Genomic DNA, 56,863 nt, shown 5'->3' with positions numbered 1-56,863 from the left:
CCCACCGTACGTCCGTTTGCGATGGCTCGACGGTATCCTGGGGTCAGTCCGGAGAGGTCGCGTGCCGTCGTGACACCCGCGTCGAGGGTGGCGTGCATCGTCGAGGCTGTGGCAAAGGCTTCTTCCTCAGGGAACCATTGGCGTTGTTCAGCTTCGTCCGCGTCGTGTGACATTGCGAGATGGACATGCAAGTCAATGAAACCTGGCATGACAAATCCGCCGCGGGCGTCAATCACGGTCTCTGAATGGCCCTCTAGGGGCCGTCTGGGCCCAACATAAGACACGACGCCATCAATGAACTCGACCTCGGCGTTCTCAAGCGGGTCCCGAAGAGTGCCGTCGAGAACAGTGGCACCTACGATGCGCGTGGTGCCTGAGGATGAGGGGGCATGGGGGAGTCTCGCGCCTGTCATTGTCGGTTGCCTCTCACTGAGTGGGTGTAGTCACGGATGCCATGGGTAGTGCGTCGAGAGAGAACCCTGGTGAGCCAGGGTCTGCTTCGAGAAGAGATCGCGTGTACCAGTGCTGGGGGTCAGTGAAAATTTGTTCGACGGGTCCGCGCTCAACGACCACACCGCGGTACAACACGAGGACTTCGTCGCTCACACGTTGGACAACTGCCAGGTTGTGCGAGATGAACATCATGGTGAGATCAAGACTGTCCTGGATCTCCGCGAGCAACTCGAGAATCTGCGCTTGTACTGAGACGTCCAGTGCTGACGTGATTTCATCCGCAATAACCATGGTGGGGTTCAAGATGAGGCCGCGCGCAATTGCGACGCGTTGCCGTTGACCGCCCGAGAACTCGTGCGGAAAGCGGTCCATCATTGCGCCTTCGAGTCCGACTCTTTCTAGCCAGTCGACAATTCTGTCCTGATGTGGGCGCACGCGCCCGCGTCCTGGCTCAATCGCTTCCGCCAGTGTTTGGCCGATGGTCCGTCGCGGAGACAATGAAGAGAATGGGTCTTGAGGGATCATCTGTGTACGCCTGCGATAGCGCGCGAGCTCACTGCGAGTGGCGTGGCGAACGTCGAGACCGTCAACCCAGATTTCGCCTGCGGCGGCAGGTACAGTGCCGACCAACGCCTTCGCAAGGGTCGACTTGCCCGATCCGGACTCTCCCACGACTCCCACAGTGGTCCCGGCGCTCAGTGAAAATGACACATCCTGAAGTACGTGAGCCGCGCCAAAACGCACGTCAAGATTTGCGACGTTCACAACCGTTTTGCTCACGCGTCCTCCATGCTGTCGACATTCACCACTGGCGTGGCTGCGAGTAGTTGCTTCGTATAGGGATGTTGAGCCCTTTCGACGGTCAGGTCGTCCATTGAAGTGATGTGTTCGACGATCTGCCCTTGTTGCATGACCAGGACCCTGTCACAGAGTCGACGCACCACACCGAGGTCGTGAGAGATGAAGAGGACCGCAGTACCTCGCTCTGAATTCAGGCGATTAATGAGCGTCAGAACCTCGCGCTGAACCGTGACGTCCAGTGCGGTCGTAGGTTCGTCGGCAATCAACAACTCTGGTTCGACGCTCATCGCCGAGGCGATCATCGCGCGCTGGTTCATGCCGCCCGAGAGTTCGTGGGGGTTTTGGCGAAGTCGCCCCTCGGGGTCCGGCATGAGTACGTCCTTGAACGCCGCGATCAGTGCCTTGCGGGCCTCACGTCGGCTGAAGCCCAAACGAGTCCGCAACACGTCCGTGAGTTGCGAGCCGAGGGTGAGAGCCGGATTAAGTGCCGTTCCCGGGTCCTGGTACACGAGGCCAATGCGCGATGCAAGCTCGGCTTGTGGGACTCGCCCCAAGAGGTCTGTGTGGCCAAGCGTCAGTCGTCGTGCTGATGCCTCGAGGCCATCCTGCAGCAGGCAGGAGACGACAGAGGCGGTCAGCGACTTTCCTGATCCGGACTCTCCGACGATGCCTACGATTTCACCGCGACCGATGGTGAACGACACGTCAGAGACAATCTCTCGACCCGATTCGATGTGGCTGACACGAATGCCATCAGCAACAAGGACCGCGTCGGTGGGAACGTCAAGTGAACTACCTTCATCTACCCGTGCCGACATCTGTGCTTGCTTGGCATTCGAGCGCGGGTTGGCCGCAGCTGCGAGTCCGTCTCCGACGAATAAGGCGGCCATAGAGACAAAGATGATCGCAACTGCAGGTCCCACCAAGAGGATGGGGTTTGTCATGATCTTCGAGAGGCTATCGGCGAGCAGAGTGCCGTAGTCGTAGTACGGCGCCTGCGTGCCCAGGCCCACGAATGAGAGTCCGGAGATCTCCACCAAGGCTCCCGCGAACGCCTGGGCAGTGATGATCAGCATGGGTTCGGCCATGTTGGGCAGCACGTGACGAATCGCGATGCGATAGCCGGGTACGCCGAGCAGACGAGCCGTGGTGATGTATTGGCGAGATGCGATCCCTGATGCGAGATTGGCTGTGAGCCGAGCGAACCCAGCGATACTTGCGACGGCGACAGCGATCACGGCCGTAATGGCGCCCTGCCCCAGGATCGCTGCGACGATGATCGCGAGCAGAAGCCCTGGATATGAGATGAAGAATTCAATCAGGCGCAACCCAAGGTTGCGGATACGTGGTGGAGCTAGCCACACGGCGATGCCAAACCCGACGCCAAGTACGGCCGCGATGGCGGTGGCGGCCAGGGCCATGAGGACGGTGGTGCGTGTCGCCACCAGAGTCCGGGCCAGCATGTCGCGTCCGAGAGCGTCCGTGCCCAGGAGGTGGCCAGGCTCGGAGCCAAGGTTTGATTCCCCGGTCAGGGTCGCGGCTTGGCCCGAGTAGATCATCGGCGCAACGAGCGCGATCAGGGCAACGATTGCAAACATGACGATGCCTGCAATCAGGGTCCCGTTCCAACGTAAACGCCGGCCTGGTGGGAGCTTGGTGGTGGTATTCACTGTTCTTCTCCGAGCGTCCGGGGGTCGATAGCGCCAAGGATGATGTCGATGACGAGTGTGGTGACCAGCGAGATTGCCCCAATCACGAACACTGCTGCGCGGATAACGGGATAATCCTTATCCTCCGCAATTGCTCTGATCACTGCGCTGCCAATTCCGGGCCAGCCAAAGACTGTCTCGACGATGAGAGCGGACCCCAAGAGCGCGGTGAGGATGATGCCTGAGAGGGTGAGCGCCGTGGTCAGCACGTTAGGAAGCAGGTGCTTGCCGTAGCGCACCAGCGCCGGAAGGCGCCAGCCTCGTGCGCTACGCATGTAGTCCATCTCCTCGACGACCGCTGCTTCGCGACGAACGATGCGCGCCATTCCTCCGATGCTTCCTATGGACAGCGCTGCGATAGGCAGAATCGCCGATTGCCAGAATCCATATGCGAGCGTGTATGCCGGAGGGAACCAGGAAAGCCACAGTGCAAAGATCACCACGAGGAACGTCGCCAGGATGTAGGGCGGAATGGACGTGAACACACTCGTGACCGTGGTGAAGGCGGTTCCTAGCCAGCGGCGCCGGTCGCCCCGGGTCGCGATTGCCACGGAGATGCCAAGGGCGACGCCACCGACAAGGACAATGAGGACGGACGCGAATGCGATGGTGACCGTGTAGGGGGCGGCGGCCATCACGATGTCCAGGGCCGGCACTCCATAGCGGAATGACTCTCCGAAGTCACCGCTAGCGACGCCGACCAGGTAGTCCCACAGTTGCACGAGTGTGGGATCGTCAAGCCCTAGCTCCGCTCGGACTGCATCGACGGTCGCGGGGGACGCATCGGGTCCAGCGATGGCCTCAGCCGGGTCGCCTGGTATGAGCTGAACAATGAAGAAAGTCATGAGCACGAGCAACACGAGGCTGATGGCAAGGCTCTTGAACCGGCGGACCAGGAACCGTCTCCATGTCTTGGCGTGGCTCCCTGCGGCATGGGGGCTGATGGTGGCAGCACCGCCCGCGACATCCTCCGTGGAATGGGGCGACATCGATTCAGGCATGGTGGTGTCGTTGCTTCCTTGGTTGTCTGCGCGGGCGGTGCTGCTCATATCGTTACTCCGTCACGCGCATCGCAGTGAGGTCCCAGTTGCCGGCAATGATCGGCGATGAGAATCCTGCACGGGAGACGATGTAGTGCGTGTCAGAAATCAGTGGCGCAAAGGCGACATCTTGTAGCACAGATTCCTGAGCTTCGAGGAGGGAGCTGCACGCGGCATCCTCGTCGTCACTTGTCATGGAGAAGGCCAGTGCAGCATCTGCGACGTCGTTGACCTTGCCAGTGATGTTTGAGCCGCCGTCTTCAGACAGGGGGCCCATGACGCGCTCCAGTGACAGGCTGACGATTCCTGTGGTGTTTCCGTCGGCGACCAGAGTGACATCCCAGATGCCCTTCTCAGCGCGTTGCGCCGCTCGCCAGTCGGCGGGGTCCAGTGCAGTGACTTCCACGGTGGCGCCTGCGGCACGTAGCGATTCGGACATGTAGTCGGTTGCGGCGTCCCAGTTCGACATCGTCAGGAGGCGGATGGTGACACCATCGAGGTCCGCAGCTGCCGCTTCCGGGTCATACGCCTGGAGGAGCGCCTCGTCGTCGTTGACGCACTCAGACTGGGTGTACGTAATCGACGTGAGCGGCGTGCCCAGTCCGTCCAGCGCAGCTTCGTTGAACCCTTCGCGCGATACCGCGCTGGCGGCGGCTGCTCGCAACTCGGGAGCATCGATGAACACGGAACCTGAGCCCTCTGTCTGGTTAAAGACGAGTGAGTAGGCCGAGGCGTTGGTGGTCTCGTAGGAGTAGTCGTCGCTTTCCGTGAACTGGAGCGCATTCGAGTCGTAGAAGCGGGTGACGTCGACTCCGCCGGACTGCAACAGATTGGCTGAGGTAGTGGAGTCCGCTGCGACAGTGATATTGATCGTGGCAGCGGGGACGCCTTCGAGTTCGTACGGCCAGGCGGCGTAGTCGTCGCGGAGACTATAGGTAGCGCTGACGCCAGGGTTGCTATCGCTCAGGGTGTAAGGGCCGGACCATGCACCCTCAACGGTGCCTGCTGCAAGCCCATCGAGATCATCAAGGCCCGCAGGACAGATGATTCCGGTGTTCTCAAGTGTGAGGCCTGCGAGGACTGCGGAATAAGGTTCGCTCAGGCTAATCGCGAGGGAGTCGCCTTCGGCGGTAAATGTTGGAGTTCCGGTGCCGAATGCCTGTGCTGTGATTGCCTGCGCTGCAGCGTCATCCACAGTTGTGAGATAGGTCAGGGAGTCTGCGACTACCTGAGAGTCGATGACTGAGCCATCGGAGCATGTAGCGTCATCGCGGATGGTCAGCACATAGTCAGTTGCGGACTGCGCCTCCCATTCCGAGGCAATGCCGCCAACGTACCCCTCGTCGCTAGCCCGTAGCAGGGTGTCAAACCCGAGCCGGGCTGCGGACACGCTCGCGGATCCTGAAGCGATGGCTGGGTCGAATTGCGTCGGAGCGGAAAAGAGCTCCGTATTGATGGTGTCTGTGGACACCGTAGGGGTCGATGACTCTCCTTGAGAGGCAGCAGCGTCCGCCTCTTCCGTGGCAGCTGAGCATGCCGCGAGGGTCAGTGACGCGGTGAGTGCGAATGCCGCTATAGCGACGTGTTTCCTTGCCATTGTTACTCCTAGTGGACGGAGGGGGACTGTGCCGTAGCGGTCCGGGTTCATGAACGCGGACCACCTCGAATCAGCGTGTCGGCCCAGAACAAGATGCGTTCAGGCATCCAACCTACGCTGTTCTGTATCCAATCTACATCGCGGTGTATCCGAAAAAGGACTTTCACGTTACGTTCTTGTAAATTCCGGTGCCTGGCGTCGGGCGTCGGGGGCAGGGTGCAGCGCATCCGGTGTCTCTCCAGCATCACCCCGGCTCGGGGAGGCGCTGTGCCATCGGGGCCAGAATTTACATGGGGGAAACGCACATGTCGTCGTTGGGATACTTGACGGTGTAGATTGGATCCAACTTGGAGTAAATAGTAGACAACCTGTCGTCGCTCGGTCCTGGGGCCGGGAGGAGACCAACGGCGACGGAGTTGCCTGAAAGGACCTCGTTGGATATGCCAGTACCCATCACTGCTGTCTTGGTCGCGAATCGCGGCGAAATTGCCAGACGAATCATCCGAGCCGTGCAGGAAGCCGGACAGACCGCAATCGCGGTCTATACGCCAGCCGATGCGGCCGCAGCCCATGTGCGCGAAGCGGACGTAGCAGTAGCGCTCACGCCGGAAGGCGCCGGCTATCTCGATACTGACGAGATCATCTCAGTTGCAAGAACTCACGGAGCCACGGCCATCCACCCTGGCTACGGGTTTCTGTCTGAAAACTCGTCGTTTGCCTCAGCGGTCGAAGACGCCGGTGTGGTGTTCATCGGCCCCACACCTCGCCAGATAGAACTGTTTGGGTCCAAATCTCGCGCTCGAGCTCTCGCCGAGCAAAGCGGTGTCCCGAGCATCCCCGGAACCGGTGTCCTTGATAGTGCCGAGTCTGCTGCATTGGCCGCACGCGCGATTGGTTATCCCGTGATGTTGAAGGCCGTCGCTGGTGGCGGGGGCATGGGCGTCCAGCGCTGCGACAGCGAGTCCGAACTGGTCGATGCCTACGTTGCCCTCGGAGCGTTAGCGGCACGGCTGTTCGGCGATTCGAGTGTATTTCTCGAGAAGGCGATCTTGGCTCCGCGCCACGTCGAGGTGCAAATTGTGGGCGATGGCAAAGGCCGTGTCGTGGTCCTCGGAGACCGTGACTGTAGTCTGCAGCGGCGCCATCAGAAGGTCATCGAGGAAGCGCCTGCCCCCCAGTTAGATAGCGGTCTTCGTGCGCGTCTCTGGGATGACGCGCGAAAGATTGCATCTGCCGTGGACTACCGGTCGGTGGGTACTGTCGAGTTCCTCGTGAGCGCGGAGGCGCACTATTTCTTGGAAGCGAACACGCGGCTCCAAGTCGAACACCCCGTCACGGAAGAAGTGAGTGGCGTCGACCTCGTCGCTCTCATGCTGCAGCTCGCGGATGGTGCGGATGACCTTCCTGCGGTTGAACAGGCAGGCCACTCCGTCGAAGCTCGGGTGTGCGCTGAGGATGTCTTTGCGGACTCGCGGCCCAGTTCAGGTGTGGTCACTCGTGTCTTGCTGCCTGAAGGAATCGGCGTGCGGGTGGAGTCAGGCATCGAGACGGGCGATGTGGTGACGACTGAGTACGACAGTTTGCTCGTCAAGGTTGTTGCGACAGGCGGTGACCGGCGTGAAGCATTCTCGATCCTAGCTAGGGCCCTTGCCGACACACGGATCGACGGGATCGAGACCAATCTTCCGTTACTGAAGGCGTTGGTGCACGCCCCTCTCGTGACGGATGGAGTCCCGACGACCGAGACCTTGACCCACGTAGTGGTCGAGGAGCCCCGGATCGTCATCGCGAGACCAGGAATGTCGACAACGGTTCAGGACTGGCCTGGGCGGGTTGGTCACTGGCAAGTTGGGGTCCCGCCCTCCGGTCCTTTTGATGACGTGTCGATGCGCCGGGCCAATCGGTTGGTAGGCAATGTCGAGGGAGCCGCGGCCCTCGAAGCGACGATGCAGGGGCCCGCGTTGTCGTTCAACTACGACACACGTGTCGCGGTGACGGGAGCACCGGTACCTATCCGTCTCGATGGCGTTGAAGTTGAGCAGTGGACACCCCTGCACGTCAAGGCGGGGCAGCTCCTCGACGTAGGAACTCCCGATGTGGGTGCGCGCACATACATTGCAGTTGCCGGCGGTCTCGACGTTCCGCCGTATCTCGGGAGTGCTTCGACGTTTGTCGCAGGGGGTTTTGGCGGTCTCGGCGGCCGAGCACTGCGTCCGGGAGACGTGCTGCGCCCGGGCAAGGCCGACGGCAATATGCCGGACGCCAAGGCGGGACTTGATCAACCTGAGTTTACGAGTACGTGGATCCTCCACGTCGCGGAAGGCCCGCAGCCGGCGCCCGAGTACTTCACCCGCGAAGCCATTGATTCGCTCTATGAGGCTGAGTGGCGAGTTCACGTCCATGCGGCACGGACCGGAGTGAGGCTCATCGGACCCCAGCCAACGTGGGCGAGGCCCGACGGCGGGGAGGCGGGCCTGCATCCGTCTAATCTTCATGACAATGCCTACTCCGTGGGGGCGATCAACTTTACGGGTGACACCCCCTCCATCCTCGGCCCCGACGGTCCGTCGCTCGGAGGATTCGCGTGTCCAGTAACCGTAGTGTCCGCAGATCGCTGGAAGATCGGCCAATTGCGTCCAGGTGACACCGTCATGCTGGTACCCGTCAGCGAGGCGATGACCACTGAAGTACGTTCCGCGCGCACCGGGGCCACGGTGTTCAACCCATCCCTGCCAGGGCGAGACCGCGATGACGGTGTCCTAGGACGCCGCGAAGCAGGGCATGACCATCCTGCGGTGGTGTATCGCCGCGGTGGCGACGACAACCTTTTGGTTGAGTACGGCGACATGGAGCTCGACCTCGGTGTGCGGCTGCGCATTCACGCGTTGATGGAGGCCTTGAAGGCACATGGTGATCGAGGGATTATCGATATCACTCCCGGCATCAGGTCTCTTCATCTCCACGTGGATGCCGATCGCCTCAGCGTGCGTGACTTGCACGCGTTGTTGGAAGACCTCGAAGACTCGTTGCCGCCCTCGGATCACTTAGTGGTGCCGAGTAGAGAAGTCCAACTGCCGATGTCATGGGACGACCCCGTAGTCAGGACTGCCATTGCGCGTTATGAGGACTTGGTTCGCCAAGATGCGCCGTGGAACCCCGACAATATCGAGTTCATCCGGCGCGTGAACGGGCTAGGTAGCAGAGATGAAGTGCGCACGACAGTATTTGACGCGTCGTACATGGTGCTTGGCTTGGGAGATGTTTATCTCGGCGCGCCTGCGGCTGTCCCCGTAGACCCTCGCCACCGACTCGTGACGACCAAGTACAACCCTGCGCGCACGTGGACTGCGGAGGGCACTGTCGGTATTGGTGGCAGCTACATGTGCATCTACGGCATGGATAGCCCGGGTGGCTATCAGCTTGTGGGTCGCACTCTTCCAATTTGGGGCGGCCTGCGACGCTCTAACCCCAATTTTCTTCCCGGCGAGCCTTGGCTACTCCGATTCTTTGACCGTGTGAAGTTCGTAGAAGTTGATGCCGCCACGCTTGAAGAGCAGCGACGTGCCTTTGCCGCGGGAAGGCTCGAGCTCACCGTCTCGGACGGCGAGTTTTCCCTTGCCGAGCACCGCGCATTCCTCGAGCGTGAGGCGGACTCGATCTCGATCTTCCGCTCGCGGCAAAGTGCGGCGTTCGAAGCAGAACGTGTCGCATGGGAGCGTGCAGGCGAGTTTGACATTGCTGAGCCTGCGACGCCCGTCGACGCAGTAAGTGATGTCCACGCGTCATTAGTTGTTCCCGAGGGCGCTCACGTGTGTGCAGCGCCGATGGCTGGAGCGGTGTGGAAGGTCTCAGCATCGCCTGGGCAGGACCTCGGGGCGTCCGACTCAGTTGTCGTGCTCGAAGCCATGAAGATGGAAATCTCCGTCGCCCCAGAGTGTGCCGTGACCGTGCTTGAACTGCTCGTTGACCCCGGCGAAGTCGTCGCTGCAGGACAGCCTGTAGCCATCGTTCGCCCCATCGTTTGAATACAAGGAGAAACACATGATCATTGACAGCTACAACACCACCCAGGACGTGCGAGGCCGCAGCGACTACCTCACCGGCGCCCGTCCCGGAGAATCTGCGCCACCGTATGTGCCGTTCGATGCCTCACGCATTCTTGACCGCATGGATGCGGCCGGTGTGGACAAGGCGATGGTGTGCTCTTTGGCTCAACGCATTGAGAACGAGTTTCTCGCGGAGCTCGTCAAGACGCACCCCGAGCGACTCTTCGGTTTTGGGCAAGTCATGCCTCAGGACGATGACGCGACGGACCAGATTCGGGCTTTTGTCGATGCTGGACTTGTGGGGCTCAAGCTTCACCCCAGCATGCACGGCTACCACGTCGCCGACCACGGCCTTCTCGACCCCGTCTTTGAGGTCTGCGCGGAGCTGGAGATTCCGGTACTGATCAACGCCCTCGACGACGCTTTTTGCGCACCTTTCGCTATCGAGGAGATAGCTAAGGATCACCCCACGGTGCCGACGATCATTGCTCACATGGGTGCTGTGTGGAACGTCCCCGAAGCGATTATCGTCGCGGAACGGCGGGATAACGTGTACCTGGAGACTTCGGCGACCCTCATGTCAGATGTGAAGCGAGCGTACGCTCGAGTTGGTGCAAAGAAGATCCTCATGGGGTCAGAGTGGCCGGGGTCTGACTTCGACCTAGAGCGGATGAAGATCGCCAAGGCGGTCCCGGACGCCGCTGATCGCGCATTGATCGAAGGAGGGAACATGTCCCGCATCATGGGTTGGCTATGAGTGCGCCACGCCCAACACTGCGACAGGCAGAAGTCTGCATGGAAACGAACGACGCCCAACTACTTCATGCCGCAGCCGGACTGATGGACGAGCACTACGTCATGGGTCGCCAGGAGGTGGTTGCCGCTGCTCGGCTGGCTGACGGCACCATCGTGACCGGAATCCATGTCGAGGCATCCCAAGGCCGTGCGTCCGTCTGCGCCGAGTCCGGTATTGCGTCGGCAGCGGTGATAGCGGGATCTGCCGTCGTGGCGATCGTTGCGATTGTTCAGCGCCCTGGCGGAACTCGCCACATCATCGAGCCGTGCGGAGTCTGTGCCGAGCTTCTGGCCGACTATTGGCCATCTGCACGAGTCTGGGTCGGGCGCGGCAGTGAACCTGCGGCTGTCGCCGTCACCGATCTCCTGCCGTTTCGCCACACTCGGACCGGACGTCTCAACACATCTTCCAAGGAGAACCTCGTATGACCCCGTCGTTACCCCCGACCGGACTTGATATTCGATCACTTGCTTCTGAACTGGGGGGCACCGGGGTGCCGCTTCGGTGGGAAGAGCTCGACTGGCCGTCGGTGACGTCGGTGGTGGAGCACCATCGTGCCGTCATCATCCCTATCGGTGCGATCGAGCAACATGGACCCCACCTCCCGATGAATGTTGACACGGAGATCGACGCAGCGGTGACGGACTGTGTCTCGGCAATCACCGGGATTCCGGTCGTGCCGCCAGTGTCCATTGGTGTGTCGGGCTCGCATGGCGATTTTCCTGGCACCTTGACACTTCGTCCTGAAACTCTGATCGCCGTGATGCAGGACCTGACCGATTCGCTATACGCATCCGGGGTTCGCCAGTTCATATTCATCTCAGGCCACATCTGGAACAACGGTGCTCTCGACGTCTCAATCGAGAAACTTCGCACTCGTTACGACGATGTTCGCGCACGCTCCATCGGTTACGTGACTATGTATCCCGGGCCTGAGGTTGACGGCAGGGTGCAGTTCGGTCGTGGCCTGATGCACGCGAACTTCTTTGAGACCTCGGTGATGTTGCACCTGCGTCCTGATCTGGTGCGTATGGACAGGGCGGTTTCGCACGCCGACGTCGATTCCTTCTGGGACTACCGCATGGATCAGGTCTCGGAGTCCGGGGTGTGGGGGAACGAAGTCGAAACCGCCAGCGCTGAGCATGGCCGCTCAGAGTTTGATCGTTGTGTCGAGCGCACCTCACGAGCACTAGCTGAAGCTGTGCGCGAGCAGGAGCCGCAGCGCACGCGTTGACCATCTGTACCAAAGAGTCGGTGGTCGCGATCGCGGCCGCCGGCTCTTTGCTCTGTCGTCTCCTCGATGTGTGGTGCCGCGAGCCGAACGAGGCGCAGAATCAGCCCCGATGAGGGCTCAACGGTGAGTCGCGAGGCTTGCTCCGCGTGGTCCCTGACGCTTGAGTAGCGGAAGCACGGCCAACTGTGCCACGGCGCATAATCCGATAGTCGCGGCAGACCCGACGGATACGATGAGCCACCCCCCAACGAGTGCGCCGGCGGCCATTCCCGCCGACGTCGCAGCTGAGAACCATCCGATGGCTGTCGCTCGGTCGGGACCGGAAAGCGGTTGGGTGGCGAGGATAGTGAGCGATGGGTAAAGGGGGGCGTAGCCAAACCCGAGAATGACAGCGGCAAGGCATGCTGTGACAAATGTTGGTGCGCCGGCGAGCCCACCGAGACCTAGGGCCACTAGCCCAAGCGCGATGCGAGCAGCGCGTGTGGGGCCCAGCCTGTCGGTAGCGGTGGCAAGCGTAACGCGGGCAATCAGCACTGAGCCCGCGAAGACCAGCAAAACCGTGGCGCCTCCTTGAAACCCAGTCGGCGAGATGCCCCGGTCCTCAAGGTGGGAGATGAGGAACGCCGTGAGGACGCCTTGCGCACCCCAAGCAGCAATGGCGATGGCGGCTGGCACGGCAACCGCTCTGCGTACGGACGTCTTACGTGGCGAGGGCGCTGACTTCGGCGGAACTGACTCGGTGAGACCGCTGCGGACCGCCACGGCGATGACGAGCGTGAGAGTTTGGGCTGCGAGGAGTGCGGCCCAGGTGTCGTGGTTGCCGACTGTCGCATAGGCGTTCTCGGAGAGCATTGGTCCGAGAGCGAGGCCAAGCCAGACGCTCATTCCGTAGTAACCGAGTGCACGTCCGCGACTCTCGGGGGGTGAGGAGGCGCTTACCCAGGCTGTTGTGGCAACGGTGATGCCTGCGTTGCCGATTCCGTACGCGATACGACTCGTGATGAGCCCCGGTGCGGTGAATGCCACCGTTGCTACCGCAATGCCAATCGTTGCGATGATGGCCGCGGTGATGGTGATCCGGCGCGGGCCGAAGCGTCCTGCGAGGTAACCGAGGAGGGGCATGGCTGCCATGCCTGTGAACCCTGCGATTGCAACGAAAGCTCCTGCCGCTGCCGTGTCATATCCGAGGTGCTCCGGAATTGCGCGGTTGAGGAGCGGGGCGGTCGCCGCCAAGACTGCATAGTTGGCTGTTGCGGCGAGTGTGACGAGCCAGAAGCCCCAAGAGCGGTGACCGGCTGGGACAAGTGGCATGTCATGCTCCGAAACGTCGAGGTGTGGATCCTAACCTCAGTATATTGGATACAAGATGCAGTGATGCGCGCACATCCTGAAACGGCAGGGGCTCCTGAGGGGCTAGTGACGGGTGACTATCGACGCAGAAGCGTGGAGGAACGTCGCTCGTACCATCTGGCCACTTGCTCGCCAGCATTGAGCACATGGGCTCGCATGAGGTTGGCCGCGGTGTCGGCGTCTTGAGCGGCGAGGGCATCAATGATGCGCGAATGCTCGCGGTGGTTATCCTCGCGGTGGCTCGCATTCTCAAGGAGAAGGAGGCCAGGCACATTCTTAGGGAGCGACGCCTGGACTCCGTCGAGCACGGACTCTAGCCGGGCATTATCTGCAGCGGCGAGGATGGCCGGGTGAAGGGCGTGCTCATTCGCAGCGTCAAGAATGTCGGTAGTTGTATCCTGAGAGCCGGCTTTGGCTGCAGTACGTGTCAGGTCGAACAACTTGTCGTTATGTTCGCGAAGCTGCGCGACATCGTCGCTTGACATGCGCGGGGCGGCTCGGCGTGCCGCGAGCGCTTCGAGCTCGGCGCGGACCTCGTATGCTTCGCGTACTTCCCAAGGGGTGGGAATGCGTACGACGGCACCACGATGCGGAATAATCTCGATGAGTCCGCCTGCCTGCAGTTGGCGCAATGCCTCTCTCACCGGGGTCCGGCTGGTGCCGAAGCGCTCAGCGAGGTCCGCTTGGCGCAACGGGGTGCCTGCTGCGATCTCACCGGACACAATCAGGTCGCGGATTTTGCTGGCGAGATCATCTACTAGCGCAGAACTGTCGGTGGCGGTCAATTGAGATCTTCCCCTCGCAAGTCGTCTGACGGTGCGTGGACCACTCCGTCGTTGTATCCAATTGCCACAGTCTAGGGTACGGATCCTACGTCGCGGGTTGCGAATTGAGGTAGGTGCGCCAGTCTCCGATGGCCGAGATGTCTGTGCCCTCCATCGAGGTGGAGACGAATCCGGTCACGATGCTGCCGTCGAGGAGCTCGATGGGGCCGAGTGCGAGCGGCTCGCGCACATCTGCAATGAGCGGTGCCCACGCGCTCGGCGGTACACGCCACAGTTCGCCGTGGATGCTTGTACCTTTGCCTGAAGACACCGGTGCAACGCCAGGGCGAGCCATCTCACCTGGCAAGGCCACCATTTTGTACTGAGACGATGTGGCTATGGTGCCTTCCAAAATCGCACCGCGGTCGGTCAGTTGATAGTTGAGCGGTTGCCCGGAGAGGTGTGCGCCGAATACGGCGAGTGGCGCTCCTGTGAACAGTCGCGGTGGGGCTTGTTCGCCGGTGAGTTGTGCCGCAAGGTCGAGCGCCACGTGATCCTCAAAGGCTCTAGCAACGATAGTGACACCGAAGTTGCCGGTGCGGGTGTCGTGTGCCGGTACGGCCACTCCGCAAAGGTCAAGCAGGTTCATGAAGTTCGTGAACGTGCCAATGCGTGAGTTGGTCTCGATGGGGTCTGCTGCAACCTCCGCGAGCGTCGGGTGGATCGGGGTCGTGGGAATCAGCAATGCATCCGTGCCTTCGAGGAGTTGCAGTGCCGCAGTTCGCGCTAGATCGAGCTTTTCAGTGTCGTTGACGAACGCGACCGCGTTGTGGCGACGCGCACTAGAGGCGATTGTTTGGACAACGGGGTCAGCGCCTTCGGGGTGCTCGGTGAGGAACTCGCCGTAGGCGGCGGCGCGTTCCGCCGCAATTGCACCCCCATAGAGGAGTTTCGCGGCTTCCAGAAGTCCACTGATGTCGAGAGTGACTAGCCGTGCTCCGCGATCGCGCAGGCGGTGTGCTGCGGCGGCGAAGGCTGCGAGGCGCTCGGGGTCGAGTGATTCGAGGTCTTCGTCGCGAGGTATCGCTACGGTCGGTGCCGCGGGGGCGGCTAGAGCGGCGTGTGGTGTCCACGTGCGGGACAGCGGATCCCGCCTGCTTGGGCCCGCGATGACTGAAGTCGCTGTAGCTGCGGTGGTCACGTCCCGTGCAAACACGGTGACGCAGTCGTAGCTTCGTGAAGCGGGGACCACGCCTGAAGTAGGTATGACTCCCCGGGTGCATTTGACTCCAACGATGCCGTTCAGCGCTGCTGGAACGCGGCCACTCCCAGCGGTGTCGGTTCCCAGCGCGATATCGACCAGGCCGCGTGCTGTTGCGACAGCGGAGCCCGAGGATGATCCTCCTGCGATGCGACCGGGATGTGTCGCTGATTCCAGGGCGCCGTAGGGGGACCGCGTGCCGACGAGCCCGGTGGCGAATTGGTCCATGTTGGTTGAGCCAATGATGATGGCACCTGCGTTGCGGAGACGAGCAACAGCTTCAGCGTCGACATCGGCGATGCTTCCGTAGCTCGGGTGGGCAGCCGTGGTGCGAATTCCCTCCACGTCGATGTTGTTCTTGACGGCGACAGTGAGTCCGGCAAGTGGGAGGTGGTCGCCGCGCTTCAATGCTGAGTCGACTTCGTGGGCGTCGGCGAGAACGCTGGTGGGGGAGCGGCGCTCGATCCAGACCCCGTCCGTGGGGTCATTTTCGATCCGTTTGAGAGCTTCGTGTGTTCGAGCAACGACAGTAGCCAGGTTGTCCACGGGTTCTCCTCCATTGAGCCGACAGGCGTATTGCATCCGATACTACTCTAATTGGATCCGTTCGCTGTTGAATCGCCGAAGTGTCCCCAGTAACCGTTCGCGTGGCGAGGAGGAAAGCCGACGAGTAGCGCGTGGATTCGTGTCGGAAACTCTGATTTGATGGGGCCATGCGCAAAGTTGCCATGGCGGATGAATCCCGCCGTTCTTGGATTGACTCCACTCAGCCTCGACCAGTGCGCCTCACGGTCTGGGAACCTGACGTCGAGGGCCCTACACCGCTGACCCTGCTCTCTCATGGCACGGGCGGCCAGGTGTCGGACCTCACGTGGTTGGCGCGCGCCCTCGTCGCAGAAGGCCACACGGTCATTGGTGTTGACCATCACGGGAACAATGCTCAGGACAAGTACCTGCCCGAGGGCTTTGCCTTTGTGTGGGAACGCCCCCGTGATCTTTCCTTCGCACTCGACTGGGCTCTCAAGGAACTCTCCATCGATGAGGCCCGCATCAGTGCTGCAGGGTTCTCGCTCGGGGGCTATACCTGTGCGGCTCTCGCAGGGGCCAAGATCGACCCCGAGGTGTTCGGCAACATCCTCCAGGGCGACTCACCGATGCCGCCACTGCCTGAAATGCCCGACCTCCGCAACCGTTTGGCGCAACGCTACCCGGGGCCTGCCCTGGCCGCGGTTTTTGCTGACGCTGGCGCCGACGTAGCCGACCCGCGCATCGGCCGTATCGCGATGCTTGCTCCGAGTGTGGGGCGCCTGGTGACCGAGGAGTCGCTGTCGAACGTCACCGTTCCCGCGCTCGTGTTGTGGGGTGGTGCGGACACCAATGCTGCTCCCGCGTTGAACGCCCAGCGCTACGAGGCTTTGATGCCTCATGCGTCGGGCCGTTCGATGGGTGACGACGTCAAGCACTACTGGTGGGTGCAGGACCATCACGAGGGCGAGAAGCTGCGCCGTGAGGCCTGGGCTGAGCTCTCCGGTTTCCTGACGGGCGTCAGCGCTACGTAGGTAGTAGCCCCGAGTCTCATCGCAGCGTGGGACACTAGACCTTATGCCTGAGTCCAACGACCTCATGCTTGGCGGCCTGTCCCCGGACGAGGCCGAGCGGGAGATTTATCAGCACATCATCTCGCGCAACCCCGAGCACTCCTTTGAACCTACCCTCGATCGCGTCCGCGACGTGTGCGCACTCCTCGGGGACCCCCAGCATTCGTACAAGGTGATTCACCTCACCGGTACCAATGGCAAGACGTCCACTGCCCGCATGGCGGAGTCGCTCGTGCGTGAACATGGGCTCCGCACAGGGCTGTTCACGTCGCCGCACCTGACGACGGTGCGCGAGCGTATCCAGATTGACGGAGAACCCATCTCGCAGGAGGACTTCATCCGCTTGTGGACTGAGGTCGCCCCGATCATCCACTTGGTGGACGCCAAGTCCATCAAGGACGGCGGCCCGCGGCTGAGTTTCTTTGAGGTACTCGTGGTGCTGGCGTATGCAGCGTTCGCTGATACCCCGGTGGACGTGGCGGTCATCGAGGTCGGCATGGGAGGAGTGTGGGACGCCACGAACGTGGCCGACGGCGACGTTTCCGTTGTCACGTCCGTCTCCATGGACCACGCACAGTGGCTCGGCAACACACTCACCGAGATCGCTACCGAGAAGGCGGGCATCATCAAGCCCGGAGCCGCATCTGTCATTGCGGAGCAGGCCGAGTCCGTGCTGCCAGTTCTGTACCAGGCGGTGGACGACAACAACGCGCGCGCTCGCTGGGAAGGCATCGACCTTGAGGTCGTCGAACGTCAGCCTGGCGTCGGCGGGCAGTTGGTCACGCTACGTACGACCGCGGCTACTTACGCGGACGTGTTCGTGCCTCTCTACGGCGCCTACCAGGCAAGCAATGCACTGTTGGCGCTCGCGGCAGTGGAAGCCCTCCTGGCCGACGGCGGTGAGGTGTTCGCGCTCTCAGGCGAGACTGTGGAGGCAGGCTTTGCTGCAGTGACGTCGCCGGGACGTCTGGAGGCAGTGCGCACATCGCCGATGGTGTTGGTCGATGCCGCTCACAACTCGGCTGGGGTCGACGCGTTGGTGGGAGCGCTTGAGGAATCGTTCACTTTTGAAGCCCTGGTGGGTGTGGTGGGCATTTTGCAGGACAAGGACGCCGAGGGGATCCTCGGTGGCCTCGAGCCGGCACTGGACCACGTCGTGCTGACCGCCTCGAACTCGCCTCGTGCGATCCCCGTGGATGAACTGGCTGAGATCGCGATTCCTATCTTTGGCGAGGACCGCGTCACTGTCGCGAGTAGCCTGCCCGATGCCCTGGATCAGGCCGTGCAGATCACTGAACGCGATCATGACATGGGTGCAGGAGTCCTCGCGGTGGGCTCGGTCACCCTGATCTCTGAGGTGCGCATTCTGATGCGTGCGGATGAGCGCAAGGGGATGGGCCAAGCACGTTGAGCACAGAAGAATCACAGGAACCCCCTGCACCCGAGGCCTCTGACGCGCCACGGATAGTGAAGAAGCGCTCCGCGGCCCTGGTCTTTACTCAGGCCGTGCTGCTGCTGGAAGCCTTCTGCGCCCTTTTCGCAACGCTCCTGCTGTGGGGCCTTGCTCGCGGCGGGCTGATCGACGCACCTGTGCCGTGGATTCTTGGCGGCGGGCTTGTGGTCACGCTGCTGATGGCTTGGGCTTCCGGCCAGCAGTCAAAGTCCTGGGGCCGGCCACTGGGCTGGGCGATGCAGGTTCCTTTGCTGCTCGGGGGATTCCTCGATACGGCGATCACCGTGATCGGTGTTGTTTTTCTCGCGATCTGGATCATGGGTCTGCGCCTCGGAACCAAGATTGATCGGGAGCGTGCGGAGTTCGACGCCGCTCACGAAGCCACCGACGCGAACGGCGCTGACGAGGTGGGCGGGCGGAGCAACGCCGGAGAGTCTGCGTGACACCAGCACGCGCGCTACTCAAGAGGATGGCGGCGGCCCTTGCCGGTGGCACCATTGGCGTCGCGATGGTCTGGTGGTCCCTTGAACGCGTGACGCTCGTGAATGCTGCAGAGGTTCAGGGGCAGGGAAATGGCTCGGTCCCGGTGACGACATATGTGACGCTCTTCGCGGGCTTGTGCCTAGTCGGGTTCCTGGACCGTTATGCGGCCCGCACGTGGGCGCGACATCTGCGCGACACCCCTGACACTCGCCAACTGCCGCTGTGGGCAGGTGTGCTGATTGCCGTCATCGGGGTGGTGTCGCTCATTTTCTCTATCGCGACACACTCACAGTGGGTGAACGAGCAAGCTCCGGTGCCGCAGGACCCCAACTTGGGCTTCGTGCTGTTCCAAACTCTCTGCGCCACGTTGATCCTGGTGCCCAGCGTCTTTGTAGGCGCCCGCTGGGTGCGCGTCAGCGACCGGGACTAGGGTTCAACGGCCAGCCGACGGCAGGACCGGAGAGAGTCGCTCTAGTCCGTGGCGGGCACCTGGACTGCTGAGAGCACTCCGTGCCCTGCAAGTCGCTCGCGGCCTTTCAGCGCTTCGATCTCCATCAAAAAGCTGAACTGTACGCTTGCGGCCCCCGCGCGCTCGAGCATGTCCGCGACCGCGAGTGCTGTACCGCCCGTGGCAAGAACGTCGTCGATGACGAGGACGCGCTGACCCGCGACGCCACGCGGGTCAAGCACGAGTTCCGATGCTCCGTACTCGATGGTCGCATCGGCTTCAAGGAGCTCTCCGGGCAACTTGCCTTTCTTGCGCACCATCGCCATGCCCACGTTGAGGCTCTGCGCGATCACAGGGGCAAAGATGAATCCGCGGGCATCGACGCCCACGACGACGTCGACCGCCTCCGGGGGAGTGAGTTGCGCACACGCATCCCGGAACAGCTCGGGGTCCGCGAGGATGGGGGAGATGTCGTAGAACAGGACGCCCGGTACAGGAAAGTCGGGGAACGTCTCAAAGTCATCCAGGGTGATCACCTCGCTATGGTGCCACGTGCGGCCTCGGGACGCTGATCTGAATGTCAGGGCAGTCCGCGCACCCCGAGGAGTGTGGGGCCAGGTATCCTCGTCGCCATGACTGACTCCAAAGACGCGACTGCCGCGACCGAACGCACGCTCATCCTGGTCAAGCCTGATGGTGTGAAGCGCGGCCTTTCCGGTGAGATCCTCCGCCGCATCGAGGCCAAGGGCTACACGCTCGCCGCTGTCGAGTTGCGTACGGCGACCCCTGAACTCCTTGAGCAGCACTATGAAGAGCACGTGGGCAAGCCGTTCTATGAGCCACTGGTGGAGTTCATGCTGTCGGGTCCCACGCTCGCCATCGTTGCCGAGGGTGACCGTGTGATCGAGGGCTTCCGATCGCTCGCTGGCGCCACGGACCCCACCACTGCAGCCCCTGGCACCATTCGCGGTGACCTCGGACGCCAGTGGCCCACGAAGGTCCTGCAGAACCTCGTGCACGGCTCGGACTCGCCCGAGTCAGCAGCGCGTGAGATTGCGATCTGGTTCCCCGGCCTGTGATGAGCAAGATCGAAGATGGGCTCGAAAGGAGCCTCTTTGCTTCACGATGGCTCTTGGCGCCCATGTACGTGGGCTTGCTGGTGGGCCTGGTGTTGGTGACGATCAAGTTCTTTACTGAACTGTGGGCGATGGTCGAGGGCTTCTCGATGTCGACGCCTGCAGACAAGGTCACTGTCGAGATCTTGACCTTGATCGATATTGCGCTACTGGGCAACCTCATTCTGATCGTGATCTTTGCTGGCTACGAGAACTTCGTGTCCAAGATCACTGTCGCGGAGAACTCGGAGGACCGTCCCAGCTGGATGGGCACCGTCGACTTCTCTGGTCTCAAGATGAAGCTCATCGGCTCGCTGGTAGCGATCTCGGTGATCCTCTTGCTCAAGGACTTTGTCGCAGCGGGTGACGGGAAGTCCATGGATTACGAAGCGGTGGCATGGCGCATCGGCCTGCATTTCACCTTCGTTGTTTCTGGCGTGCTGTTTGCCGTCATGGACTACTGGGGTGCCAAGCGTCAGTCGCTGCTGATGGACACCAAGATCAAGGCGGCCCAGCTCAACACCTCGCCGGACGCTGTGGGCGAATCCGCTCTGCCGGACCAGGCATCTGCGTCTGCAGGAGCCTCTCGCTAACCTTGCACCGTCTGCAGTCATAGTTTGCGGAGAACGCTGTGACCAGGGGCGGCCTCGCACGATTGTGCGGAGCCGTGCCCTAGGCTGGCCCCGTGCACCTGAAAACGCTGACGTTACGCGGATTTAAGTCTTTCGCGTCCGCCACGACCCTGGAGTTTGAGCCGGGCGTGACGTGCGTGGTGGGCCCCAACGGTTCGGGTAAGTCCAATGTGGTCGATGCCCTGTCGTGGGTGATGGGTGAGCAAGGGGCCAAAACCCTGCGCGGCGGCAAGATGGATGACGTCATCTTCGCTGGTACTTCTGGGCGTGCCCCACTGGGCCGAGCGCAAGTGTCACTCACCATTGACAACACCGATGGCGCACTGCCGATCGAGTACACCGAAGTCACGATTTCCCGTACTTTGTTCCGTTCCGGTGGCTCTGAGTACGCCATCAACGGCGCCAGTTGCCGTCTGATGGACATCCAAGACCTGCTCAGTGACTCAGGTTTGGGCCGCGAGATGCACGTCATTGTGGGCCAGGGCCAGCTCGATTCAGTCTTGCGTGCGACTCCCGAGGAGCGCCGGCATTTCATTGAAGAGGCCGCAGGAATCCTGAAGCACCGCCGTCGCAAAGACAAGGCGCTGCGTAAGTTGGACTCGATGCAGGGCAACCTGACGCGCGTGCAGGACCTCACGGCGGAGATCCGCCGCCAGCTCGGTCCTTTGGGAAAGCAGGCCGATGTCGCTCGCAAGGCCCAGCAGATTCAGGTCGATGTGCGGGACTCACGTGCCCGGTTGCTCGCCGATGATGTGACACAGATGCGTACGCAGATGAACGCTGGCAAAGCCGATGAGTCTGCGCTGATCGAGCGCAGGACGCAGGTGGAGAAGGAACTGGGGGAGGCCCGGGACCAGTTGGCGACCCTGGAGCGAGCCGCCGCTGAAGCGACGCCTGCGCTGACTGCCGCCAACGACGTGTATTACCGGTTGAGTGCGATCCGTGAGCGGCTGCGCAATTTGGAGTCGCTCGCTCAGGAACGCTTGCGTATGTTGGGCAGCGCTGGTGATGGCGCTCCTCCCACGGATTTGGTTGATCTTGATGAGCAGCTTGACCGTGCGCGGGTCGCTGCCACTGAACTTGATGCAGAAGTTGCTGCCGCTGGGGAGGCACTTGAACTCGCCGAGGCGTCGCGTAGGGAAGCAGAAGAGGTCGCACAGAACTCGGAGAAGCACCTCGCGAACTTGTTGCGGTCCGTGGCCGACCGTCGCGAGGGTGTGGCCCGACTTGCCGGCGATGTGTCGGCACGTCGTAGCCGAGTCGAGGCCGCTGAGCAGGAGATTGGGCGGCTCCGTGAGGCCAAGGACGATGCCGACCAGCGTGCCCACGTTGCCACCACCGAGTTCAAAGCGCTTGAGACGACTGTGGCATCGGACGAGGACAGCGACGAGGATCTCAACTCCCTCCATGAGGCGGCCACTGAGGCGTGGGAGGCCGCGAAGAGTGCACGCGATGAACTCAAGGACGCTGTCCATGTGTCGATGCGTGAACGGGATACGTGGGCCGCGAAAGCCGAAGCATTGGAACTTTCCCTCGCACGTAAGGACGGGGCGGGTGAACTTCTCGCTGCCGGATCAACGTCGGTTCGCGGCACCGTGGCCGCCCTCATTGAGGTCGCAACCGATGCGGAGGACGCGATTGCAGCAGCCCTCGGGCCGTTAGCCGATGCGCTTGCGGTCGACTCTGTCGAGGATGCCGTTGATGCCATTCGCTGGTTGCGTGACGAGGACGCAGGGCGCGCGCGATTCGTGGTGGCTGACCCCACCGCGAAGGTGACCAACCCTGACGTGACGTTGCCCTCCACCGCAGTGTGGGCATCGGACGTCGTGACCGGCGCGGGCGGAATTGCGGAGACGGTGCGAGCCCGGGTGTCCGGCGTCGCCGTCGTGGATGATTTGGCGAGCGCCCGATCCTTGGTGGCCTCGCTTCCCGAGGTCACCGCGGTCACCCGCCGCGGCGATGTCCTCGGTTCGCATACGGCATCGGGCGGAGCGGGTGATGCGCCTAGCGTGTTGCAGATGCAGGCGGCGCTCGATGAGGCCAAGGCCAAGCGTGACGCTGCCGCGACCACGGTCGAGTCCACCGAAGCCGCCCTCACTAAGGCTCAGGAGGACGAGTCTGCAGCGCGAGGTCACCACGAGGTGACCTTGAACCGCCTCAATGAAGCCGATGCTCGGATGGCTTCCGTGGCCGACAAACTGGGCCACTTGGGTGCCTCTGCGCGTGCCGCGAAGGCGGACTCTGAGCGCCTCGTGGTGCAGATTGAGGCCGCGCAGGCGCGCATGAAGGACCAGTCTGAAGAGCTTGCGAGCCTGGCGGAGCGATTGGCCGCAGCGCAGGCGGAACCGGAGCAGACGGAGTCCAATACTCGTGAGGCTCAGGAGAAGCGCGATGCTGATGAGGCGGAGGCGCGGGCTTCGCGGGCACGGGAGACTGAGGCCCGGTTGGCGCTGCGGACCGCTGAGGAACGTGCGCGCGCGTTGGCCGCGCGAGCCGAGTCTCTTGAACGCGCAGTCGTCGCGGAGCGCGACGCCCGTGCCAAGGCCGCTGAGGCCGCCAAGCGTCGTGAGCGCCAGGCCGTCGCCGCACGCGAAGTGATCGCAGGATGTACCGATGCATTGAAGGCGATTGACGGTTCCGTGGCACAGGCAGACGACGCCCGTGCTGCCGCGGAGCAGGCTCGTGCGGAACGCTCTGGGCAGTTGGGTGATGTGCGAGCACTGGTCGAGCAGCTCGCCGATGAGCACCGTCGGCTCACCGATGATGCCCACCGCGATGAGGTCATGCGTGCCCAACTCAAGGTGCGCATGGAGCAGCTTGAACAGCGTTGTGTTGACGACTTGAGCATGGATCCCGATCAACTTGTCGAGGAGTACGGCCCGCAGGTGCCCGTCCCTGTGACCGATGGTGAGGCGGACGAGGACGGCACCATGCCGACCGAGCCGTATGTGCGAGAGCGTCAGGAGAAGCGCCTGCGTGCTGCTGAACGGGCGATGGGGCAGTTGGGTCGAGTGAACCCGCTGGCACTCGAAGAGTTCGCGGCCCTTGAGGAACGCCACACATTTTTGCAAGACCAACTTGCCGACATTAAGAAGTCGCGCGAGGACCTTTTGGAGATTGTGCGCGAGATCGACGAGCGCGTCGAAAGGGTGTTTGCGGAGGCGTTCGAGGACACGGCCAAGCAGTTTGACCGGATCTTCCCGCGGCTGTTCCCCGGAGGCGAAGGCAAGTTGGTGCTGACGGATCCGCAGAACATGCTGACGACAGGCATTGAAGTCGAGGCCCGCCCTGCCGGCAAAAAAGTCAAGCGGCTCTCGCTGCTGTCTGGTGGAGAACGTTCATTGACCGCGGTCGCGATGCTGGTGTCGATCTTTAAGGCTCGGCCTAGTCCGTTCTACGTGATGGACGAGGTTGAGGCCGCGCTCGATGACGTGAACCTTGGCCGCCTGTTGGAGATCTTTAGTGAGCTCCAAGAGGACAGCCAGCTCATTGTCATCACGCACCAGAAGCGCACGATGGAGATCGCCGACGCACTGTATGGCGTCACTATGCGCGGTGACGGCGTGACGACGGTGATCTCTCAGCGTCTGAGAGACGAGGACGTCGCGTAGATCGCGCGCAGGGTGGCGCCTCTATTGGGTGGTGCGAACCTCACTCGGGGACACCCGGATGTCGTAATTCTGGCCCGGGCTGCCCCAGAAGTCGGTTACTGACACGATCCATGTCCCAGCGGGGATCACATAGTCAATGAGCGGGTCGCGATCGACGAGCCCATCGACGTACGGATTGCCGTCTGCCCAGGTGAGTCGGTACGCACTCGCGTCGTTGAAACCCAGGACTTCCAGCACGAGGTCCTGCTCACCGAGGGTTGCCGCTTCGATGGTCAGCCGTGCAGCATCGTCCAGGCTCAAGCACAGGTACTGGGTGGTGTCAGCCTCAGTCAACGCCTGCCCTACCTCGAGCGCAGGAGCGCCGTCGCACTCGGCTGGCGTGATCGCGATGTTGCCCACGGCGGGGTCGGCATGGCGGATGACGGTGCCCGTGTCGTCGTAGTACACCTCGGCGTCGTCGAAGGTGCCGTCCTGCCACGCGCTCGCCTCAATGAAGTAGGTGCCGGGCACCAGGTCGGCGGTGATTTCCGGATCGGTGCCAAAGACGTCATCACCGGTCGCGACCACGTCGCCGATGTCGGAGAAAATGGTCACGCGCAGGTCTGCCGAGCTGTCCGAGTGGTGTGAGTCCACACCTACTTTGGCGAAAACCGGCTCGGAGACGATGACGCACGACCAGCGATCGTCAGAGGAAGCCGATGCCGTCACGGTGCTCTCGACTACCGCGACGGTGTCGCCGCAGCTATCGACAGCGGGAAGGTCGACGGTAGACGCCACGTCGGGCGTGGGTTCCGGCACGGACGTCTCGGTGAACAAGAGGTACGGCGGGGGAGTGTCGCCTGGCTCCTGTGCCGGAGAAACCTCGATGAGGTAGCCGCCGGGAGGGAGCGTCGCGGTGATCTCAGCGTCAGCCTCCGGTGTTGAGCTCGCCGTGCCGAACGACTCGCCGGAAACGGACGTGACGGAGAGCGTGATGGGCGTTGCCGCATCGAGAGGTGCGGCGCCGATCAGCACCTCGAGTTCTTCGGAGATGCTGAAGCATGAGGTACCAGGAGCCTCAGAGATCTGAGTGTCGAGCGGGATAATCTCTGCGTTGACGGTGTTGCAGCCGTCACCCGTCGCGCTGGTGGCGTCGGGCTCGGATTCGTCCGCGTCTGATCCACCTCGAGTGGCGAGTATTGCGAACACAATCATGGCAATGATGGCGACCATCACAGTGGTCCACACCCGCTGAGAGTGCACGTCGAGCGTTGGTCTCATGGTGGGAGGCTATCGGCTTCTGTGACGCGTACTCCCCATATCCGCGCCGTATGGATCCTGGCTCACCGGGCCGGGAACAAACGGTGGTGCACGTCCGTTTTGTCTACGCTTGTCCGTTGGCCTGATGTGGAGGTTGCCTGCATGTTTGATTCACTGGGTTCCGCCCTCACTTTTCTCGTTGTCCTTGCCGCCGTGGTGTTTGTTCTGGCTGCTCTGGCCGAGGGGCGACTCCAGCACTTCCTGCGATTTCTCTTGCGGCAGGACCGTGGGCGCGTGACCGAGCATGTCTACGACGAAATTCCTCGTGCAGAGAATGACTGGAACGTGCTTCACGGAGTGGATTCCATTCCCGATGACGTGGGTGGGGCGGAACGAGCGAAAGCATGGGCGCGCGACGCCTACGGTCAGGCAAAGGAAGTTGTTGAGACCGGGCGCGAGAAGTGGGCCGAGCAGCGAACCGCGGAACCCCTCGCACGACGCAACGACACCCCCACCACGGGTCAGATCTCGATCGGCCGTCATTAACCTGCGTCGCGCTGCGCAGCCTCATCACGTGATCGAACAAGACCGCCACGCCAGCACCCCGCGTCGCGCCGCGGCGCTGACCTGAGAGACTTGCGTCATGGACGTGACCTGGATTCCTGGCGATATTGATCTTGTCGTAGTGATTGTTGCGGCATGCGCGGTCATCGGGGGCGCTGTGGGGTTGGCCCGGCGCCCCAAGCGCGACAAAGGTGCTGAACCCACCGCGACAACGGCGCAGCCTCAGGCGGCTACACGCGCGGGTGACGCAGAAGAAGGACTGCGCCCCACTGACGGGCCCGAAGCTCCGGACAGCCGGTTGGCGCGACTACGGTCCCGCCTGGGCGGGGGTCTTGGCTCCAGCCTGCTTGCGATCTTCTCCCGGGGGAGCCTCACTCAAGATGATTGGGATGAGCTAGAAGAAACCCTCCTCCTGGCGGACGTGGGCGCAGCGGCCACTGATCAGATTCTTGCCTCTCTCAAGGCTGAATTGAAGTCCGACCCCGACGCCGACCCCCGCGACACGCTACGTCGCGTCCTCATTGACATGGTCGACCCGAGCCTTGATCGTGAACTTCAGCTCGCAGAGCCTGGCTCAGGCGCGCACGAGGCCATCCTCGTGGTGGGCGTCAACGGAGTAGGCAAGACCACCTCGGCAGGCAAGATCGCCCGAGTTCTCGTCGCCCAGGGCCGCACCGTCATTCTGGGTGCCGCAGATACGTTCCGTGCCGCTGCCGCTGATCAACTCGAAACGTGGGGCTCGCACGTCGGAGTCCCGGTGGTTCGCTCGGACCGCGACGGAGCCGACCCTGCTTCAGTGGCATTCGAGGCCGCAAGTAGGGCCGCAGACGAGTCTGCTGACGTGGTGCTGATAGACACCGCAGGCCGGTTGCAGAACAAGGCTGGCCTCATGGATCAGTTGGGCAAGATCATTCGAGTGTCCTCCAAGGCAGCGACTCCCGTTGAGGTCCTCCTCGTCCTCGACGCCACCACCGGGCAGAACGGCATGACTCAGGCAAAAGTGTTTGCCGAAGCAGCGCCGGTGTCAGGCATCGTACTGACGAAGATGGATGGCACCGCCAAGGGCGGCATCGTCATCGCGGTGCAACGGGAACTTGGTGTGCCCGTCAAACTCATCGGACTCGGAGAGGGCGTGGACGACCTTGCGCCATTTGATGCCGAGCAGTTCGTGGACGGCATTCTGGGCCTTTAAGGCTGGTAGAAAACGTCGCTATGCTGGGGGTGCGCCAACTCCGCACACCGCGGTGGCGCACGTAGCGACGGTCGTCTAAGACAACACATAGGGGGATTGGCCATGACGCATGCGCCTGCAGGATGGTTCGACGATGGCTCGGGAACGGGTCGCCAACGCTACTGGGATGGCCAGCAGTGGACCGAGCATTTTCACCCCGCACTCGACGCCACGGCGTCGCCGGAGGGCGTCGCCGCGGGCACAGATCAAGCCGAGGCTGCACAGACCCACGCTTCAGCAGAGTCTGTCCATGTCGCCTCAGGCACAGAGGGTGACGGTCAGCCTCACCCCGATGGCGAAGCGTCTCACAGTGCAAGCCTTCCCACGTGGGCGTGGGGAGTCATTGGCGGCGGCGCATTGCTGATTGTCGGCATTGTGGTGGCGGCCTTCGTTGTCGTGCTGGGTGACGATGACCCCGCGGCGGATGCGCAGGCGGCGATGGAGGATTACGTTGAGGCGATCGTCTCTGCCGACTGTGCGGCTCTGAACTCGCTGACGACCGAGGCCTTTCAAGACGACATGTTTGAGTCCCAGACCTGCGAGGACTACCTGGTGTCCTATGAAGAGGACTTTGGGGAATCTCTCACTGACTACTTCGAGGGCACCACGTTCACGGTGACCGATGTGGTGGTCGAGGGGGATACCGCGGTGGTGTTCTCGGACTCCGTGGTGGACGGCGAGGAAGCAGAGAACGAGGACGTGCTGGTCTTGGTCGACGGCGAGTGGCTCGTGGACGTTGATCAGGCCTAGACCTCGCTTGTGCCCCATTGGCGCCACGAGGCGCTCTCTACTTTGTTGCCGCAACAGAGAATTAACCTGAGGGCCCGCCTTGTAACCGCCCGGAAACACTACTGCCGCCGTGGGGCAACACCGCTAGGCCACGCTGTTTCTTGACTCGCCGAGGGGCGGGAACAAAGGAGAAGCAGAATGGATAGCGGCAACATTGCCTGGCTCCTGACCTCTGCGTCACTGGTGCTTTTGATGACGCCTGGACTGGCGTTCTTCTACGGCGGCATGTCACGTGGCAAGTCAGTACTGAACATGATGATGATGAGCTTTGGCGCGATGGCCGTGGGTGCCGTCGCCTGGGTCATCGCTGGAAACTCGATCTCGGTTGGCGACAGCATCGGCGGCCTCTTCGGAAACCCCGGTTCAGACTTCATGCTGAACAGCTCGTGGGTCGCCGGCGACGGTGAAGCACTGATCGCGACTGGCTTCGGCGCCACGTTCGCCATCATCACGGTCGCACTGATCTCCGGTTCCGTTGCGGACCGTATGAAGTTCAGTGCCTGGATGGCCTTCGCCTTCGTGTGGGTCCTGCTGGTGTACTCGCCCGTGTCTCACTGGGTCTGGGGTGGTGGAATCCTCTCTGACGGCGGTCCTATCTTCAACGAGGACTGGTTCGCTCAAGACTTTGCCGGCGGTACCGTCGTGCACATTAACGCCGGTGTTGCCGGTCTCGTCATGGCGCTGCTGCTCGGCGTGCGTAAGGGCTTCGGCAAGGAGCCGATGCGTCCTCACAACCTGCCTCTCGTCATGATCGGTGCCGCACTCCTGTGGTTCGGTTGGTTCGGATTCAACGCCGGTTCGGCATTCGCCGCTGACGACAGCGCTGCTGCAGCTTGGGTCAACACCACCACTGCCACTGCTGCCGCCATCCTCGGTTGGTTGCTGACGGAGAAGATCCGTGACGGCAAGGCCACCTCGCTGGGTGCCGCATCTGGTGTGGTTGCTGGTCTGGTTGCCATTACTCCTGCCGCTGTGGCTGTTGACCCCTGGGGTGCGCTGCTCATCGGTGTCTTCGCCGGTGTGTTCTCCGCACTCGCTGTGGGCCTGAAGTTCAAGTTCGGTTATGACGACTCGCTCGACGTCGTCGGTGTCCACCTGGTTGCAGGTCTCTGGGGCACCGTGGCCATCGGTCTCTTCGGCACCACGACCTTCGGTTCCTGGGACGGACTGTTCACCGGTGGTGGACTCGGCGGCCTCTGGGCACAGATCGTTGCTGCTGCCGTCGTGATCGTTTACTCGGCTATCGCTACGCTGATCATTGGACTCGTCATTAAGTACACGATCGGCCTGCGCGTCAGCGAAGAGGTTGAGATCTCCGGAATTGACCTCGCCGAACACGGTGAGACTGCCTACGAGGAGGCGAAGTAACCATGAAGTTGGTCACTGCGATCATTCAGCCGCACCGCACGGACGAGGTCCGGGCAGCTCTTGAGGCCGCTGGAGTCCGAGGTGTCACCGTCTCGGAGGCAGCCGGCTACGGCCGCCAGAAGGGCCACACCGAGGTCTACCGCGGTGCTGAATACACCGTGGACCTGGTTCCCAAGACGCGCATGGAGGTCCTCGTCGATGACGCTGACGCTCCCACCGTCACGGAAGCCATTGTCTCGGCTGCTCAGACCGGCAAGATCGGCGACGGCAAGGTCTGGACTGTGTCGGTCGACGACGTGGCTCGCGTTCGCACTGGCGAACACGGACCTGACGCCCTCTAAGTAGGAGCAACGCACATCAATGGAGACAACCCCCAGCGCTGCTGAGGGCTCCGACGCTGAGGTCCCGCACCCCCACGGGGTGCGGGGCCTCAAGCGCGTCCGAGCGGACCTCGCAACTGAACTGTTTGCCAGCCAGGTTCCAGGACCGCAACGACGCGAACGACTCACTGAGCTGATGACCACCGCGCTCAAGGAACATTGGACCGAGTCGTGTGCTGGTGTCGACGGTGTCGCGCTCGCAGCTGTCGGGTCGCTCGGTCGTGGCGACATGGGTCCAGCTTCTGACCTGGATGTCGTGTTGATTCACGACGGCACAACCCATAAGCAAGACACTCTTGAAGAGTTGGCGCGGCGCCTGTGGTACCCGATCTGGGACGAAGGCTTGGAACTTGACCACTCCACGCGTTCGGTGTCTCAGTGTCGCCAGGTAGCGTCCAAAGATCTGGCCGCTGCCGCCGGTTTGCTGGACCTCAGGCCTATCGCAGGTGATGATGCCCTGGTGGCCCAGGCGCGGACCGCGATCTATCAGGATTGGCGTGCCGCAGCACGGTCCCGGCTCCCCGAACTCTTGACGTCCTCGCGTGTGCGGGCAGAACGGCACGGTGAGATTGCCTATGCGATTGAGCCGCATCTGAAGGAAGCACGCGGGGGTCTGCGCGATTACACGAACCTCTCCGCCCTGAGCGCGACATGGCTCACGGACCGGCCTCACGGGCCTGTCGACGATGCGGCGCGCCACCTCCGCGACGTGCGGGATGCCCTCCATTTCGCTTCCGGTCGCCCTGGAAATGTCTTGGCCAGGCATATCGCCGATGACGTGGCGACGTTGATGGAGTACGACGACCCTGACGATCTGCTGGCAAGCGTGGCCGACGCCGGCCGTACCGTGGCTTACGCGCTCGACACCACAGAGCGTGGTGCGCGGCGATCCCTCGAGCGTTCCGGCATCGGCTCTCGTGCATGGCGAGCCAGGCGCTTTGGCTCGGCTCCTCGCCACATTCCCGCGGCGGAGGGCCTCATCAATGTTGATGGCGAACTTGCATTGGCACCGCAGACCGATCCCAGCGTTGACGTGCTCCTTCCCCTGCGAGCCGCCGCGACGGCTTGCACCACAGGGCTCACGCTCACCCCGGGGCTTCTCGATGCGCTTGTCACGTCGCCGGACTTACCAGACCCGTGGCCCACGGAGGCGCGAGAATATCTGATGCAGATGCTGGGCGGTAGTGCACATCTGGTTGCGGTCTGGGAAGCCATTGACCTGCAAGGTCTCGCAGTGCGTTGGCTCCCGCAATGGGAAGGCGTCCGCAACCGTCCTCAGCGCAGTCCCGTGCACGAGTTCACGGTGGACCGCCACATGATCGAGGCGACGGTCAACGCGGGCCCCATGCGGCGGCTCGTGCCGGACGGCGACCTCTTGCTCCAAGCATGCTTGCTTCACGACATCGGCAAGCGTGCAGGCGCCGGTGACCATTCCGAGGCCGGTGCGGCGCTGATTCCCGAGATTGCAGCTCATGTGGGGTGGAGCGAGGAGCGGATGCACGACATTCAACTCCTCGTACGCGAGCACCTCACCTTGGCCGATCTCGCCACCAAGCGCGACCCTGGCGACCCAGCCACGGCATCGGCTCTCATGGAGAGGCTTGAGGGAAGAACTGACTTGTTGCCGGTGCTTCGTTGCCTGACGGAAGCCGATGCTCGTGCGGCGGGACCCAAAGCGTGGACCACGTGGCGCGCTGCACTCGTCGATCAGTTGACTCAGACGGCCAAAGCGATGTGACATGACCCCGCGTGGTTCTGCCACGCGGTGGTGGCGGGCAGGAGACTACCTGTGCCCGCCGGTAGGCTGTACGCCTACACGCTTTGAAGGGACATCTACGTGTTCGCAAATCTTTCTGACCGCTTGACATCAACTTTCCGCAACATCAAGGGGAAGGGTCGCCTTTCTGAGGCGGACATCGATGCAACGATCCGCGAGATCCGTCGCGCCCTTTTGGACGCCGACGTGGCGTTGCCCGTGGTGCGCACGTTCACTGGCAACATCCGCGAGCGCGCACTCGGCCAGGAAGTCTCTGAGGCCCTGAACCCCGGTCAGCAAGTCGTCAAGATCGTCAACGAGGAACTTGTCGCTATTCTCGGTGGCGAGGCACGGCCGCTGCAGTTTGCCAAGACTGGCACGACGGTCATTATGCTTGCGGGTCTTCAGGGTGCAGGTAAAACTACGCTGGCTGGAAAGTTGGCGCACTACCTGAAGGGGCAGGGTCACACCCCGCTGCTGGTTGCGGCCGACCTCCAGCGTCCGAACGCGGTGAACCAGTTGCAGGTGGTCGGTGAGCGTGCCGGGGTCCCGGTGTTCGCTCCCGAGCCTGGCGTGACGCGCGAGGGTGAGCGCGTGAAGGGCAACCCCGTCAAGGTCGCGAAGAAGGGCCTGAAGGAGGCCGAAGCCAAGCAGCACTCTGTTGTCATCGTTGACACCGCCGGTCGTTTGGGTGTCGATGCCGAACTGATGAAGCAGGCATCGGACATTCGCAAGGCGATTGATCCCGATGAAGTGCTGTTCGTCATTGACGCGATGATCGGTCAAGACGCTGTCGCCACGGCCACCGCCTTCGATGAGGGCGTAAACCTCACCGGTGTGGTCCTGACCAAACTGGATGGCGATACCCGTGGTGGTGCCGCACTGTCCGTACGCGAGGTCACGGGCAAGCCCATTCTGTTCGCGTCGACGGGTGAGAAGCTCGACGAGTTCGAGGTGTTCCACCCTGACCGCATGGCGGGCCGCATCCTTGACATGGGTGACGTGATGACCCTGATCGAGCAGGCTGAAAAGGCCTTCGATCAGGACGAAGCGCAGCGCATGGCGGACAAGGTCTCCAAGGGTGAAGACTTCACCTTTACTGACTTCTTGTCACAGATGCAGCAGCTCAAAAACATGGGGTCCATGAAGAAGATGCTGGGCATGCTGCCTGGTATGGGTGCCATGCGTGAGCAGATCGAGAATTTCGACGAGCGAGAGTTGGTGCGCACGGAGGCGATCGTTCAGTCGATGACGCCGCTCGAGCGTGACAACCCCAAGGTGCTGAACGGCTCGCGCCGTGCCCGTATCGCGAAGGGTGCCGGTACTACCGTCGCGGAGATCAACTCGCTGGTGAAGCGTTTTGAACAGGCGCAGCAGATGATGCGTGCGATGTCCGCTGGTGGCGGCATGCCTCAGCTTCCTGGGCAGGGCGGTGGCGCCCCGGGTGCGTGGGGTGGCATGCCTGGCGGCAAAAAGTCGAAGGGCAAGCAGGCACCGCAGAAGAAGGTCAAGGGCAAGTCGGGTAACCCCGCCAAGCGTGCACAGCAGGAGGCCGCCGCACGAAACCGGACGGCGAACAAGAAGCAGGCCCCCGCGGGTAGCGCCTTCGGTTTGGGACAGCAGGGGCAGCCAGATGTTGACCCATCGCAGCTCGACGCCGACCTCAGCAAGTACCTGGGTAATAAGTAGGGCCGATGCGCGTGCTTCACCTCACAGGCCCGGTGCTCGTTGACGATCACACGGTGATGGACCAGGCCTGGGTGGTGGGGGACAAGATCACCTATGGGCGTCCGCGCCACAGTGGTGAGGCAACAGTCATTGAAGGAACCGTGGTTCCAGGTCTGGTGGACATGCACTGCCATGTGGGTCTTGATTCAGGGGGCGCCACGGATGTGGACCTTGCGCTCAAGCAAGCCACCGTGGATCGTGACGCTGGGACGCTACTCATCCGCGATGCCGGCAGCCCGCTCGACACATCCTTTATCCACGACCGCCCGGATATGCCGCGGCTCATCCGCTCTGCCCGGTTTATTGCCCGGCCCAAGCGATACTTGCGGCACTACGCCCGTGAGATCGAGCCGCGGGACCTCCCGGATGTCGCCGAGGACGAGGCTCGCAAGGGTGACGGCTGGGTCAAACTCATCGCGGATTGGATCGAACGCGATGCCGGTGACCTCACGCCGTTGTGGACAACGCAGCAACTCGCCGATGCCTTCGCTCGAGTCCATGCCGTAGGCGCCCGGGCCACGGCTCACACGTTTTCACATGAGGCGATCGGCCCGCTGTTGGATGCAGGCATCGACTGCATCGAGCACGGCACAGGCATGGACGAAGACCACATGAGAGTGGCCGCTGACCGCGGTATCCCGGTCGTGCCAACGCTGCTTCAGGTCGACAACTTTGAGGGCTTCGCGGCCTTGGGTGAAGGCAAGTACCCCGCCTACGCAGAGCGCATGCGTCGGATGCACCAGCGGCGCTACGAGCACGTCCGTGACCTCTACGAGTCCGGCGTTCAGCTCCTGGTAGGCACCGATGCTGGCGGCACGCTCGGCCACGGTCTGTTGCCGCAGGAAGCGGCGGAGATGGCGAAAGCCATCCCGGCATCGGCTGTCATCGCCTCCGCCACGTGGAAGGCGCGTGAGTTCCTGGGTGTTCCGACGCTCTCGGAAGGGGAGTCAGCGGATCTGGTGGTGTATCCCGAGGACCCGCGCGTCGCGATCGATGTATTGAAGACACCGACGGCGGTGGTGCTCCGTGGCGACGTTGTTGCACGCTAAGCGCCGCGTGAGCGCCGCCCGGCGCAGCTGGTGGGTCGATGGCCTTGAGGCGTTGGTGTGGCTGTCCGCTGCCACCGGGATAGCGTTCATGATTGCCAGCGGCGGATTGTCGTATGTCGAGACTCCAGCCGATGGTGCCTATGCTTTGGGTCGCGCGCTTGGAATCGTGGGGGCAATTCTGGCGATGGCGCAAATGCTGTTGGCGTCACGCGTCCCGTGGGTTGAGCGAGCGTTAGGCCACGACGGAGCCATTGCTCGCCACACCCGCCTGGGCACGGTCGCCCTGGTGTTGATGCTCATTCACCTGGTGCTCATGACGACCATCACCGCTGGCTATGACGGCCGCTCCGTCGCGGCACAATTGACCGCTTGGCCTGAGTATGGCTGGTTCATGTTGGCGGCGCAGGTGGGTGCAGTCGCGTTCATCGTGGTGCTCGTCACGTCTTTCTCCGCGGTGCGCATGAGGATTCCGTATGAGCGCTGGCACGCGGTGCATCTGTTGGTCTATGTCGGCGTCGCATTTGCCGTGCCGCACCAGTTCCTCGAAGGCTCGACCTTCCGCGATGGTGGGGCTGCTTGGTGGTTCTGGGCGCTGTGGTGGACCGTCGCCTGGGTCTCTCTCCTGGGGTATCGAGTCGTGCGTCCACTGGTGCTGTTCATTAGGCACGGGCTTGTCGTGGAATCAGTGACGCCCCATGTCGACGGCTCCACCTCAGTCACCCTGAGCGGTCGGAACCTTGAGCGCCTACGCGCCCAGTCCGGACAGTTTTTCTTATGGAGGTTCTTGAGCCCTGGGCTTCGTGGCCAACAGCATCCGTTCTCGCTGTCAGCAGCCCCCGGCGATCGGTTGCGCATCACCGTCAAGCCGTCCGGTGATGGATCACGCGCAATGGCATCCGTGACCCCGGGAACCCGTGTCTGGTGCGAAGGTCCCCTCGGCATCTTCGGTGAGCCCACACGCACCCAAGACTCCGTGGTTCTCGTCGCCGCCGGCATCGGGATCACGCCCGTGCGGGCGCTGCTGGAATCAGCAAGCCCTGACGACGACGTGACCGTGGTGGTGCGTGCGCGTTCGCGGGAGGAAGCGCCGCTGCTGGAAGAGATCGAAGAACTCGCCGATGCGCGGGGTGCGGACATCCACCTCGTCCTGGGCCCCCGTGGTACAGGGTGGTCGAGCATCGACCAACCCCTGACCCTCACTGACATCGTCGCGAACCCGTCTGCGTGTGACGTGTACATCTGTGGACCGCGAGAATGGGCGGAATCGGTGCAGGCCGACGCGGCGAGGGCGGGCGTTGCACCGTCCAGCATTCACCGTGAAGAGTTTGGGTGGTGAGCAGATGAAAGCGACACGCGCGGTCATGGTGACAGGCGCATCGGCGGTCATTCTTGCGGCAGGCTTTGCGGCAGCTCCAGACCCGCTCGATGACTGCGTCGACGGCGCAACCGCGGATACCTGTGGCGACGAGACGGCGCAGCCGGGGGCGACGTCCAGCGCGCCTTCTGCGGAGAACTCAACGAACCCGGACCCGAGCGACGTCACCAGCGAAGGTGTCTCTGGAACTTTCGATGGTCCCGTGGTCTCCAATATTCGTGGCGACTATCAAGTCCGTCTCACGTTCACCGACGGCGTGCTGACTGCAGTGGAGTTCCCGGTGGCGGGGACGGATGCTTCGCCGTCCCGGGTCGTCAACGATATGGCGCTACCGATTCTCGAGGAAGAGTTTCTCGAGGAGCAGGACTGGGACGTCGAGCACGTGTCGGGGGCCAGCTATACCTCGCCGGCGATGTTTGAGTCTGCGCAAGGAGCGTTTGAGGACGCGGGCCTGTGACTGATCACGAGGGTGTCTTCACGCTCACGGCGCAAGCAATGGCGATGGACTTCACTCTGACTGTCGTGGGGTGCGCGGACAAGGAGTCCGCGACATCTGTCATGTCGTTCATCGAGTCAGACTTGCGCTGGGTCGATGAGGTGTTCAGCACATACCGGGAGGACTCCTGGATCAGTCGCATCAACCGCGGTGAGGCCGTGGTGGCGGACGCGCCCCCGGCCGTCGCGGAGGTGCTTGACCTCTGTGAGCAGTTTCGAGAGGAAACGGGCGGGTGGTTCGACGCGCGTGAGCCGCTCAGTGAGCCGGCGTCGCGCAGTCCCGGAGCGTCGCGTGCAGGCGCGTCGCGCATTGATCCCACGGGAATCGTGAAGACGTGGGCTATGGAGCGCTCCCGGTGGCGTCTGTCATTACTGCAGGCCGAGGGATGGTCGTGGGGCTGTGCAGGTGACCTGTCTGTGCACGGCCAGGCACCCTCCGACGAGGGCTGGCGTATCGGAATCGGGGACCCTCGTCACGAACCAGGCCCCCAACAGCGATCGCTCGCTGCAGTCCGCATTGGCCAGGACCGCTCTGCATCCCTCGCGACGTCGGGCGTTGGCCATCGCAGTGGCCACATCTGGGCGCCGCAGCGAGGCAAAGGCACTAGCACCGTTGTCCAGGCCACGGTGATCGGGCGCGACCTGGTCCAGTGCGATGCGTGGGCCACTGCCATTGTGGCTGGAGGCGCCGGCGTGGCGGAAAGTGCGCACGCACTAGGGATGGACGTCCTCGCTCTCAAGAGCCGAGGAGACAAGGTCACGTCCGTCTCCACACCTGGCTGGCGAACTCGTCGTCTGTGACCCTCACGCGCCCGGATTGCGCTAAGTTGGCTGGCACAAGAACTCTGAGGAGTGCGATGGCAACGCAAAAACTCCTGGGGCTCGCGACCTTTGTGATGGGTGTGAGCGCCTTAGGCAGCTGCACGGTGGCAGCGCCCAATGCGGCGCCCCTTTCCACCTCCGTTGAACTCTCGGGACCTCAGGCGCTCAGCGCTACAGCGACCGCGGCAATGTCGGTAAACGACGCGATGAAGTTTCGCCTGCAGTCGCTGATCCAACTTGATGGGCACGCTGGAAGCACGGGCGCCCTCGGCTCTGGGTGCGCAATTGAGGAAGAAGCGGAGATCCCTGACGGCACGTGGTTCGTTTTTGTCCGTGAGGTCGATAGCGAGAGCGGCAGTGGTGCGGTTGACGTGGCGTGCATGTTCGGGCAGGACTCGGATCAGTGGGAGATCTACGAGGAGAGCTTCGCAGACGATGAACACGTGGAGCACTTCGTCATTTCGAATGACGTCGTGAACCCCGTGACTGTTCACGTTGACCCGGGCGCTGTGTTCTATTTGTCCTCGCATGACTGGGTTCCCGTGGAGTTCGAGACCGCGGCTGTGGAGAGCAATGTGCTTGATGGGCGCCGTGGAGCGGGCTTGTGGATCGTCGTGGACGGCGGCAAGGTCGTGGGTGTCGTCGAACCCCGCTGGGAGCCTGAGGCCTAGCGGTCATACTCAGGTCTGAAAATCTGGCACAATAGTGCGTTGGTTGGTGTGGCCCTCTACCCGTGCCAACTATTCGTCTTGCCAGTGACGGACTTCCCACTATTCCCGGGTTGCTCCACACCGGCTCACACCGAATGAACAAGGAGAACAGCCATGGCTGTAAAGATTCGTCTCAAGCGTTTTGGTAAGAAGAAGGCACCCTTCTACCGTGTCATCGTGATCGATGGCCGCGCGAAGCGCGATGGTCGTGCGATCGAAGAGATCGGCAAGTACCACCCGCTGTCCAACCCGTCTTTCATCGACATCAACTCGGAGCGCGCGCAGTACTGGCTCTCCGTTGGCGCTCAGCCTTCGGACCAGGTGCGCAAGCTGCTCGAACTGACCGGTGACTGGGGCCAGTACAAGGGCGACAAGGACGCAAAGTCGACCGTCGAGGTTCCTGCTGGTAAGGCAAGTGCCGATGACCAGATCAAGGCAAGCGCCGATGCCGCCGAGAAGCTGAAGGCTGACAAGGCTGCCGCTGACGAGAAGGCCAAGAAGGAAGCAGAGGAGGCCGCCAAGGCTGAAGCTGCTGCGGAGCCTGCCGCGGACGAGTCCGCCGAGCAGCCCGCTGAGGCTGAGGAGAAGTAATCGTGGTTGTCGACGTCCTGGAGTATCTGGTCCGCAGCATTGTCCGTAACCCGGACGATGTCACGGTGTCCGAGCGCTCAGGCCGTCGTGGCATCACCCTGAACGTGGTGGTGAACCCCGAGGACCTTCCGCGCGTGATTGGCCGGCGTGGTCGCACTGCGACCTCGTTGCGCACCGTGATCGACGCTATTTCGCGTGATGACGTTCGCGTCAACATTGTGGACGTGGCCTAGCAAGTAGCCACAACAGCAAGGCCCCCGTCACAACTGTGACGGGGGCCTTCTGCGTATGTGGTGAGAGCCGGGAGACCGTCACCGTGTTAAGTCCTCAAGAACCACAGCGATGCGCGGCGGTTGTTGAGGAAGATCAAGATGAGTGCGGACCAGATGATGGACGCGATTGCTTGCCACTCGGGAAAACCCGGGACGCTAAAGATCACAATGAGGTCGAGCACCAGTCGGATCGCCATAATGGCGTTGACGATGAAGCGCGAGAACCTGGAACCGTTGCCGAGGCCTACAGCCACCAGCAGGGTGACGACACCGAGCCCGAGCAATGTCCAGCCGTAGATGCGTGCTGGCTGTGCGGAGGTGTCGACATCGGCGAGAAATCCAGTGTCACCGGACGCCCACAGCCATACGCCGCCTGAGATCAGCGTCAACACGGCGGAGATCCAGGTCAATACCACGACGAACGTCACTGTTCCGGGGCGTGGGCCCGGATGCGCGGTTTGCGGATAGGACATGGTTGCCTCCTCGGATGCACGGTGAAGAGGGCGGTGTCTCCCCTCCAGAGTCAATCTAGCCGAGGCAAGCCCCCTGATGCTGGTCGTTTACGCTTGTGCCCATGGAACTGACTGTTGCGCGCATCGGCCGTGCTCATGGGCTCAAGGGTGAAGTGACGGTGGAAGTGCGCACGGATATCCCTGAAGAGAGACTGGTGCCAGGAGCGTCGTTCGACACGGACCCTGCGGCAGCTGGACCTCTCACGGTGACCGCCGTGCGTACTCAGTCGCAGCGCTGGTATGTGAAGTTTGCTGAGGTGGCGTCACGAGAAGACGCCGATGCCGTACGCGGGGTGTCGCTCGTCATTGACGGTGATGAATCCGATGAAGACGATGCTTGGTATGTCTACGAACTCGTGGGACTTTCGGTTGTTCGGCCCAGTGGAGAGGTCGTGGGCGAGGTCGCAGATTTGTTGTCGATGCCTGCCCAGGACTTGTTGGTCGTCAAGCAAGTCAGCGGCAAGCGCGCAATGATTCCGTTTGTCGACGAGTTCGTACCCGAGGTTGACCTCGAGGCACGCGCCGTCACGATTACACCGCCATATGGGCTCCTCGATGGCGAGTCACCTGAGGAAACAGGGGAGACGCACGGATGAGGCTCGACGTCGTCAGCATCTTCCCTGAGTTCTTCTCGGTGCTGGATCTGTCCTTGCTGGGCAAGGCCCGCGCTAAGGAACTGGTGGAGGCGCGCATCCACAATCTGCGTGACTGGACGCACGATGTCCACGGCACCGTGGATGATGCACCGTTCGGTGGGGGCGCAGGTATGGTCATGAAGCCCGATGTCTGGGGTGCGGCGCTGGACGATGTGATGCAGCCGGGCGCTCACCTTGTGGTCCCCACTCCTGCGGGTATTCCGTTCACCCAAGGGATGGCGTCAGACCTCGCTCAGGAAAAGCAGTTGGTGTTTGCCTGTGGTCGCTATGAGGGTATCGATGCGCGTGTTCCGCAGCATTATGCGGATGCAGGCTTTCGCGTCAGCGAGGTATCGATCGGTGATTACGTCCTCAATGGGGGAGAGGTCGCGGTAGTCGCGATGATCGAGGCCATCACGCGCCTGATTCCCGGATTTATGGGCAATGCGCAATCAATCGTCGAGGAGTCACACTCTGACGGTCTCTTGGAGTATCCGAGCTACACCAGGCCCGCACAGTGGCGAGGACTTGACGTGCCGGAGGTTCTCCTGAGTGGTCACCACGGGAAGATTGCCCAGTGGCGCCACGAGCAGCAACGTGAGCGCACCCGAGATCGTCGGCCTGATTTGCTTCCTGAGAGTGACCGGGATGTGGCACAATAGTCTCTCGGTGCAAGCGGGGCTGACATCTGCCACAGGGGGTCTCAGCACGACTTGTCTTGTCACCACCACTGATCAAAGCCGTAAGGCAGAGTGCGTGCAGGGCCTGTGGCGTGTGCGTAGGAGCAATAGTCATGCAGAAGCTTGACCACATTACTGCGGGATCACTCCGCGACGACCTCCCCGACTTCCGTCCGGGTGACAACGTGAAGGTTCACGTGAAGGTCATTGAAGGTAGCCGTTCACGTATCCAGGTTTTCCAGGGCTTCGTCCTGCGTCGCCAGGGCCACGGCATCGGCGCTACCTTCACGGTCCGCAAGGTTTCCTTCGGTGTTGGCGTGGAGCGTACCTTCCCGGTGCACGCACCCACCATCGAGCAGATCGAGCTTGTCAGCCGTGGTGACGTTCGCCGCGCCAAGCTGTACTACATGCGCAACCTGCGCGGTAAGGCAGCTCGCATCCGCGAGAAGCGCGAGAACTGACCATCAGCACAGAGTCAGGCACACCGGCGGAGGGTCATTCACCCTCCGCCGGTGGCCGTCTATGGGGGTATGTCCGGGAATTCCTGGTCATTGTGCTGTGTGCGCTTGCGCTTTCTCTCCTTATCAAGACGTTCTTTTTTCAGTCGTTCTGGATTCCGTCAGCGTCGATGGATCCCACCTTGCAGGAGAACGATCGCATTCTCGTCACGAAGTGGCGCCCAGGTCCGCTCGATCTGCGTCGCGGCGACATCGTGGTGTTCAAAGACCCCGGCGGCTGGCTTCCCGCTGACACTTCCTCTGCTGACGACACCGCCTTCGAGGCTTTCGGCAAGGACATCCTGACGTTCACGGGACTGCTTCCTGAGGACGCTGGGACACACCTCGTCAAGCGCGTGGTGGGACTTCCCGGCGAGAACGTGGTGTGCTGCACCGCTGAGGGCAACATCACGATTGACGGCGAGCCACTCGACGAGCCGTACCTCCCCGCAGGTGTCGAGCCATCCATCCAAAGCTTCGAAAGGACCATTCCGGACGGATATCTGTGGGTCATGGGCGATAACCGCCCGCACAGTGCCGATTCCCGTGCGCATATGGGTAATCCGGGTGGCGGTGCAATTCCCCTCGATTCTGTCGTGGGCACCGCGTTCGCTACCGTGTGGCCGCTCCAGCACTTCCACGGAATCGGTAATCCGTACGACGACCCCGACGTCGTCACGGAGTAGCCCGTGGCAGTCTCACTCGAGCACGAACGCGCCTTGTGGGATGCCGGTGCCTGCATCATCGCCGGTATCGACGAGGTGGGCCGTGGCGCACTCGCGGGGCCCGTCACGGTAGGTCTGTGTGCGGTGAGCCGATGCTCGACGTGGCCCGAGGGGTTAGCCGACTCTAAGAGGCTCTCGGCGCCACGCCGCACCCGGATGGTCGCCGCTCTTGCCGAGCATCGCGAGAATGACCACTCTCCCGCGGGCTTTGGATTAGCGCGCGTCGTGGCTCACTCCTCCGCAGAAGAGATCGATGACCTGGGAATCGTGGGTGCATTGCGTTTGGCAGGAATGCGCGGTCTTGCACAGCTCCAGGCAATGGATGTCGATGTCGACGCCGTGCTCCTTGACGGCAAACACGACTGGCTGACCCTTCCCGAGCCCGATCTCTTCGCTAGCGTCGAGCCAGAGACCACCGCGGCATCGGCTCTCTATCCCAAGGTGGCCGTGCCGCCGGTGACCATGGTGATCAAAGGAGACGATCTGTGCGCCTCGATTGCCGCGGCCTCCATCGGCGCCAAAGTTGAACGCGATTCCATCATGACGCAAGCCCACGGGCAGCATCCTGAGTACGGCTGGAGCGGGAACAAAGGGTACGGCGCTGCCGGGCACCTCGATGCGCTGCGCCGACTCGGTGCAACACCGTGGCATCGGCGGTCCTGGAATCTTCCCGCCCACACCCCCGGGATGGCCTCGTGATGAGCACCGGGCTCGATCGCCCGGCGCGCCGCTCACGCTCCTGGGTGCCTTGCACGCGAAGATGTGTACGTGAGCAGTGACGACCTAGAGAGCTACGAGACCGCCGCCGAACTCGCGTTGTATCGCGAATATCGTGATGTGGTGGGTCTTTTCCGCTACGTCGTGGAGACTGACCGCCGCTTCTACCTGTGCAACAAGGTGGACATGCAGGTGCGGACCTCCGGCGCGGATGTCTACTTCGAGGTCCACATGACCGATGCCTGGGTGTGGGACGTGTACCGCTCCGCCCGCCTTGTGAAGAATGTGCGTGTGGTGACGTTCAAGGACGTCAACATCGAAGAGCTCGCGCAAGATGACGCAATGCCGGACCTACGCCAGCTCAGAGGCCGCTAACCGGCATTGAAAGCCGGCCGTCACTAGGGTGACACTATGGCCTCCCCGAACGTGACCGCCCACCCTCGTAGCGGCATCGTCCCCATGTTTATCGGGCTCATGACAGCAATGTTGCTGTCGGCCCTTGACCAGACCATGTTTGCCACCGCACTGCCCACGATTGTGGGTGAGCTGGGCGGCGTGAACCTCATGCTGTGGGTGACCACGGCATACATTCTGGCCGCCACCATCACGATGCCGATCTACGGCAAGATGGGCGACCTGATTGGTCGGAAAGGTCTGTTGATCGCGGCCATCGCGGTCTTCATCATCGGTTCCGTGGTTGGCGCCCTCGCTACGGATATGCCTGAACTGATTGCTGGTCGCGCAATTCAAGGCATCGGTGGCGGCGGCCTGATGGTTCTCTCGCAGGCGATCATCGCGGACGTCATTCCCGCCCGCGAGCGTGGCCGCTATATGGGCGTGCTGGGTTCTGTCTACGCGTTTTCTTCTGTCGCGGGACCGTTGTTGGGCGGATGGTTCACAGAGACCATCGGTTGGCAGTGGTGTTTGTGGATCAACATTCCCCTGGGTTTGCTTGCGATCGGATCGGTCACGTTCTTCCTCCACCCACCAAAGGTGGAGCGACGCAAGGTCAAGCCAGACATCGCTGGAATGATGCTGTTGGCCATCGCCACGTCATCGCTCGTGTTGACGACGTCGTGGGGCGGCCACCAGTACGACTGGGTGTCGCCCATGATCATCGGACTGTGTGTGCTGACGGTGGCATCTGGTGTGGCCTTCGTGGCAGTCGAGCGCCGCGCCGAGGAGCCGGTGCTCCCGCTCGACCTGTTCCGCAAGCGCAACTTTGTGCTCACCACAGCGGCCGGGCTGCTCATCGGTGTCGCGATGTTTGGCACGTTGACCTACATGCCCACCTACATGCAGATGGTGACGGGTGTGGACGCCACGGTGGCCGGGCTGTTGTTGGTTCCCATGATGGGCACGATGCTCGTGACATCGATTCTGGCGGGCCGCGCCGTGACACGGACCGGGAAATACAAGAACCTCCTGATCGCCGGCGCTGGCACGGCCACACTGGCGCTATTCCTGATGTCGACGATGGTGTGGGACGAACCCATTTGGCTCACCTGCCTGTACCTGGCGATCCTGGGCCTCGGACTGGGTATGACGATGCAGAATCTAGTTCTCGTCGTCCAGAACACGTTCCCGCTGTCCGTCGTGGGGACGGCCACGTCAGCAAACAACTATTTCCGGCAGATCGGTGCGTCGTTAGGTGCGGCGTTTGTCGGTTCGATGTTCACAGCGCGTCTGACTGGTCTCTTAGGGGAGCGCTTGCCAGCCGATGCGGTGGAGCAGTCCGGTCAGGACTTTAACTCGATCACACCGGAGATTGTGTCGGAGTTACCGAATCCGTACCACGACATCGTCGTGAGCTCGTATAACGATGCGCTCGCTCCGGTTCTGGGGTGGATTGCGCCGCTGACGTTGGGGGCGATGGTGTTGCTGATGTTCGTTCGTGAAGTGCCGCTGCGCACGACGACGGATCGGGACGTCGTGGTGGGGGACAGGGACGGCATGCTTGATTCCGACTATGGGGCTCCCGTGACCGGCGAAGTGCGCGAGGTGATCTTGACGGATGTGCGTGAGGAGGCTCGCTCGCGCATGGCGGAGCTAGATTCCGAGGTCGCGGAACTGCATCGGCACAACGAAGACAGTGGTGGCGCGCGCCGCACTGACCCGCCGACTCACCCTGGCTCGCCGCCTCGCTCAGACCCGCCGCCTCGTACGTAGGCGGCCTCAGCGCGAGGTTTCGTGCTGCTCGCTTGCGCATCCACGAGGAACTGCAAAGAATAGTTTGCAAAGATTTCTTTGTGGTTCTAGTCTGAATGCATGAGTACAGAACGTCACCTCGATTCCAGCGCCATCAAGGGACTTGCCCACCCCCTGCGCGTGGCCATCATTGACGAGCTGCAATCAGGGCCTGCAACGGCCAGTGTCCTCGCCGAGGCACTTGGCGAGTCCACAGGGTCCACGAGCTATCACCTCCGCCAACTTTCTCGTCATGGATTCATTGAAGATGACCCAGGACACCTCAGCGGGCGCGAGCGGTGGTGGCGCCTCGTGCCAGGTAGCATGCGGGTCGACGTCGAGTCGATGCGAGACGAGCCCATCACGAGTGCGCCAGCGGTCATGGTGTCACGTCAGTTCATCGCTCAACGCGCTGCGCGTATCGACGACTTCCTTGCGCATGGCGCCCAGGTACTCGATGCGGAGTGGCACGAGGCGGCGACACTCACAGGCACCACGGCATCGTTGACGTTGCAGGAAACCCGCGATCTCGCAGACTTGCTGGAGCGCACCATGCGTGAATTCATGGAACCGCTTACCGGTCGTGAGGCGCCCGAGGGTGCTCGTCGAGTCGCCGCGCACGCCAACGTCTTCCCCCTCATCGGCCGAACCGACACCGCAGCCCAGCCCCAAGGGTCTCCGGGGACGTCCGATGTCTAGCCCACGAGTCGCGCCAGAGCGCGTGAGCGAGAGCGAAGGCCTCGGGCGGGGGTTTGGGACCCTGTTCGCCGCCGCCGTCAGCTCAAACCTGGCCGACGGCATCGGCCGGCTGGCCATTCCGCTCACTGCGGTGGCTCTCACCACTAACCCTGTCAGCATCGGCTTGCTTACCGCTTTGACGTATGTGCCGTGGCTCGTGTTCGGAGTGCCGGCGGGCATGATCGTCGATCGGATCGATCGGCGCGTGGCGATGGCCGTTGCCAATGGTCTACGTATGGTGACTGCAGCCGTAGTCGCAGTGGCTATTGCCTCTGGGCAGATCAACATTGCGGTGCTCGCAGTAGCGACTCTCGTGTTTGGTATGGGCGAGACGCTCTTCGACAACGCGACCACGGCAATGGTGCCGTCGTTGGTGCGGCGTCCGCTGTTGGGTCGCGCCAACGGCCGGATTCAGGCAGCGCAAGTAGGCGTCGACATGTTCGTTGCGACACCCGTATCTGGCCTGTTGTATGCGCTCGCGGTTGCCTTGCCGATGATCGTGTCCGCCTCGGGGTATGTCATCGCGGCGCTGCTGGTTCTTGCTCTCCCCATGGCCGCAGCGCGTGCGAAGGTAGCGCCGGGTGAGGAGGGAAAACACGTTCCGTTGCGCGTGGCATGGAACTTCCTGCGCCATCACCACTACCTGCGCGCGGTGGTGATGACCACCGCCGCCGTGGGTGCGTTTATTGCTTTGGCACAGGCGGTCACCGTGCTGCTCTTTGTCGAGCGATTCGGTGTGGAACCTGCCGGTGTGGGGCTTGTGACCGCTGGCATCGGCGTTGGCGGCTTGACGGGGTCGCTTGTCGCGAGCCGGGTGGTGTCCAGAGTCGGGTTCGGCTGGACATTGTTCGCGGGCTCGATGCTCGGTGGAGTTGGGCTGCTCGTGGTGGGGCTAGCGGCCGACCTTTGGCTAGCGGTGCCTGCATACGCGGTCAGTGGCTTTGGTATCTCGATGTGGAACGTGCCGTGGGCGACGTTGAGGCAAATGCTGACTCCTGAGCAGATTCTGGGCCGGGTTGTCGGGATGATCCGGACGTTGACGTGGTCGTTGATGCCCATCGCGACCATGGCGGGGGCATGGCTCGCGAAGTCGGAACTCAACGTGCCATTCATCGTGGGCGGGGTCGGTGTGATCGGGGTGACGGTGCTCGCGGCCCGGCTGTTGTTGCGGGCCGATGCCGAGATCTCGTCGAGTTCCCCGGTGCTGCCTGCGTAGGGGGCTGGCGCGCAACCCGAACGTGCGTCCCCAGGCAGGGGCCGCAGCGGGGCTTGTCCACGAATGCGAGAGCAGAGCTGTGCCCACGTGATCGCACTCGGCATGCTCCTCGTGGAGGTGGCGCATGAGCGTGACGCAACAAGTAGGTCGCTACGGGGAGTCCGTCGCGGCGCAATGGATGCAGGACCATGGCTGGCGGGTCCTCGAACGCAACTGGAGATGCCGGTTCGGCGAGATCGACGTGATCGCCGTTGACGGTGACACGTTGGTCATTGCCGAGGTGAAAACCCGGCGCACCCGCAGCGCGGGATTGCCGCAGGAGGCTGTGACCCGAGACAAACTCCACCGTCTCCGGGCTCTCGCGGCACAGTGGCTTCACCAGGACCCTCGGCGGTGGCGGTCTGTGCGAGTGGACGTCTTCGCGGTGTCCGTGGCGAGGGCCGGTGCCGCCAAAGTCGAGCACCTGCGAGGTGTCGAGTGATAGGCCGTACCCGTTCCGTGGTGTTGACGGGGCTCGCGGGGCATGTGATCGAGGTGGAGGCGCACGTTGCTCAAGGCCTCCCGGCGTTTACGCTCGTCGGTCTGCCCGATGCGTCCCTGAGCGAGGCGCGTGATCGTGTGCGGGCAGCATGGTCGTCGAGCGGCATCACGTGGCCCGCCCGGCGTGTGACAGTGAACCTGACTCCGGCTTCGCTACCCAAGTCGGGCGCTGGGACGGACCTCGCTGTCGCAGTCGCCGTGATGGCGGCGGCTGGAGAAGTGGACCCGGCGAGGGCTGCCGCCAGCGCTCATATCGGCGAACTCGGGCTTGATGGTCGGGTGCGGGCTGTCCGTGGAATCCTCCCGGCTGTAGCGGCGGCGGCTCACGCCGGAGTTGAGCGCGTGGTGGTTCCCGAGGACAACGTGGCGGAGGCGGCACTCATCCCCGGCATCGACGTGCGTGGAGTGGCCCACTTGGGTGAGGTGGCTCAGGAGTATGGCAACCGGGATGCAACTGTGTCGGCGGATGCGCCGGCCGCGCTCCATGAAGTGCCGGCAGTGATGCGGGACCACGCGCCGGATATGGCCGATGTTCGTGGTCAACCCGAAGCGCGCGCTGCACTGGAGGTCGCGGCCGCGGGTGGGCATCACCTCCTCATGGTGGGCCCGCCCGGTGCGGGTAAGACCATGTTGGCGAGCCGATTGCCGGGGCTGCTTCCGCCGTTGAGCGATAGTGACGCGATCGACGTGACTGCGATTCATTCTCTGTCGGGGACTTTCAATCCTGACGAGGGGCTGATCCGGCGCGCTCCGTACGAGGCGCCGCATCATTCAGCCACAGCCGCGTCCATCGTCGGGGGAGGTAGTGCGTGGGCGCGGCCTGGAGCGATCTCTCGCTCTCACGGCGGCGTGCTCTTCCTGGACGAGGCACCCGAGTTTTCGGCGCGAGTGCTGCAGACGCTGCGTCAACCGCTTGAACACGGAGAAGTCGTGATCCATCGTGCGCTCGGAGCTGCTCGCTATCCGGCCCGTTTCCAATTGGTGATGGCGGCCAACCCCTGCCCCTGTGGCAACTTTGTCGACTCAGGAGCGAACTGCACCTGCACTCCGCTGACGCGCCGCCGGTACTTCTCGCGCCTGTCGGGGCCGCTTCTTGACCGTATCGACTTACAGGTTGAAGTACGCCCAGTGCGAAGAGGGTTCGACGAGGTAGGGGAAGACACCGCGACCGTCGCTGCGCGGGTGAAAGCCGCGCGGGATCGCGCTGAGTCGCGCTTACGCGACCACGAATGGACATCGAATTCCCAAGTGTCAGGTCGCTGGTTGCGAGAGCACACCCGCGCCTCGGCCACGCGCGATCTCATGTCTGCGCTTGATCGAGGTGCTGTGACGGCGCGTGGAGTCGACCGGGCACTGCGTGTGGCCTGGACTCTTGCTGACCTTGATTCGCGGGACGAGCCCAGTTCGAGTGACGTGGCCGCAGCTCTCGCACTACGCACCAGGAGTGCGAGATGACGGAGCCTGAAGTGAACCCGATGGCCGACGAGGACCACCGCGAGGCAGCACGCCGTGCCTTGGTGGTGTGGTCCGCGATTGCAGAGCCTGGTGACAATGCCGCAGGCTGGATCGTCGACACCCTCGGTCCGGTTGCCGCATTGGACTGGCTCCTCATGGGCGGCGAGGGAGACGAGGGACAGCGGGTTCGCCGTGAGGAACTGGCCGTCATTCCTATGCCTCGGGAGGTTGCCGCTGCGGTCAAAGCCTCGGAACGATGGCATCGCCGCGCGCGTGACGCGCACTGTGACATCCTGCTGCACCGCGCGCAGGTATGCGGGGCGCGCGTCGTCACCCGGGTCGACTCTGAGTGGCCATCATGCCTGGACTCGCTCGGCTCTCTCGCGCCCTACTCCTTATGGATCAGAGGAGGTGCTGTCCTCACAGACGTCTGGCCGTCCGGAGTGGCGCTCGTGGGTGCACGATCGGCGACGGCATATGGAGAGCATGTTGCGGCAGATCTTGCCTGCGGCGTTGTCGACGCAGGCCGTGCGGTGATCTCAGGGGGCGCGTTCGGCATCGATGCGCGAGCCCACCGTGCTGCGCTCGCGGCGGGCGGTGTCACGGTCGCACTGCTGGCTGGGGGAGTGGACCGGCTCTATCCCGCGGCCAATGCGGATCTTCTGACAGCTGTCATGCGTGACGGGGCTCTGGTGTCGGAGGTTCCGCCGGGGCACGCCCCCATGCGTTCGCGATTCTTGCAGCGCAACCGTCTGATTGCGTCGAGCGCGGCCACGGTGGTCGTCGAGGCGGCGATGCGCTCAGGCGCGCTGTCAACGGCCCGGCATGCCGCGGCCATGCACCGCCCGGTGGGTGCTGTCCCGGGGCCGGTGACCTCCGCGTCATCGGCGGGGTGTCATGCCCTGGTGCGTGAGAACGCGGCCGTGTTGGTGGCGCGCCCCGCGGATGTGCTGGAGTTAGTGGCTCCCCTCGAGGCGTGTCTACCCCTCGAGCTCGGCAGCGCAACTCACCGCATCGACTTTGCTCATCCGCACGACAGGGCGGTCTTCGATGTCGTCGGTGGCCGCGGTCTCACCACAGACGAGGCCTCCTACCGGGCAGGACTCACAGGTCGTGAGGTGCTCGCAAGCCTCGGACGCCTCGAGTTAGTGGGAGCCGTCGAGCGGTGCGGCGCCACATGGCGCCGCATCTAACGACTCTAAACCTCATCAAAACTCATCAAACCGCCACTCGGGTGGGTGAAAGTTCGAGATTAATGTGACAAATGTTACTCAAGGGGTTGATTTGACTCATGTGACCCTGCCACGATGTCGATATGACCCGAACGGCCGTAGTTGACGCGAGCACCGCGCTCGCGCGATTCGATAGATACCTGCGCCATCAGCGCGGTCTATCGGAAAACACGGTGCGCGCCTACCACGGTGATGTTGCCCACCTTGTCGCCTTCGTGGCAGGGCCGGACGGGGATGCTGACACGGTCCTGCCTAAAGTGACGTTGACGGATCTTCGCGCATGGCTCGCTGACATGTCGACGAGCGGGCTCTCCCGCACCACAATGGCGCGTCGCGGCGCCGCCGCCCGCACGTTCTACGCATGGGCAGTCAAGGTGGGGATTGCTCAGGCAAATCCCGCGGCGCGTCTCGCGTCAGCTCGTCCAGCGAGGACTTTGCCGGTGGTGGTGAGCGAGGCAGACGTCGTCTCGATGCTGGAGCTCGCCCGCACCCGTTGCGACGACGGTGACCTGCTTCACCTTCGCGACTGGGCTGTCGCGGAACTCTTGTACGCGACCGGCATGCGCGTCGGCGAACTCGCCGGTGCGAACATCGGCGACCTTGACTTTGACGAGCGACTCATCCGGGTGCGCGGTAAGGGCAACAAAGAGCGGATGGTGCCGTTTGGAGTTCCCGCGGCCACCGCGGTGAAGTCGTGGCTCGAGAACGGCCGGCCCGCGCTCGTCGCTCCCCACACCGACGACGCCCTGATGTTGGGCCGGCGCGGAAAGCGCGCGGATCAGCGCCAGTTGCGCGACGCCATCCACCACCTGTGCCGCGAGGCTGAAATCCCTGACGTTGCGCCGCACGCGCTTCGTCACAGCATCGCGACCCACCTCCTTACGGAGGGAACCGATTTGCGTTCAGTGCAAGAAGTGTTGGGGCACAGCAGCCTCAACACCACTCAGCGCTATACGCATGTATCCACCAAGCGGCTGAGGGCCGCATACGCACTCGCGCACCCGCGCGCCTGAGGGGAAACCATGACGAACGTGAAAAACGCTGCCGCACGCACGGCGCAGTCCGCTATGGATGCGGCCAACGCCGTGGACGCCGGGCAACTCGAAGCCTGGTGGGAAACCTTGCATGGCGTGCAGGACGATGCGGCCAAGACCGCCCGTGACGCGCTCATCACCCATTACTCGGGACTGGTGTCGCAGGTGGCGTCGCGCATGATTGGGCGCCTTCCGGACACCGTTGAGTTGGCCGACCTGGTTTCGTACGGGTTCTTCGGACTGATCGACGCGGTGGAGAAGTTTGAACTGTCTCGCGGCTATAAGTTCGAGACCTACGCATCCCAGCGGATTCGCGGGGCAATCATTGATGAACTGCGGGCCGCGGACTGGGTACCTCGCTCCGTGCGCTCCAAGGCCAAGACCGTTGAGCAGGCAACCCGAGCTCTCGAGCAGTCATTGATGCGTCCAGTGACTGACGATGACGTGGCTCAACAGTTGGGTTGGTCGAGTGGAGAGGTGCGCACGGTGCGCGCACAGGTCGCGCTGTCCCATGTGGCTGCGTTGGACGGCATGGTTGCCGGTGGCGATAACAGTGCGCTTGACGCGACGCAGGACCTTGCTCTACCCGAGGCGTCCGCTCCGGTTGAAGACCAGGAAGTGCGGGCACTTCTGGCCTCCGCAATTCAAGGTGTCCGTGACCGCGAGCAGGAAGTACTGCGTCTGTATTACTTCGACAACCTCACGCTCGCCCAGATTGGTCAGATTCTCGGAGTGACAGAGTCGCGCGTGTCCCAGATTCATTCGGGGGCCGTGAAGAAGTTGCGAGAGTCCCTGATGCGGACCGGAGCGTTCTAGGCGCTGACGGCGGCGTCATCTCCGGCTAGCCGACTTCAAGGAGCCGGATGGGACCCAGATTTGCCAGCACATCGAGCGGGTTGATGTAGTCACCGTGCTCGCGTACGCCCCAGTGCACGCACGTGGTCGGGGCGCAGTGTCCGTCGCCGTTCGCGACCTGCCCTACAGCGTCACCGCGCATCACGACGGCACCTACCTCAAGATGTGTCGTGACAGGTTCGAACGAACTCACCAGGCCGTCGGCGTGCGTCACCGTCATGACCGGACGCGAGACAACGTAGCCCGCGAATGTCACTGTTCCCGCAGCAGGCGCGAGCACGGGATCTCCCACCGTCGCGGACATATCAATGCCGCGATGACCTGGATGCCATGGCTTGCTCGGGATGCGCGCCGGTGCCATCAACGTCCACGCAGTAAGCGGTGCACTCAACACGGTGGCGCCGTCATCGCCAGTAACCTCGAAGGGCACAGGCTCGCTGGGCACGTGCGCGGCCTCGGGGGAGTGCGCTGGCGCTACCGGCAGTACGAGTGCCAATGTTGTGGCAACGGTTGTTGCGATTCTTATGGGTGAGGCCATGTGTCCATCTGAGCGCTCGGCTACTTGCGCTGCACAGGAGCAACGAGGTTCGTGGATTCTTGAGAACCGATTCCGCGCCCGTGGACAACGGTGATTGTGCCTTGTGGCAGGTCGCGGGGAGAGTAAAGCGTCAGGTATCATTGCTCCTGCGTTCGGCATGCCCGAATGACATCGCGCACCCTTTCGCGTTCCTCGTCGCAACCGCGGCAAGAAGCGCGCCGGGACAAGCAAGGTCCGAGTCCGCTCGGTGCTTGACCCGCGTGGGTGCCAGGGACGAGTGCTACGCAGCATTTGTCGTCAACCGAAACGCGGGTCAGCGACCCGCCTAAGCAAGGCACACAACTGTGTGCGGATAAGGACAGCCATGGCCGTCGTGACCATGCGCGAGCTGCTCGATTCAGGAGTCCACTTCGGACACCAGACCAGCCGCTGGAACCCCAAGATGAAGCGCTTCATTTTCACCGAGCGCAACGGCATCTACATCATTGACTTGCAGCAGTCGCTCGGCAAGATCGACGCTGCCTACTCCTTCGTGCGCGACACCGTCGCGCACGGTGGTTCGGTGCTCTTCGTCGGCACCAAGCGCCAGGCACAGGAGTCCATCGCTGCAGAAGCAAAGCGCGTGGGCATGCCTTACGTCAACGAGCGCTGGCTCGGCGGAATGCTGACCAACTTCCAGACTGTCTCGAAGCGCATCACGCGCCTCAAGGAACTGGAAGAGATTGACTTCGACGACGTCGCCGGCTCGGGCCGCACCAAGAAGGAACTGCTTGGTCTGCGCCGCGAGAAGGAGAAGCTCGACAAGGTTCTCGGCGGAATCCGCGACATGGGCAAGGTTCCCTCCGTCGTGTGGATCGTCGACACCAACAAGGAACACCTCGCTGTGGACGAAGCCCGCAAGCTTGGTGTGCCCGTCGTCGGCATCCTCGACTCCAACTGTGACCCAGACCAGGTCACCTACGGCATTCCTGGAAACGACGACGCTATTCGCGCCGTTGGTCTGCTCACCCGTGTGATCGCAGACGCATGTGCCGAGGGTCTGCGCATCCGCCACACGCCTAAGGGTGACGAGAGCGACGCCGAGGGCGAAGCTGAGCCGCTGGCTGAGTGGGAGAACGAGGTCCTCGAAGGCAAGACGGACGATGCTGCCGCGGAGAAGACCGCAGAAGCACCTGCCGCTGACGCCAAGGAAGCAGAAGAGAAGCCTGCTGCCAAGAAGGCTCCTGCGAAGAAGCCTGCAGCGAAGAAGCCTGCTGCCAAGAAGGCAGCCGACAAGGCCGACGCGGAGGCCCCTGAGGCCGCTGCTGCCGGCGACGACAAGTAAGGAGCGCCATCCATGGCTAACTACACCGTTGCCGACATCCAGGCACTGCGCGAGCGCACCGGCGCTGGCATGCTCGACGTCAAGAAGGCTCTCGACGAGGCGGAAGGCGACCTGGACAAGGCCGTCGACATTCTTCGCGTCAAGGGACTCAAGGGCGTCACCAAGCGTGAGGGCCGTGCGGCTTCCGAGGGCCTGGTCATTGCTTCCATCAAGGACGCCGACGGCGGCCAGGTGGGCACGCTGATCGAGCTCAACTCCGAGACCGACTTCGTGGCGAAGAACGAGAAGTTCGTGGCGCTGGCGAACCAGGTATTGGTAGCTGTTGAGGCTGCTGGCGTTGACTCGGCCGAGGCCGCGCTCGCAGCAGACATTGACGGCAAGTCGATCCAGGAGTTCATCGACGAGAACGCCGGCATTCTGGGTGAGAAGATCGTCCTGCGCCGTGTTGCTCGCATCGAGGCTCCTGTCGTGACCGAGTACCTGCACCGCACCAACAAGGACCTCCCGGCACAGGTGGGCGTGCTCGTTGGCTCGGATGCCAAGGGCGGCGAGGTCGCACGCGACATCGCTATGCACATCGCTGCATACTCGCCTAGCTACCTCGTTCGCGAGGATGTCCCCGAGGAGACCGTCGCCAACGAGCGTCGCGTCGCGGAGGAGACGGCCAAGGCTGAAGGTAAGCCTGAGCAGGCTCTGCCCAAGATCATTGAAGGCCGTCTCACGGGCTTCTTCAAGGAGAACACCCTGGTTGACCAGGCCTTCGCGAAGGACTCCAAGCAGACTGTCGGCCAGGTCATTGAGGCTTCTGGCGGCGAGGTGACTGCGTTCGCCCGCTTCCGTGTGGGAGCCTAATTTCTACTCTCTGATTCAGTAAACGCGCCGCTACGCCTAGGAGGACTTTCATGCCCGACGACTCTGACATGACGACGGGTGAGGAAGTCTCTCCAGCGCAGCGGCGCGTTTTGCTGAAACTCTCAGGAGAAATGTTCGGTGGCGGGGCCGTCGGACTCGATCCTGATGTGGTGTCGCGAGTGGCACGCGAGATCGCAGATGCCGTGAGTGAGGGTGTGCAGGTGTGCATCGTCGTTGGCGGCGGCAATTTCTTCCGGGGTGCGGAGCTTTCCCAACGTGGGATGGAGCGCGCACGTGCGGACTACATGGGCATGTTGGGCACAGTGATGAACGCCCTCGCCCTCCAAGACTTTCTTGAGCAGGCGGGTGTCGATACCCGTGTGCAGACTGCGATCACCATGGGGCAGGTCGCAGAGGCGTACATCCCCCGTCGAGCCATGCGTCACCTCGAGAAGGGCCGCGTCGTGATTTTCGGTGCAGGCGCTGGCATGCCGTACTTCTCCACAGACACGGTGTCGGTCCAGCGTGCGCTTGAGACTCGCTGCACTGAGGTCATCATGGGTAAGAACGGTGTCGATGCGGTCTACACCGCGGATCCGCGCACTCACCCTGACGCCGAGCGTTTGGAACACATCACTTACCGCGAGGCGCTTCAGAAGAACCTGCAGGTCATGGATGCCGCAGCGTTCTCGCTCAGTATGGAAAACGCAATGCCGATGGTCGTTTTTGGCCTTGAAGAAGAAGGCAACGTCACCCGTGCGCTGATGGGTGAAAGAATTGGGACCCTGGTCACCGCGTAGGCGGTGCGCCCCTTCATTTTTAGGAGAATGTCATGATCGACGAGATCTTGCTTGAGGCCGAAGAGAACATGGACACGGCCGTCCACGTGGCCAAAGACAACTTTGCGAGCATTCGCTCCGGCCAGGCGTCGGCTTCGATGTTCGCGAACATCACTGTCGACTACTACGGCGCCCCCACGCCATTGCAGCAGCTGGCGTCGATCAGCATTCCAGAGGCCCGTATGGTCCTGATTGCGCCGTACGACGCTGGCGCCAAGAAGGAGATCGAGACTGCACTGCGCAACTCGGATCTGGGCATTAATCCATCAGACGACGGCACGGTACTGCGTATCAACATGCCTCAGTTGACCGAGGAACGCCGTCGCGACTACGTCAAACTTGCCAAGTCGAAGGCTGAAGACGCCAAGGTGACGATCCGAAACATGCGCCGCAAGGGCAAGGATCAGATCGACGCTGCCGTGAAGGATGGCGAAGTCGGCGAAGACGAGGGTTCGCGCGCGGAGAAGGAACTCGACGGCTTGACGAAGAAGCACGTTGACGCGATCGACGTACTGCTCGGCCACAAGGAGAGCGAACTGCTTGAGGTCTGACACTGAGGTGTCGGACCATCAGCGGTAGTCCCTATGAGTCCTTTTCGACGGCGGAACGCAGAGGAAGAACCCATTCCTGCCTCGACCCGGCGGGAGTTCTCCCCGGACCGAGTAGCGGGTACAGGGATGCCTTCTCTGCATGGCGAGCCGGTGTTCGCGCCTGTTCACGAGCCCGCCGAGCGGGTTTCTGCGGCTGAAGCTCGTGAGCGAGCCCTTGCCGAGGCCGATGTTCCCGAAGACGCGGTCGATGGCGACGCGATTGATCCCGTGGTGGCTCCCGTTGATGCCCCGGTTGAACAGATAGCGCCGGTCAGTCGCGGTGGGCGCAACATGCCGATCGCGACGATGATGGGTATCTCCATCCTGGTGGGTGCTCTGGCGATTGCGTGGTGGAATGCGCTGGCGTTCTCAATCGCGCTGATCGTGGTCTGTGTGGCTGCCACCTATGAGTGGAAGAAGGCGCTGCTCGGGAGTTCCCGGCGCATTTCGCTGACGCCCATCGCTTTGGCCACGGTCGGCATGGGGGTTGCGACGTGGACTGGTGGGCCCGAGGGCCTTGTCGTGGCACTTCTTGTGGGCTGCGCAGGTGTCGTGGCGTGGCGGGTCGCGGATGAGCGCGTCGAGAACACCATGGCTGACTCGATGGCGTCGATCCTCACGCTGATGTGGATCCCGTTCCTTGCAAGTTTCCTTATCTTGATGGAGACCGCGGAGTCTGGTTGGATTCGCGTCTTGATCGTGGTGTTGGCAGTGGTGGGTAATGACACCGGTGGCCTCTTTGCGGGAATGCTCTTTGGCAAGCACAAGATGGCACCTCGGGTGAGCCCCAAGAAAACGTGGGAAGGCTTCGCCGGAGGGCTGATCCTCGGTACCGCTGCTGCGGCTCTTTCCGCGTGGTGGCTCTTGGACGAGCGGTGGTGGATCGGTGCTGCAGTGGGCCTGGCCTGCTGCATCGCGGCTGTGCTGGGGGACCTCG

56 protein-coding genes (2 of these 56 only partly in view) are annotated in these 56,863 nt (G+C 62.6%); 44 read left to right on the top strand and 12 right to left on the bottom strand.

Annotation, left to right across the window (positions count from 1 at the left end; genetic code table 11):
• The 5 genes in view from AOP79_RS09595 to AOP79_RS09575 are tightly spaced (at most 13 nt apart) and all read right to left on the bottom strand, a layout consistent with a single transcriptional unit that may run on beyond the window.
• Positions 1-413, bottom strand: partial view of a metal-dependent hydrolase family protein gene (locus tag AOP79_RS09595; RefSeq protein ID WP_062072968.1) — the 5' portion only. It extends 871 nt beyond the left edge of the window; 413 of the gene's 1,284 nt are visible here — the first part of the coding sequence; its start codon is at positions 411-413; the stop codon falls past the left edge of the window.
• A gap of 13 nt (positions 414-426) precedes the next feature.
• Positions 427-1,233 carry an ABC transporter ATP-binding protein gene (locus AOP79_RS09590; RefSeq protein ID WP_062072966.1) on the bottom strand — a complete coding sequence of 269 codons (807 nt, stop codon included), beginning with the start codon at positions 1,231-1,233 and terminating at the stop codon, positions 427-429.
• The gene (locus AOP79_RS09585; RefSeq protein WP_236683372.1) at positions 1,230-2,924 is read right to left on the bottom strand and encodes a dipeptide/oligopeptide/nickel ABC transporter permease/ATP-binding protein; all 1,695 of its coding nucleotides are present in this window, start codon (positions 2,922-2,924) and stop codon (positions 1,230-1,232) included. The genes AOP79_RS09590 and AOP79_RS09585 overlap by 4 nt, the downstream gene beginning before the upstream one ends.
• A complete protein-coding gene (locus tag AOP79_RS09580) occupies positions 2,921-4,012 on the bottom strand; it encodes an ABC transporter permease (RefSeq protein ID WP_236683370.1) in 1,092 nt (363 codons plus the stop codon). Before AOP79_RS09580 ends, AOP79_RS09585 begins: the two co-directional genes overlap by 4 nt.
• 4 nt (positions 4,013-4,016) lie before the next feature.
• Positions 4,017-5,600 (bottom strand): ABC transporter substrate-binding protein, encoded by a 1,584-nt coding sequence (locus tag AOP79_RS09575; protein ID WP_062072965.1) that lies wholly within the window; start codon positions 5,598-5,600, stop codon positions 4,017-4,019.
• 440 nt (positions 5,601-6,040) lie between these two features.
• Here AOP79_RS09575 and uca point away from each other — a divergent pair, with 440 nt between their 5' ends.
• Genes uca through AOP79_RS09555 form a run of 4 tightly spaced genes read left to right on the top strand, consistent with a single transcriptional unit; the run spans position 6,041 to position 11,676 of the window.
• Positions 6,041-9,625, top strand: coding sequence for an urea carboxylase (uca, locus tag AOP79_RS09570; RefSeq protein WP_062072963.1), 3,585 nt, complete (start codon positions 6,041-6,043; stop codon positions 9,623-9,625).
• Positions 9,626-9,641: 16 nt separating this feature from the next.
• Positions 9,642-10,403, top strand: coding sequence for an amidohydrolase family protein (locus AOP79_RS09565; protein ID WP_062072961.1), 762 nt, complete (start codon positions 9,642-9,644; stop codon positions 10,401-10,403).
• Between the two features lie 38 nt (positions 10,404-10,441).
• Positions 10,442-10,870 (top strand): cytidine/deoxycytidylate deaminase family protein, encoded by a 429-nt coding sequence (locus tag AOP79_RS09560; RefSeq protein WP_062072959.1) that lies wholly within the window; start codon positions 10,442-10,444, stop codon positions 10,868-10,870.
• Positions 10,867-11,676, top strand: coding sequence for a creatininase family protein (locus AOP79_RS09555; protein ID WP_062072957.1), 810 nt, complete (start codon positions 10,867-10,869; stop codon positions 11,674-11,676). The genes AOP79_RS09560 and AOP79_RS09555 overlap by 4 nt, the downstream gene beginning before the upstream one ends.
• 117 nt (positions 11,677-11,793) lie before the next feature.
• Here AOP79_RS09555 and AOP79_RS09550 read toward each other — a convergent pair whose 3' ends face one another.
• From AOP79_RS09550 to atzF, 3 genes are all read right to left on the bottom strand, one after another.
• Positions 11,794-12,987: an MFS transporter gene (locus tag AOP79_RS09550; protein ID WP_062072955.1), complete on the bottom strand. Its 1,194-nt coding sequence runs from the start codon at positions 12,985-12,987 to the stop codon at positions 11,794-11,796.
• 116 nt (positions 12,988-13,103) lie between these two features.
• Complete coding sequence (locus AOP79_RS09545; protein ID WP_062072953.1) at positions 13,104-13,811, bottom strand: GntR family transcriptional regulator; 708 nt, start codon at positions 13,809-13,811, stop codon at positions 13,104-13,106.
• Between the two features lie 85 nt (positions 13,812-13,896).
• Positions 13,897-15,597 (bottom strand): allophanate hydrolase, encoded by a 1,701-nt coding sequence (atzF, locus tag AOP79_RS09540; protein WP_161794253.1) that lies wholly within the window; start codon positions 15,595-15,597, stop codon positions 13,897-13,899.
• 167 nt (positions 15,598-15,764) lie between these two features.
• Here atzF and AOP79_RS09535 point away from each other — a divergent pair, with 167 nt between their 5' ends.
• From AOP79_RS09535 to AOP79_RS09520, 4 genes are read left to right on the top strand one after another with little or no spacing between them, the layout of a single operon-like run.
• Entirely contained in the window at positions 15,765-16,610 is an 846-nt protein-coding gene (locus AOP79_RS09535) for an alpha/beta hydrolase family protein (RefSeq protein ID WP_062072948.1), read from the top strand.
• Positions 16,611-16,653: 43 nt separating this feature from the next.
• A complete protein-coding gene (locus tag AOP79_RS09530) occupies positions 16,654-18,060 on the top strand; it encodes a bifunctional folylpolyglutamate synthase/dihydrofolate synthase (RefSeq protein ID WP_062072946.1) in 1,407 nt (468 codons plus the stop codon).
• Positions 18,061-18,116: 56 nt separating this feature from the next.
• Entirely contained in the window at positions 18,117-18,545 is a 429-nt protein-coding gene (locus tag AOP79_RS09525) for a DUF4233 domain-containing protein (protein ID WP_062072944.1), read from the top strand.
• Positions 18,542-19,015, top strand: coding sequence for a hypothetical protein (locus AOP79_RS09520; protein WP_152648089.1), 474 nt, complete (start codon positions 18,542-18,544; stop codon positions 19,013-19,015). The genes AOP79_RS09525 and AOP79_RS09520 overlap by 4 nt, the downstream gene beginning before the upstream one ends.
• Positions 19,016-19,056: 41 nt before the next feature.
• On the opposite strand, the gene AOP79_RS09515 is transcribed toward AOP79_RS09520, so the two are convergent.
• Positions 19,057-19,569 (bottom strand): adenine phosphoribosyltransferase, encoded by a 513-nt coding sequence (locus AOP79_RS09515; protein WP_062072940.1) that lies wholly within the window; start codon positions 19,567-19,569, stop codon positions 19,057-19,059.
• A 96-nt stretch (positions 19,570-19,665) separates the two neighbouring features.
• On the opposite strand from AOP79_RS09515, the gene ndk reads away from it, so the two are divergent.
• The 3 genes from ndk to smc all read left to right on the top strand — a co-directional run bounded on the left by ndk (position 19,666) and on the right by smc (position 24,391).
• Positions 19,666-20,112, top strand: coding sequence for a nucleoside-diphosphate kinase (gene ndk / locus AOP79_RS09510; protein WP_062072938.1), 447 nt, complete (start codon positions 19,666-19,668; stop codon positions 20,110-20,112).
• Positions 20,112-20,741 (top strand): TIGR00645 family protein, encoded by a 630-nt coding sequence (locus tag AOP79_RS09505; protein WP_082093530.1) that lies wholly within the window; start codon positions 20,112-20,114, stop codon positions 20,739-20,741. Before ndk ends, AOP79_RS09505 begins: the two co-directional genes overlap by 1 nt.
• A gap of 92 nt (positions 20,742-20,833) precedes the next feature.
• Positions 20,834-24,391: a chromosome segregation protein SMC gene (gene smc, locus AOP79_RS09500; RefSeq protein ID WP_082093529.1), complete on the top strand. Its 3,558-nt coding sequence runs from the start codon at positions 20,834-20,836 to the stop codon at positions 24,389-24,391.
• Between the two features lie 21 nt (positions 24,392-24,412).
• Here the strand turns inward: smc and AOP79_RS09495 are convergent, their stop codons facing one another.
• A complete protein-coding gene (locus AOP79_RS09495) occupies positions 24,413-25,651 on the bottom strand; it encodes a hypothetical protein (RefSeq protein ID WP_152648088.1) in 1,239 nt (412 codons plus the stop codon).
• 141 nt (positions 25,652-25,792) lie between these two features.
• Between AOP79_RS09495 and AOP79_RS09490 the strand changes: the two genes are divergently transcribed.
• The 14 genes from AOP79_RS09490 to AOP79_RS09425 all read left to right on the top strand — a co-directional run bounded on the left by AOP79_RS09490 (position 25,793) and on the right by AOP79_RS09425 (position 38,721).
• The gene (locus AOP79_RS09490) at positions 25,793-26,176 is read left to right on the top strand and encodes a hypothetical protein (protein WP_062072934.1); all 384 of its coding nucleotides are present in this window, start codon (positions 25,793-25,795) and stop codon (positions 26,174-26,176) included.
• A 97-nt stretch (positions 26,177-26,273) separates the two neighbouring features.
• On the top strand, positions 26,274-27,386 hold the full coding sequence (gene ftsY, locus AOP79_RS09485; protein WP_062072932.1) for a signal recognition particle-docking protein FtsY: 1,113 nt from the start codon (positions 26,274-26,276) through the stop codon (positions 27,384-27,386).
• Positions 27,387-27,488: 102 nt separating this feature from the next.
• The gene (locus tag AOP79_RS09480; protein ID WP_062072930.1) at positions 27,489-28,175 is read left to right on the top strand and encodes a DUF2510 domain-containing protein; all 687 of its coding nucleotides are present in this window, start codon (positions 27,489-27,491) and stop codon (positions 28,173-28,175) included.
• A gap of 177 nt (positions 28,176-28,352) precedes the next feature.
• Complete coding sequence (locus tag AOP79_RS09475) at positions 28,353-29,582, top strand: ammonium transporter (RefSeq protein ID WP_062072928.1); 1,230 nt, start codon at positions 28,353-28,355, stop codon at positions 29,580-29,582.
• Between the two features lie 2 nt (positions 29,583-29,584).
• Positions 29,585-29,923 carry a P-II family nitrogen regulator gene (locus tag AOP79_RS09470; RefSeq protein ID WP_062072926.1) on the top strand — a complete coding sequence of 113 codons (339 nt, stop codon included), beginning with the start codon at positions 29,585-29,587 and terminating at the stop codon, positions 29,921-29,923.
• Positions 29,924-29,942: 19 nt separating this feature from the next.
• Positions 29,943-31,700 carry a [protein-PII] uridylyltransferase family protein gene (locus tag AOP79_RS09465; protein WP_062072924.1) on the top strand — a complete coding sequence of 586 codons (1,758 nt, stop codon included), beginning with the start codon at positions 29,943-29,945 and terminating at the stop codon, positions 31,698-31,700.
• Positions 31,701-31,799: 99 nt separating this feature from the next.
• Positions 31,800-33,407, top strand: coding sequence for a signal recognition particle protein (gene ffh, locus AOP79_RS09460; RefSeq protein WP_062072922.1), 1,608 nt, complete (start codon positions 31,800-31,802; stop codon positions 33,405-33,407).
• 5 nt (positions 33,408-33,412) lie between these two features.
• Complete coding sequence (locus AOP79_RS09455; RefSeq protein ID WP_062072920.1) at positions 33,413-34,495, top strand: amidohydrolase family protein; 1,083 nt, start codon at positions 33,413-33,415, stop codon at positions 34,493-34,495.
• Positions 34,473-35,831 (top strand): ferredoxin reductase family protein, encoded by a 1,359-nt coding sequence (locus AOP79_RS09450; protein ID WP_062072918.1) that lies wholly within the window; start codon positions 34,473-34,475, stop codon positions 35,829-35,831. Before AOP79_RS09455 ends, AOP79_RS09450 begins: the two co-directional genes overlap by 23 nt.
• Positions 35,832-35,835: 4 nt before the next feature.
• On the top strand, positions 35,836-36,327 hold the full coding sequence (locus tag AOP79_RS09445) for an FMN-binding protein (protein ID WP_152648087.1): 492 nt from the start codon (positions 35,836-35,838) through the stop codon (positions 36,325-36,327).
• Positions 36,324-37,166, top strand: coding sequence for an FAD:protein FMN transferase (locus tag AOP79_RS09440; protein WP_062072914.1), 843 nt, complete (start codon positions 36,324-36,326; stop codon positions 37,164-37,166). The genes AOP79_RS09445 and AOP79_RS09440 overlap by 4 nt, the downstream gene beginning before the upstream one ends.
• A gap of 56 nt (positions 37,167-37,222) precedes the next feature.
• Entirely contained in the window at positions 37,223-37,858 is a 636-nt protein-coding gene (locus AOP79_RS09435; protein ID WP_062072912.1) for a hypothetical protein, read from the top strand.
• A 153-nt stretch (positions 37,859-38,011) separates the two neighbouring features.
• The gene (gene rpsP / locus AOP79_RS09430) at positions 38,012-38,488 is read left to right on the top strand and encodes a 30S ribosomal protein S16 (protein WP_062072909.1); all 477 of its coding nucleotides are present in this window, start codon (positions 38,012-38,014) and stop codon (positions 38,486-38,488) included.
• Positions 38,489-38,490: 2 nt separating this feature from the next.
• On the top strand, positions 38,491-38,721 hold the full coding sequence (locus AOP79_RS09425) for a KH domain-containing protein (protein ID WP_062072907.1): 231 nt from the start codon (positions 38,491-38,493) through the stop codon (positions 38,719-38,721).
• Between the two features lie 86 nt (positions 38,722-38,807).
• Here the strand turns inward: AOP79_RS09425 and AOP79_RS09420 are convergent, their stop codons facing one another.
• Positions 38,808-39,233: a hypothetical protein gene (locus AOP79_RS09420; RefSeq protein WP_062072905.1), complete on the bottom strand. Its 426-nt coding sequence runs from the start codon at positions 39,231-39,233 to the stop codon at positions 38,808-38,810.
• Positions 39,234-39,334: 101 nt separating this feature from the next.
• On the opposite strand from AOP79_RS09420, the gene rimM reads away from it, so the two are divergent.
• The 14 genes from rimM to AOP79_RS09350 all read left to right on the top strand — a co-directional run bounded on the left by rimM (position 39,335) and on the right by AOP79_RS09350 (position 51,744).
• Positions 39,335-39,868, top strand: coding sequence for a ribosome maturation factor RimM (gene rimM / locus AOP79_RS09415; protein ID WP_062072903.1), 534 nt, complete (start codon positions 39,335-39,337; stop codon positions 39,866-39,868).
• Positions 39,865-40,569 carry a tRNA (guanosine(37)-N1)-methyltransferase TrmD gene (gene trmD / locus AOP79_RS09410; protein WP_062072901.1) on the top strand — a complete coding sequence of 235 codons (705 nt, stop codon included), beginning with the start codon at positions 39,865-39,867 and terminating at the stop codon, positions 40,567-40,569. Before rimM ends, trmD begins: the two co-directional genes overlap by 4 nt.
• Positions 40,570-40,700: 131 nt before the next feature.
• Positions 40,701-41,048, top strand: coding sequence for a 50S ribosomal protein L19 (rplS, locus tag AOP79_RS09405; RefSeq protein ID WP_062072899.1), 348 nt, complete (start codon positions 40,701-40,703; stop codon positions 41,046-41,048).
• An 83-nt stretch (positions 41,049-41,131) separates the two neighbouring features.
• Positions 41,132-41,770, top strand: a complete 639-nt coding sequence (gene lepB, locus AOP79_RS09400; RefSeq protein WP_269078449.1) for a signal peptidase I — start codon at positions 41,132-41,134, stop codon at positions 41,768-41,770.
• Between the two features lie 3 nt (positions 41,771-41,773).
• Positions 41,774-42,508, top strand: coding sequence for a ribonuclease HII (gene rnhB / locus AOP79_RS09395; RefSeq protein WP_062072895.1), 735 nt, complete (start codon positions 41,774-41,776; stop codon positions 42,506-42,508).
• Between the two features lie 69 nt (positions 42,509-42,577).
• Entirely contained in the window at positions 42,578-42,901 is a 324-nt protein-coding gene (locus AOP79_RS09390) for a DUF2469 domain-containing protein (protein ID WP_062072893.1), read from the top strand.
• A 36-nt stretch (positions 42,902-42,937) separates the two neighbouring features.
• Positions 42,938-44,695 carry an MDR family MFS transporter gene (locus tag AOP79_RS09385; protein ID WP_082093527.1) on the top strand — a complete coding sequence of 586 codons (1,758 nt, stop codon included), beginning with the start codon at positions 42,938-42,940 and terminating at the stop codon, positions 44,693-44,695.
• Positions 44,696-44,794: 99 nt separating this feature from the next.
• A complete protein-coding gene (locus AOP79_RS09380) occupies positions 44,795-45,412 on the top strand; it encodes a winged helix-turn-helix domain-containing protein (protein ID WP_062072891.1) in 618 nt (205 codons plus the stop codon).
• Complete coding sequence (locus AOP79_RS09375) at positions 45,405-46,667, top strand: MFS transporter (protein WP_082093526.1); 1,263 nt, start codon at positions 45,405-45,407, stop codon at positions 46,665-46,667. Before AOP79_RS09380 ends, AOP79_RS09375 begins: the two co-directional genes overlap by 8 nt.
• A gap of 124 nt (positions 46,668-46,791) precedes the next feature.
• Positions 46,792-47,148, top strand: coding sequence for a YraN family protein (locus AOP79_RS09370; protein ID WP_062072887.1), 357 nt, complete (start codon positions 46,792-46,794; stop codon positions 47,146-47,148).
• Positions 47,145-48,662 carry a YifB family Mg chelatase-like AAA ATPase gene (locus tag AOP79_RS09365; RefSeq protein WP_062072884.1) on the top strand — a complete coding sequence of 506 codons (1,518 nt, stop codon included), beginning with the start codon at positions 47,145-47,147 and terminating at the stop codon, positions 48,660-48,662. The genes AOP79_RS09370 and AOP79_RS09365 overlap by 4 nt, the downstream gene beginning before the upstream one ends.
• On the top strand, positions 48,659-49,855 hold the full coding sequence (gene dprA / locus AOP79_RS09360) for a DNA-processing protein DprA (RefSeq protein ID WP_062072882.1): 1,197 nt from the start codon (positions 48,659-48,661) through the stop codon (positions 49,853-49,855). The genes AOP79_RS09365 and dprA overlap by 4 nt, the downstream gene beginning before the upstream one ends.
• A gap of 122 nt (positions 49,856-49,977) precedes the next feature.
• Positions 49,978-50,907 carry a tyrosine recombinase XerC gene (locus AOP79_RS09355; RefSeq protein WP_062072880.1) on the top strand — a complete coding sequence of 310 codons (930 nt, stop codon included), beginning with the start codon at positions 49,978-49,980 and terminating at the stop codon, positions 50,905-50,907.
• Positions 50,908-50,916: 9 nt separating this feature from the next.
• Positions 50,917-51,744 carry a FliA/WhiG family RNA polymerase sigma factor gene (locus AOP79_RS09350; protein WP_062072879.1) on the top strand — a complete coding sequence of 276 codons (828 nt, stop codon included), beginning with the start codon at positions 50,917-50,919 and terminating at the stop codon, positions 51,742-51,744.
• A gap of 25 nt (positions 51,745-51,769) precedes the next feature.
• Here the strand turns inward: AOP79_RS09350 and AOP79_RS09345 are convergent, their stop codons facing one another.
• Positions 51,770-52,321, bottom strand: a complete 552-nt coding sequence (locus AOP79_RS09345) for a M23 family metallopeptidase (protein ID WP_062072876.1) — start codon at positions 52,319-52,321, stop codon at positions 51,770-51,772.
• A 364-nt stretch (positions 52,322-52,685) separates the two neighbouring features.
• Between AOP79_RS09345 and rpsB the strand changes: the two genes are divergently transcribed.
• The 5 genes from rpsB to AOP79_RS09320 all read left to right on the top strand — a co-directional run.
• Complete coding sequence (rpsB, locus tag AOP79_RS09340) at positions 52,686-53,645, top strand: 30S ribosomal protein S2 (RefSeq protein ID WP_062072874.1); 960 nt, start codon at positions 52,686-52,688, stop codon at positions 53,643-53,645.
• A gap of 12 nt (positions 53,646-53,657) precedes the next feature.
• Positions 53,658-54,497: a translation elongation factor Ts gene (gene tsf, locus AOP79_RS09335; RefSeq protein WP_062072872.1), complete on the top strand. Its 840-nt coding sequence runs from the start codon at positions 53,658-53,660 to the stop codon at positions 54,495-54,497.
• A gap of 50 nt (positions 54,498-54,547) precedes the next feature.
• A complete protein-coding gene (pyrH, locus tag AOP79_RS09330) occupies positions 54,548-55,297 on the top strand; it encodes a UMP kinase (RefSeq protein WP_236683362.1) in 750 nt (249 codons plus the stop codon).
• Positions 55,298-55,329: 32 nt separating this feature from the next.
• On the top strand, positions 55,330-55,887 hold the full coding sequence (frr, locus tag AOP79_RS09325) for a ribosome recycling factor (protein WP_062072870.1): 558 nt from the start codon (positions 55,330-55,332) through the stop codon (positions 55,885-55,887).
• Positions 55,888-56,013: 126 nt separating this feature from the next.
• Positions 56,014-56,863 carry the 5' portion of a phosphatidate cytidylyltransferase gene (locus AOP79_RS09320; protein ID WP_161794252.1) on the top strand. It continues 149 nt past the right edge of the window, so the window shows 850 of its 999 coding nt (coding positions 1-850); its start codon is at positions 56,014-56,016; its stop codon lies off the right edge, out of view.

The sequence above is a fragment of the Demequina sediminicola genome, from assembly GCF_000975055.1.
GTDB classification, from domain to species: domain Bacteria; phylum Actinomycetota; class Actinomycetes; order Actinomycetales; family Demequinaceae; genus Demequina; species Demequina sediminicola.
This window is presented reverse-complemented; position numbering and strand designations above follow the sequence as displayed.

What these genes read in the sequence shown, in the direction of transcription:
- rpsB (WP_062072874.1), top strand. Translation starts at nt 52,686, where the DNA reads ATGGCCGTCGTGACCATGCGCGAGCTGCTCGATTCAGGAGTCCACTTC.
- AOP79_RS09565 (WP_062072961.1), top strand. Translation starts at nt 9,642, where the DNA reads ATGATCATTGACAGCTACAACACCACCCAGGACGTGCGAGGCCGCAGC.
- AOP79_RS09535 (WP_062072948.1), top strand. Translation starts at nt 15,765, where the DNA reads ATGCGCAAAGTTGCCATGGCGGATGAATCCCGCCGTTCTTGGATTGAC.
- AOP79_RS09445 (WP_152648087.1), top strand. Translation starts at nt 35,836, where the DNA reads ATGAAAGCGACACGCGCGGTCATGGTGACAGGCGCATCGGCGGTCATT.
- AOP79_RS09375 (WP_082093526.1), top strand. Translation starts at nt 45,405, where the DNA reads ATGTCTAGCCCACGAGTCGCGCCAGAGCGCGTGAGCGAGAGCGAAGGC.
- AOP79_RS09435 (WP_062072912.1), top strand. Translation starts at nt 37,223, where the DNA reads ATGGCAACGCAAAAACTCCTGGGGCTCGCGACCTTTGTGATGGGTGTG.
- rpsP (WP_062072909.1), top strand. Translation starts at nt 38,012, where the DNA reads ATGGCTGTAAAGATTCGTCTCAAGCGTTTTGGTAAGAAGAAGGCACCC.
- AOP79_RS09465 (WP_062072924.1), top strand. Translation starts at nt 29,943, where the DNA reads ATGGAGACAACCCCCAGCGCTGCTGAGGGCTCCGACGCTGAGGTCCCG.
- AOP79_RS09560 (WP_062072959.1), top strand. Translation starts at nt 10,442, where the DNA reads ATGGAAACGAACGACGCCCAACTACTTCATGCCGCAGCCGGACTGATG.
- AOP79_RS09550 (WP_062072955.1), bottom strand. Translation starts at nt 12,987, where the DNA reads ATGCCACTTGTCCCAGCCGGTCACCGCTCTTGGGGCTTCTGGCTCGTC.
- AOP79_RS09385 (WP_082093527.1), top strand. Translation starts at nt 42,938, where the DNA reads ATGGCCTCCCCGAACGTGACCGCCCACCCTCGTAGCGGCATCGTCCCC.
- uca (WP_062072963.1), top strand. Translation starts at nt 6,041, where the DNA reads ATGCCAGTACCCATCACTGCTGTCTTGGTCGCGAATCGCGGCGAAATT.
- AOP79_RS09470 (WP_062072926.1), top strand. Translation starts at nt 29,585, where the DNA reads ATGAAGTTGGTCACTGCGATCATTCAGCCGCACCGCACGGACGAGGTC.
- ftsY (WP_062072932.1), top strand. Translation starts at nt 26,274, where the DNA reads ATGGACGTGACCTGGATTCCTGGCGATATTGATCTTGTCGTAGTGATT.
- AOP79_RS09575 (WP_062072965.1), bottom strand. Translation starts at nt 5,600, where the DNA reads ATGGCAAGGAAACACGTCGCTATAGCGGCATTCGCACTCACCGCGTCA.
- AOP79_RS09345 (WP_062072876.1), bottom strand. Translation starts at nt 52,321, where the DNA reads ATGGCCTCACCCATAAGAATCGCAACAACCGTTGCCACAACATTGGCA.
- frr (WP_062072870.1), top strand. Translation starts at nt 55,330, where the DNA reads ATGATCGACGAGATCTTGCTTGAGGCCGAAGAGAACATGGACACGGCC.
- AOP79_RS09555 (WP_062072957.1), top strand. Translation starts at nt 10,867, where the DNA reads ATGACCCCGTCGTTACCCCCGACCGGACTTGATATTCGATCACTTGCT.
- AOP79_RS09455 (WP_062072920.1), top strand. Translation starts at nt 33,413, where the DNA reads ATGCGCGTGCTTCACCTCACAGGCCCGGTGCTCGTTGACGATCACACG.
- AOP79_RS09355 (WP_062072880.1), top strand. Translation starts at nt 49,978, where the DNA reads ATGACCCGAACGGCCGTAGTTGACGCGAGCACCGCGCTCGCGCGATTC.
- AOP79_RS09530 (WP_062072946.1), top strand. Translation starts at nt 16,654, where the DNA reads ATGCCTGAGTCCAACGACCTCATGCTTGGCGGCCTGTCCCCGGACGAG.
- AOP79_RS09380 (WP_062072891.1), top strand. Translation starts at nt 44,795, where the DNA reads ATGAGTACAGAACGTCACCTCGATTCCAGCGCCATCAAGGGACTTGCC.
- AOP79_RS09580 (WP_236683370.1), bottom strand. Translation starts at nt 4,012, where the DNA reads ATGAGCAGCACCGCCCGCGCAGACAACCAAGGAAGCAACGACACCACC.
- AOP79_RS09495 (WP_152648088.1), bottom strand. Translation starts at nt 25,651, where the DNA reads ATGAGACCAACGCTCGACGTGCACTCTCAGCGGGTGTGGACCACTGTG.
- AOP79_RS09350 (WP_062072879.1), top strand. Translation starts at nt 50,917, where the DNA reads ATGACGAACGTGAAAAACGCTGCCGCACGCACGGCGCAGTCCGCTATG.
- AOP79_RS09420 (WP_062072905.1), bottom strand. Translation starts at nt 39,233, where the DNA reads ATGTCCTATCCGCAAACCGCGCATCCGGGCCCACGCCCCGGAACAGTG.
- pyrH (WP_236683362.1), top strand. Translation starts at nt 54,548, where the DNA reads ATGCCCGACGACTCTGACATGACGACGGGTGAGGAAGTCTCTCCAGCG.
- AOP79_RS09505 (WP_082093530.1), top strand. Translation starts at nt 20,112, where the DNA reads ATGAGCAAGATCGAAGATGGGCTCGAAAGGAGCCTCTTTGCTTCACGA.
- AOP79_RS09370 (WP_062072887.1), top strand. Translation starts at nt 46,792, where the DNA reads ATGAGCGTGACGCAACAAGTAGGTCGCTACGGGGAGTCCGTCGCGGCG.
- tsf (WP_062072872.1), top strand. Translation starts at nt 53,658, where the DNA reads ATGGCTAACTACACCGTTGCCGACATCCAGGCACTGCGCGAGCGCACC.
- ndk (WP_062072938.1), top strand. Translation starts at nt 19,666, where the DNA reads ATGACTGACTCCAAAGACGCGACTGCCGCGACCGAACGCACGCTCATC.
- rimM (WP_062072903.1), top strand. Translation starts at nt 39,335, where the DNA reads ATGGAACTGACTGTTGCGCGCATCGGCCGTGCTCATGGGCTCAAGGGT.
- AOP79_RS09480 (WP_062072930.1), top strand. Translation starts at nt 27,489, where the DNA reads ATGACGCATGCGCCTGCAGGATGGTTCGACGATGGCTCGGGAACGGGT.
- AOP79_RS09490 (WP_062072934.1), top strand. Translation starts at nt 25,793, where the DNA reads ATGTTTGATTCACTGGGTTCCGCCCTCACTTTTCTCGTTGTCCTTGCC.
- AOP79_RS09475 (WP_062072928.1), top strand. Translation starts at nt 28,353, where the DNA reads ATGGATAGCGGCAACATTGCCTGGCTCCTGACCTCTGCGTCACTGGTG.
- dprA (WP_062072882.1), top strand. Translation starts at nt 48,659, where the DNA reads ATGACGGAGCCTGAAGTGAACCCGATGGCCGACGAGGACCACCGCGAG.
- rplS (WP_062072899.1), top strand. Translation starts at nt 40,701, where the DNA reads ATGCAGAAGCTTGACCACATTACTGCGGGATCACTCCGCGACGACCTC.
- trmD (WP_062072901.1), top strand. Translation starts at nt 39,865, where the DNA reads ATGAGGCTCGACGTCGTCAGCATCTTCCCTGAGTTCTTCTCGGTGCTG.